Source organism: uncultured Roseobacter sp., assembly GCF_947496515.1.
GTDB lineage: Bacteria > Pseudomonadota > Alphaproteobacteria > Rhodobacterales > Rhodobacteraceae > Roseobacter.
On sequence record NZ_CANMDB010000005.1, the window covers coordinates 260114 to 310636 of the forward strand.

Below are 50523 nucleotides of genomic sequence, written 5' to 3' on the forward strand. Positions count from 1 at the left end.
ACGTCCATCTCCGCAAGATCCACTTCGCGCATAGGACCAAGGTGCGCATGGTCGCCCTGGACCCGTTGAACCCGCAGATCCTGTCCCCGCGCGGTGACCCTGCCTTCCTGAAAGGCCAGCTGATCGGGCGTGTAGAAAAACAGATCATGCCCGCGCGCCTGCGCCTCTTCGGCCAGACGAAAGGAGCTGTCTGCCTCGATATCCACCGTACCGATTGGATCCATCTGAAAGGCGATCTTCATGGCAACTCCCCGCATCTGTTGCGCCCGAGATATCGGCGAAAAACGACCGTGCCTGCGCATCAGGGACCGGCCACGCCCCGCACGATGGCGGGATCGGATTTTCCGACAGAACCTTACATGGCCCAGCCTTGCGCGAGGTGCAATGCGCGAGAGGCGCCCTCAGCCATCGACCCCGAAGGCATTCGGCAGGATCCGGACCATGCCCGATCCGTTGACCAGCGCCACATCAAACCGCGCCTCCGTCAGCGAGCCTGCAGGCAATGTCCCCAGATAGGCCGCCGCCGACGCACACAGCCGCTCTATCTGGCGCGGACCCAATCGCACGGCAGCTGCATCGAAAGATCTGCTCTTCTTGACTTCGACAAAGACCACATATGGCCCGTCCTGAACGATCAGGTCGATCTCACCACCCGGACCCCGCCACCGCGTCTCCAAAACCCCGCAGCCCTTTGCCTGGTACTGGCGCGCCACGATCTCTTCGGCGGCGACGCCTGCGGCATGAGCCTGTTGACCCCGTGATTGACGCTGAAGGGAAACTGTCATCCGCTACTCCTTGGTGCGCGCGAGGGCCATCTGATACACGTGGCGCCGGGGCAGGTCATGCGCCTTGGCCACCACATCGACCGCATCGCGCATCGACAGTGTTTCCAGCGCTGTCCTCAGATCAGCTTCTATGTCTTCTTCCCTAACAGCCACTGAACGCGCCCGGTCAATCAGCACAACAATCTCGCCCTTTACGGTCGCGCCTGCATAGTCGGAGGCCAGCGTCTCAAGGGTGCCACGCCGGATCTCTTCGAACTTCTTTGTCAGTTCGCGGCAGACCACGGCCGCCCGGGCTCCGCCCAAACCGTCGCGTGCATCCGCCAGCATGGCCGCCAGCCGCTTTGGCGATTCGTAGAAGACCAGCGTGCCCGGCACCTCGCGCAGTGTCTCCAGTACCCGCCGCCGCGCCGCCGCCGCATTGGGCAGAAAGCCCGCAAAATGAAAGCTGTCCGTAGGCAACCCCGCCAGCACCAACGCGGTGAGGACAGCCGAAGGCCCGGGTGCACAGGTCTGCGGATGCCCCGCCACCGCGGCTGCACGGCTCAACTCGAACCCAGGATCCGCGATCAGTGGCATGCCCGCCTCAGAGGCATAGGCGACCGACTTGCCCGCCGCCACATCCGCCAGCAACCGAGCCACGACCGTGTCCTTGCTGTGGTCATGCAAAGCGACCAGCGGCCGTCCCGCCAGCGGCACGCCGTGGATGTCGAGCAGCCGCCGCAAGCTGCGGGTATCCTCCGCCGCCAGCACATCCGCGGAGGCCAGCACATCGAGCGCACGCAGCGTGATATCCCGCGCCGTGCCGATGGGCACGCCGACAAAGGTAAGCCCCGGCGCCAGAGAGACCTTTTGGAAATTCAACGCTGGACCCGCCTTTCGTGACGTTTATGATCACCGCACCCGCGCTGATCGCGCCTGAACACTGATTGCTGGAGTCGTTACATATGTTTGCCGTTTTCCCCAAGGCCCGCAAGATGGTGCATATGATCCTGCTGCCGGTGGTCGCGCTCATGCTTGCAGCCTGCGACACCCTGCCGACGAACGCCATCTCCGGCGCTCCGCGTCTCGATACCGGTGAGGCCGTGCCCGTGGCCCTTCTGCTGCCCGGCGGATCAGGCCAGAGCACAGATGAGATTTTAGCGCAAAGCCTTGAAAACGCGGCGCGTCTGGCAATGCGGGACCTCAATGGCGCGCAAATCGATCTGCGGGTCTATCAGACAGCCGGAAACGCAGGCACTGCGGCGGCACGGGCACAACAGGCAGTGGAGGAAGGCGCCAAGATCATTCTGGGGCCTGTTTACGCAGCCTCCGCCAACGCGGTGGGCAATGCGGTCGCGGGTGACAACATCGCGGTGCTGTCCTTCTCCAACACCAGTGCCATCGCGGGCGGCAATGTCTTTGTGCTGGGCCAGACCTTTCAGAACACCGCAAACCGGATGGTGCGCTACGCAGTCGGCCAGGGTAAACAGCGCTTTGTTATCGTTCACGGGCAGGATCCCGCTGGCAATCAGGGCCGTCAGGCAATTGCCAGCGCGGCCAGTGCGCAAGGAGGCACAGTCGTCGGAACGGTCGGCTACGCTCTGTCACAACAGGACGTCATTGCCGCCGTGCCGCAGATCAAGGCCGCAGTGGAAGGCAACGCAGCAGATGCGGTGTTCATGACGACGGATACCGCCAGCGCCCTGCCCCTTTTGTCTCAACTCCTGCCCGAAGCAGGCATCAACTCGCAGACCGCCCAATTCATGGGTCTGACCCGCTGGGACATTCCTGCTCAGACGCTCGGGCTGCCCGGGGTTCAGGGCGGTTGGTTTGCGGTCCCTGACCGCGGGGCCTCCGGTGCCTTCAGCGCGCAGTATCAGGCGGCCTACGGATCCGCACCGCACCCCATCGCCGGGCTGGCGTTTGATGGCATCGCCGCCATCGGTGCACTGGCCAGCCGTGGCAGTGGCAATGCGCTCAACCGGGCGGCGCTGACGCAGGGCGCGGGCTTTCGGGGTGCGAGCGGGATCTTCCGCCTGCGCAGCGACGGCACCAGCGAGCGGGGTCTGGCGGTCGCGAGCATCGTCAACTCGCAGGTCGTCATCCTCAGCCCTGCGCCTCAATCCTTTGGCGGCTCTGGTTTCTAGGGCACCCCCGGATGTCCATGACCGCCCAAGAGGCAGCGCCCCCCCCGGCGGAGGACATGATCTGCCCGGCGGAGCTGATCTTTGACTTCGACGCTTTCCGACTGCAGTTCGCGGATGCACGTCAGGGGTTGAGCGATCACGCAAAGATCCGGGCCAAAGCGGTGGCTCTTCTGCGGGAGATGCAGCAAAACGGGCGCACCCAGATCGCCCAGGCCTTTGCTGATGCGCCCTTTGCGGCGCGCCCGATGACCCGCGCCTACACCTATCTGACCGACCAACTGGTGATGTCGGCGCTCTATGTGGCGCGCGAGGTCCTGCACCCCAAAGCCAACCCGACCTCGAGCGAGCGCCTCTCGGTCATCGCGGTGGGAGGATACGGGAGGGGCGAGATGGCGCCTTACTCGGACGTCGATCTGCTTTTCCTGACGCCCTACAAGATGACCGCCTGGGCGGAGAGCGTGATCGAGTCGATGCTTTACGTCCTGTGGGACATCAAGCTGAAGGTCGGCCACGCAAGCCGCACGATCAAGGAATGCCTGCGCCTTGGTTCCGAGGATTTCACGATCCGCACCGCAATGCTGGAACAGCGCTACCTCGCCGGGGACCGCGAGCTTGCCCATACGCTGGCCCAGCGGCTGCGGCGAGATCTTTTTGCGGGCTCGGGGCGTGAGTTCGTGGAGGCGAAACTCGCCGAGCGTGAGAGCCGCCACATCCGTCAGGGCCAGCGCTATGTGGTCGAACCCAATGTCAAGGAAGGCAAGGGCGGGCTGCGCGATCTGCAATCGCTCTACTGGATCGCGAAATACGTCCATAACGTACAGCGGGCCGCGGAACTGGTGGGCATCGGCGTGTTCACGCGCGAGGAATACGAAGGCTTCGCCGCGGCGGAGGATTTCCTCTGGGCGGTGCGGGCGCACCTGCATTTGCAGAACCGCCGCGCCTCCGAGCAGCTGACCTTTGACATGCAGGTTCAGGTCGCCGAGGCCATGGGCTATGAGGACAAGGCAGGCCGCCGGGCGGTTGAAGTCTTCATGCAGGAGTATTTCCTGCATGCGACCGAGGTCGGCGATCTTACGCGGATCTTTCTCACCAAGCTGGAGGCCGATCACGTCAAGGCGGAACCCATTCTGGAGCGGATTTTTCGGCGCAAGCCGCGGGTGCGCGCTGGCTACCAGGTCGTCAACAACCGCATCGCCATAGAGGACGACGCGGCGTTTCTGTCCGATGCACTCAACCTGTTGCGGCTCTTCGAGGAAGCGCTGAGGACGGGCATGCTGATCCACCCCGATGCGATGCGGCTGATCAAATCCAACCTGCATCTGATCGACGACGAGGTTCGCAACACGCCTGAGGCGCGACGCATCTTTTTCGATCTGCTGCTCAAGCACGGTAACCCCGAACGCGCGCTTCGGCGCATGAACGAGTTGGGGATGCTGTCGGCCTTTCTGCCGGAGTTTGAGCCCATCGTGGCCATGATGCAGTTCAATATGTATCACAGCTATACGGTCGATGAGCATACGATCCAGTGCATCAAGAACCTCGCGCAGATCGAACGGGGTGAGTTGGCCGAGGATCTGCCCGTGGCGTCCTCCATCCTCACCGAAGGGGTTGACCGCAAGGTGCTCTATACCGCGCTTCTGCTGCATGACATCGGCAAGGGGCGGCCAGAGGATCATTCGATCCTTGGGGCGCATATGGCCCGCAAGATCGCGCCGCGGCTCGGGCTCAACAAATCCGATACGGAAACGGTGGAATGGCTGGTGCGTTACCATCTGCTGATGTCGGATATGGCGCAGAAACGGGACATCGCCGATCCCCGCACGGTGCGGGATTTCGCCAAGGCGGTGCAGACGGTCAAGCGGCTGGATCTGCTCTGCGTGTTGACGGTCTGCGATATCCGGGGAGTTGGCCCCAATACCTGGAACAACTGGAAGGCCGTGCTGATCCGCGCGCTTTATCGTCAGACGCGCCGGGCGCTGGAGACCGGGTTGGAGGATCTCAACCGCGAGAACCGCGGTGCCGAGGCCAAGCGCGCGCTGCGCGAGGCACTTGCCGACTGGCCGCGCAAGGATCTGCAAAAGGAGACCGGTCGCCATTACGATCCCTATTGGCAGGCGCTGCATGTGACCGCTCACGTCACCTTTGCCCGGATGCTGCGCGACGTGAAGGACGACGAGATCCTGATCGACCTGCACCCGGACGAAGATCGCGACGCCACGCGGGCCTGCTTTGTCATGGCGGATCACCCGGGCATTTTTGCGCGGCTCGCGGGCGCGCTGGCCATGGTGGGCGCGAATGTGGTCGATGCCCGCAGCTACACCACCAAGGACGGCATGGTGACGGACGCCTACTGGATCCAGGATGCGGATGGAAACCCCTATGACGCGAGCCGCCTGCCGCGCCTGCGCAAGACCATCGAACGGACCCTGCGCGGCGAGGTCGTCGCCCGCGACGCGCTCAAGGACCGCGACAAGGTCAAGAAACGCGAGCGCGCGTTCCGGGTGCCCACTCATATCACCTTCGACAACGATGGCTCGGAGATCTACACGATCATCGAAGTCGATACCCGCGACCGCCCCGGACTGCTGCATGATCTGGCACGGACGCTGGCCAGCGCAAACGTCTATATCGCCAATGCGGTCATCGCCACCTACGGCGAGCAGGTGGTAGATACGTTCTACGTCAAGGATATGTTCGGGCTCAAATATCACTCTGCCGCCAAGCAGCGCGCGCTGGAACGCAAGCTGCGCGCGGCCATCGACGAGGGCGTCGAAAGGGCGCGGGAGTGAAGCCCATCCGCCTGCTCCAGGGCTTTTTCACGGTGGGCGGCTGGACCTTGATGAGCCGCGTTCTGGGGTTCGTGCGCGATGCGATGATCCTCGCCTTTCTGGGCACGGGCCCGCTCTATCAGGCCTATGTGGTGGCGTTCCGCCTGCCCAACATGTTCCGGCGCTTCTTCGCAGAAGGCGCGTTCAACATGGCCTTCGTGCCGATGTTCTCCAAGCGGCTGGAGGCGGGAGACGATTCCGATGGATTTGCGTCGGATGCCTTTGCGGGGCTGGCGACGGTCCTGATCGGGCTGACGGTACTGGCCATGGCGACGATGCCCTGGCTGATCTTTGGGCTGGCGTCAGGCTTTGCCGGGCAGGAGGAATTTGCGCTCTCGGTAGAGTTCGGGCGCATCGCATTCCCCTACATTCTCTTTATCTCGCTTGCGGCACTGTTGTCGGGCATGCTGAACGCCTCCGGCAGGTTTGCCGCCGCTGCCGCAGCGCCGGTGCTGCTCAACGTGCTGCTGATCGCTGCCCTGGGTGGGGCCGCCTGGCTGGGCGGCGATGTAGCGCGCGCGCTGATCTGGGCGATCCCGGTCGCAGGAGTGGCGCAATTCGGGCTGTTGTGGGTGGCTACAAAACGCGCGGGCTTCACCATCCGGCCGCGCAGACCACGTCTGACACCGGAGATGCGGCGGCTTATCCGAGTGGCAATCCCCGCCGCCCTTGCCGGTGGGGTGGTGCAGGTCAACCTGCTCGTCGGGCAGCAGGTGGCCAGCTATTTCGACAAGGCCGTGGGGTGGCTGTTTGCGGCTGACAGGCTCTATCAGCTTCCGCTCGGCGTGGTGGGTATCGCGGTGGGCATCGTGCTCCTGCCGGATCTGTCGCGCCGCCTGCAGGCGCGCGACGACGACGGTGCCCGTGACGCGCTGAGCCGTGCGGCAGAGATCGCGCTGGCACTCACCATCCCCTCAGCGGTGGCACTGGTGATCATCCCCTTCCCGCTGGTCTCGGTGCTGTTCGAGCGCGGGGCGGCGACCGTCGATGACACCGCGGCCATCGCCGTTGCCGTTGCAATCTACGGTCTGGGGCTGCCTGCCTTCGTTCTGCAAAAGATCCTTCAGCCGGTTTTCTTCGCCCGCGAAGACACCCGGCGCCCGTTTCACTACGCCGTCGTCTCCATGGTGATCAACGCTTGCCTCGCCATCGGCCTTGCGCCTGTTGTCGGCTGGATCGCACCTGCCATCGCCACGACCGTGGCCGCCTGGATGATGGTGGCGCTGCTGCGCATTGGCGCCCGCAGCTACGGCGATGTGGCAAAGTTTGACAGCCGGTTCCGGGGTCGTATCTGGCGCATGGTCGCCGCCGCGCTCTTCATGGGCTTGGTGCTGTGGTGGTCAAAGGCCGGGCTCAGCCCTTTTCTGGGCCTGCCGTGGTGGCGCGCGCTCGCACTGGCCGTGCTCATCGGGATCGGCGTCGTGAGCTATTTCGGGATGGCCCATCTCATCGGTGCCATCCGCCTCAACGAATTGCGCGGCGCCTTCAGACGCAGCAGTTGAAGGCCTTTGGAACGGTTATGCCGTTGTGGTCTCTCCTGAAACCCGACCCCTTGCGGACCTCAGACCACACCACCCTGTGGGGATAAGTTTGATCACGCACACAGCTCCACGATTGCTCAGCAAAGGTAGGGAAGTGTTAAAACACCCAACCTTACACCTGAGACCTCCCGCTTCGTTCAAAGCACCTGCGCAACAGGCACTGTTGCGCCACCCTTCGGAACGGCGCTTCGGTATAGACGGTGGGGATCTCAGGTTTGAGGTTGGATGTTTTAGAACCGAGGGGCGGAAGCTGCGGTGCCTGCGTCACTCCTTGAACTGCATCTCGGCCGGATCAAAGGTCGTCACCTGCACGTAGAGCAGACCGTCCCGGGTGACATAAGCATCCGCGCCCTTGTAGGGTTCGGCCAGCCACTCCGCTTCCACCCGCCAGGAAACGCTGACCGTATCGCCCACAGTCTTGACCTTCTCGGGAATAAACGTCGCGCCCCGAAATCCCCCTTGGCTGCGGGACCGGCAGAAATTGGTAAAGACCTCGCCGATAGCGCCCCGCCCCTCCAGCCAGATGCCGCCCGGCACAACGAAGAGCACCTCTTCGGGGTATTGCGCCATCAGCCGGTCCCAGTCACAGGCGTTGAGCGCGTCGAGATGTTCGAACGTCACCATCTCGGCGTTGGGCTGGGGCACGTAGGCGGGCAGTTTCCGCGGGTTTTCCTGTGCAAGAACCGGCAAGGCAAGCGCGAGAGCCGCGCAGACTGCAGGGATAATCCTCATGATGGTCTCCTGTGATCCATTGCGCGCGAGCTTATCTGCCCAAACACGTTTTGCGTGCATCAAATCCACCCGAAGGCAGATTCTGACCGCCAGCAGTGACCCGATCGCCGCAATCCAGCCATCCAAGTCCCTACCGACCGCGGGCCAGGTTGATGCCTATCGGCAGTTGCTGCGGGTGTGGTGATGATTTCAGTTGGTCCACTCCCAAGACGCTGGCTGCACCCAGGGCGCGGTTATTGCGCGGCAGCAAGTGCCTGCTCCAGCACATCTGCATCTCCGATATGATTGGCCAGCAGCAGAATGAGCCGGGCGTTCAGCGCCGCGCTTTCCGTATCTGTCTTGCCCTCATGCGCGGCAATCAGTGCGGCGTAGAACTCATCGGGGGTCGGGATATTCGGCTCTGTGTTCAGCTTGGCCACGCGCTACTCCCTTGCACAGGCGCGCATCAGCGCAGCTTGGACAGCGGTAGGATCATAGGCCGACCACCGCGCGGTAATGTGCTGGTCCGGCCGGATGAGGTACACGGCCTGCGCGCCCGTGCCCAGATACCGCGCCGCGAGCGCACCCGAAAGATCATCGGAGGTGCGGAACACGACCCGCCTCAGCGGAATAGGGGCGGTCTCCGGAAGATCCGGGAGATCCACATTGATGCCCAGCAGCACAAAACTGTCACCAAGATGCTCCAGCAGATGGCCATTCCCCACAGGCGCGTCGACGCAGGCGCTGCCCACGCGCGTGCGCGCAGGCCCGCCGGGCAGCGCATCAGGGCCGTTGAGCGCCGCGCCGTCGTAGACGCATGGCACCGACAACCGACCCGAATTCACCAGCGGTCGCGCAAAAGGGTAAGTTTCGGCCAGCTTGAGCACCGCGTTGCGGAAGGTCTGGCTGACCTTTGATTTGGGCGTAATGAAATCGGTCGCGCGCGTGGAGTTCAGGATGTTCTCCTCCGCTGCGGCGATGCGCTCGGTGTCATAGCTTTCGAGCAGTTGCGGAGGGGCCAGCCCCTTGACCACCAACCCCAACTTCCAGCCGAGATTATCAGCGTCCTGAATGCCGGAGTTCGCGCCGCGCGCGCCGAAGGGTGACACCTGATGCGCTGCGTCGCCCGCAAAGATCACCCGGTTATGGCAAAACCGCTGCATCCTGCGGCACTGGAACGTATAGATGGAAGACCAAACAAGACGGTACTCCACCCCTTTCCCCAGCATCGCGTCCAGACGGGACCGTATGTTTTCCTCTTTCAATTCTTCCGCGCGGTCGATGTCCCAGCCGATCTGAAAATCGACGCGCCAGATGTTATCGGGCTGCTTGTGCAGCAAGGTGGAGGCACCGGACTTGAACCAAGGATCGAACCAGAACCAGCGCTCGGTCGGAAAGCTGCTCTGCGTCATCTCGATATCCGCGATCAGGAAATTATCCTCGAAGACACGACCTTCGAAATCCAGCCCCAGCATGCCCCTCAGCGGCGAGCGCGCGCCATCGCAGGCCACGACCCATCCAGCTTCGATCTGATAGTCGCCATCTGGTGTTGCGATGTCGAGCCGCGCATGATCATCGTGTTGCTCGATCGCCTCCACCCGGTTCCTGCCGCGGATCTCAATGGGCGCGCCGCGCGCCTGCTCTGCAGAAATCTGCTCAAACAGGAACTTCTCAAAGTAGGGCTGCTGCAGGTTGATGAAGGCGGGATGCGCATGACCATCCTCGGGCAACAGGTCGAAGTCGAATACCTGACGGTCGTCCTGAAAGACCCGGCCGACGTTCCAGACCACGCCCTTGTCCAGCATCGGACCGCTACAGCCGAGCCTGCTGGCGATCTCCAGTGTGCGCTTGGCAAAGCAAATGGCGCGGCTGCCGGTGCCGACGCCTTCGTGATCGTCCAGCAGCAGAACGGGCACCCGCTGTCGACCCAGATCGAGCGCGGTGGCAAGGCCCACCGGACCGCCGCCCACCACGACGACAGGGTGCCGCACCGGGCGGGCTGCGCTCTGGTCCGGGCTCTGCCGGTAGGGGTAAAGCTCGAATGCCAGCGAATATCGGTCGTCCAGCACGGCTCAGCCCTGCAGTGCTTCCCACATCTCCAGATCGCGGGTGTCTGTCCAGATGCGGGGGGTGTCCATGCCACGCGCCTCGTCATAGGCGCGGCTGACGTTGAAGGGCAGGCAATGCTCATAAATTGCGTAATCGGCGAATTTCGGATCGCAGGCGGCGCGCACCGCGTCCCAGGCGTCTTTCAAAGCCCCCCCGCGTGCGGCAACGCGGGCGGCTGGCCGGTAGGTGCTGTCCACAAAGTCGCGGGTGCTGTGGATGGCGCGGGCCACCGCCTCGCGGCCCACCAGCGCGCCGCCACGCCCCGGTGCGATGGCGTCCACATCATAGGAGGCGATCCGGTCCAGCGTCTTGCCCCAATCAGCGAAGTGCCCGTCACCGCAATAGCAGGCCGAGTGATCCTCGACGATGTCACCGGTGAACATCACGTTCTCATCGGGCACATGGATCACCGCGTCGCCTGCCGTATGCGCGCGCCCCAGATGCCGAATATCGACGCGCCGCTGCCCCAGATAAACGGTCATGCTTTCGCTGAAGGTAGTCGTCGGCCACGTCAGACCAGGGATGCTCTCATAGCCTTCGAAGAGCCGGGGGAAGCGCTGAAACTCGCTGTCCCAGTCCTCCTGCCCCCGCTCCGCGACCATGGCGCGCGCGGTGTCAGACATGATGATCTGATCCGCCCCATATGCGGACGAGCCCAGCACGCGCACCGCATGGTAGTGGGTCAGCACCACATGGCTGATCGGTTTGTCGGTGACACTGCGCACCCGCTCGATCACCTTGTGCGCCAGCCGCGGGGTGGCTTGCGCTTCAACGATCATTACGCTGTCATCGCCGATGATCACGCCGGAATTGGGATCCCCCTCTGCCGTGAAGGCATAAAGGCCGCGCCCCACCTCATCAAAGGTGATCGTCTTTTCCGTCATATCGCCCTGAGACGCGAATGCCTTTGCCATCTGGGGCTCCTTTTTAGGGTTATTTCTTGCCCGGTGTGCCGTCGAACTTCTTTTCGATGTCGTCCCAGCAGTCGATGTAATCGTCCTGCAAAGGCGCCTCGCTGGCGGCAAATCGGGTCAAATGCTGGGGAAAGCGCGTCTCGAACATAAACGACATCGTGTTGTCGAGCTTATCCGGCCCGAGGTTGGCGTTCGACGCCCGCTCGAACGCCGTGTTGTCCGGTCCGTGCGGCAGCATCATGTTATGCAGGCTGATCCCGCCCGGCACGAAGCCTTTGGGCTTGGCATCATACTGGCCGTAGATGTTGCCCATCAACTCCGACATGATGTTCTTGTGATACCATGGCGGGCGAAACGTATCCTCCGCCACCATCCAGCGTTCGCGAAACAGCACGAAATCGATGTTGGCGGTTCCCTCCTGACCCGATGGCGCGGTCAGCACGGTAAAGATCGACGGATCAGGGTGGTCAAAGAGCACCGCGCCGACCGGGCAATAGGTGCTGAGATCGTATTTCACCGGGCAGTAGTTCCCGTGCCAGGCCACCACATCGAGCGGTGAGTGCCCGATCTCGGTTTGGTGAAACTGACCGCACCACTTGATGATGAGGGTGGAGGGGACGTCGCGATCCTCAAAGGCGGCGACGGGTGTCTTGAAGTCCCGCGGATTGGCCATGCAGTTGGCACCAATGGGGCCGCGGCCCGGCAGTTCGAACTTCTGGCCGTAGTTCTCACAGACGAAGCCGCGCGCGGGGCCCTCCAGCACCTCAACGCGGTAGACCAACCCGCGCGGTATGATGGAGATTTCCCGGGGCGCAAGCTCGATGATCCCCAGTTCCGTGCAGATGCGCAGCAGGCCTTCCTGCGGGACAACCAGCAATTCGCTGTCGGCGGAGTAGAAATACTCATCCACCATGGAGGCGGTCGCCAGATAGACATGCGCCGCCATGCCCACCTGCGTGTTTACATCCCCTGCCGTCGTCATCGTCCGCATACCGGTGACGAAGGTCAGATCATCGGTGCCGTGCGGCACCGGGTCCCAGCGGTACTGGCCCAGGCTGATCACGTCCGGGTCCACGTCGGGCGCTGATTTCCAATAAGGCATGTCGATCTTTGCGTAGCGCCCGCTGTGCTTGACCGACGGGCGGATGCGGTAGCACCACGTCCGCTCATTCCGGTGGCTCGGCGCGGTAAAGGCCGTGCCTGAGAGCTGCTCGCCATAAAGCCCATAGTTGCATTTCTGCGGGCTATTCATGCCCTGCGGCAAGGCCCCGGGCAGAGCTTCCGTCTCGAAATCGTTGCCAAAGCCCGGCATGTAGCCCGCGGTCGTCCCGCCGGTGCTCGGGGCCATGGTCATCTCGCTGGGCTGGGCGTGTTTGTTCATGTCGCGCTCCGGATCAACAAAGGGTGCATTGTCCTTTCTGCACTATTCATTGCACTTGCAATGATGTCAAGAATGTTCATTGTAAGTGCAACAAATCAGACCCGCAGAAAGGACATAGCATGGCGGACACCTTGCCCGATTTCGATCTGGAGCAGTATCTGCCCTACCGGATGACCGTCATCGCGGCCCAGCTCAGCGCTGATCTGGCCGCCCAATACAAAAGCCGCTTTGGCATCTCCATGCCGGAATGGCGGGTCCTGCTGAACGTGGGCTACAGCACCACGCCCTCGGTACGTGACATCGAAAAACGCGTGAGCCTGGAGAAATCCAAGGTGAGCCGGGCTGCCTCGCGGCTTGAAGCAAAGGGCTATCTGGTCAAAACTGTGGATGCCCGCGACAAGCGCCTGCTCAAGTTGAGCCTGACGGCGGCGGGCGTGCATCTGCTCCACCAGCTGATCCCGATTGCGCAAGCCTTTCAGACCGACCTGGATACGCGACTGGGGGAGAGCTGCGGCGCGCTCCACAAAGCGCTCGACCGGCTGTCAGAGCGAACGCCGTGATCACGCTCTACGACAGCCCCGGCTCCTCGGCGAGCTACCGGGTGCGCATCGCGCTCGGCCTTGCCGAGGAACGGTGGCAGACCAAGACAGTGGATTTGCAGGGTGGCGGGCAGCGCAAGCCTGCCCACCTGGCAAGAAACCCTCAGGGACGCGTTCCGGTGCTGGATGTGGACGGCCTGCAGCTGACGCAATCGCTGGCCATCATTGAATATCTCAACGGTACGCGCAGACTGGGCCTCCTGCCGGACACCCCCGCCGCGCGAGCGCGGGTGCAGGCACTCGCTCATGCCATCGCCATGGAAATCCACCCTATCTGCAATCGCGCCACGGCCACCTGGGCGGTGGATCGCTCCGGCGGCACCATCGCGCTGGATACTTGGATGCAGCACTTCATCGCGACGGGGCTGGCCGCCTACGAAGAGATGCTGGACGGCAGCGCATATTCCTTCGGGGCCGGTGTCACGCTGGCAGACCTCTGCCTGATACCGCAGCTCTATAACGCACGGCTCTGGGGCGTCGACCTGGCTGGATGCCCAAAGATCCAGCGGGTGGAAGCGACCCTGCAAGCAATCCCCGCCGTGCGGCACGCGCATCCTGATCGCGCCCCGACCTACGGGTCCGATGACGTCTCGGGATCCCCCTGAGGCGGACGGGGTGCGCCTTCATCTCGGGTTGTGGACAGCCCCGGACAGGGCCTCATCTGATGGGCAGGTTTACGGTTCAGCCAGAACTGGCGCTCGTCATCCGCGATTGCGAGCCAAAGACCGTCAGTGTCGGAGCGTGACCGCTTTGACGACGCAACACGCGGGTTCTAGCCACTGGCATAGTAAGGAAAGCGTACCTGCCAGGCCTAAAGACCCTAGGCAGTGACGGTACTGCGTGCAGGGTAGTCGTTCTCTCTTAAAAAGTCGACCTTGGCCAGCATGCCCACTAGATCGGGCCGCGCCATCGGCATGTTCGAGATATCCGCGAGATAGAGCCTGCCATCGGGCCGGATCCAAAAGAGCCCAGGCTCATTGAAGACATCCGGCTCCCCTTCCCTGATGGACCGTGAGATCCACAGCCCCCAATTCTGTGCCTGCTCGAGACTCAGCGAGTGGGCCACCCGCAAACCGTCGATATCCCAATCGTCGACGGACTTCTGCGCCGTTTCCGCATTATTCATGGAAACAGCGACAACACCGAAACCCGCTGCGGTGTACCCGTCCAGCAGCCCTGCAAGCTCACCCAGATAGGTCTTGCACAGCGGGCAGTGGTGACCCCGGTAGAAGACCACCATCGTAAAGCTCTCAGGACGCTCGTCTGCGAGATCGAACGTACCACCCCCGACAAGCGGCAGGGCTAGATCCGGGGTACCCCCGTCGGGCGTCAGTTTCTGGCTCATGTCGGGCACTCCTGGAATAATAACTGTCTTTTCTAAGACGCTATCTGTCATTGTTGGCAGCGGAAAATCAGGTAGTGGGTCACTTTGAAATCTAGCCCCTCGCGCGGGCGCGAACCTTTGATTTGCACCGGATCGCATCTGGCCCCATATTGAGGGCATGACCGACAAACCCAAGAGACCAAGAGACGCGAACCAGTTGGCCAAGTTCATTGTGGACGTGGCTACAGGCGAGGAGCCTGAGTATGAGCTTGATACTTCGGGGCAGCGCAAGGGTGGTTTGAAGGGTGGCAAGGCTCGCGCTGAAAAGCTAACTCGCGCTCAGCGAGAAGAAATTGCGACCAAAGCTTCAAACGCTAGGCGGAAAAAAGATCACGCTGACGAGTAGGTCCATATTTTTTCTCGATCTCTGGCGTCACCAGCCCGCTCTCTTTTCCTTTCAAGATGATGTATGGCTCCGTCAGTGCTTCCCGGAAGCGGAACCGGAATTGGCGAGTAGTGCCCAGTTTTTCCAACATCCTTCCACGCTCATGGGTAGCAAACTGATCAAGGTGATATGAAAAAGCTGGAACCCCGTAGCTTTGCTTCATCAGGTCAGACAAGACCGTTGCAACATCCTTTGCCAAAAACCTTCCGCTGACATCTTTAGGGGCAAGCGCACAGGCCAATAATACCGGAAAGAAGATATTCTCTTTTCTTTCTGAATGTATCGCATCATCAAAATTTGTTCGTATCGTGCTGTTACTTTCGCCGATTGCTCGCGATCTCGCTTCTTCGATCACGGAAGAATCAACTAATGTAATCTTTCTATCACAGGCTGTCTGACAGGCGTGCAGGCCGAGCAAATGCGCATAAAACGGCAGCCCCTTAGATAGAAACACGCAGTCCCAAAGTGCATCTTCAGTGACTTTTAGCCCCAATCCCCGGATGCGAGTGTGAATGACTTCGATAATCTCTTGATCGTTCATTCGTGGCATCTCAACCTGCGCAACAGCTCTATCAATTGACTCATGGCCCTCGATAAGATCGGCTACGCTGTCTGCAATCCCGACAATGAAAAAGGTTACATTTGCGCCTTCATCACTGATCAACTTCACTGTTTCAGCGACTTCCTCTTTTACTCTTCGGCTGCTTATTTTGTCGAACTCATCAATTACAATAATTGGGGTGACGGAGGCGGAGAACTCTTCAAACTCCAACAGCACATCATCGGCAGTGATTTCCTTTTCCAGATAGTAGTCGGCTACCTTGCGGCGTTTCCCATCCGGGCTTTCGGAGGATATCCGCTTAAAGACCTTTAAGAAAAGACTGGTGAATGTGTCTTCTGCAACCCCGGCGACACGGACGTACTGAATTCGTGCAGCGTTTTGGTCGGCTATGAATTTAAATACATTCACAAGTGAGGATTTTCCAACCCCTCGCTCGCCATACACAATGGCATGACTTCCGGGTGACCTAATTCGCTGCGTGAGTTTTTGAATCTGAGGAAGGCGGCCGGCAAAGAGTTCGCTCTGCTTGATTGGAGTGCCAGGAGTGAAGACCTGTTCACACTCAAACCTCAAGTTTTCCCAGTCCTCATCTGACATAGTGTTGGGATTAAGAAAGCCGCTCGCCGTGCCTATTGGAAATTCCACGATTCGCCCCTACATCGCTCCACAATTGCTAAATAAGGGCTTCACCGCTGTCAATCTGGTCAATTTATCTTGACTATCGGTCAGTTTGAAATTAGGTTCAGCTTATGAGAAAGCTCGACACCAAAACCCGCGCCCTAATCATCCGCCTTTTGGTAGAGGGCAATAGCATCCGTGCCATCAGCCGCATCGCAGACGTGTCCAAGAACACCGTCAACAAGCTGCTGATCGACGCGGGCGCGGCGTGCGCCAAGTATCACGACGAGCATGTGCGCAGCGTTCGGGCGTCTGTGATCCAGTGTGACGAAATCTGGAGCTTCACCTACGCCAAGCAGAAGAACGTTGCAGGCGCGAAGGCTGCACTAGATCACGCGGGCGACACTTGGACGTGCACCGCAATCGACAGCGATAGCAAGCTAATCGTGTCTTACATGGTCGGTGGACGGGACAGCGAATATGCAATCGCGTTCATGGATGATCTGCGCGACCGTCTGGCGAACTGGGTGCAACTAACCACTGACGGTCACAAAGCCTATCTTGAAGCCGTAGAGGGCGCGTTTGGCGGCGATGTGGACTATGCACAGCTTATCAAGATGTACGGCGGCGAAACTGGCACCAAAGGCCACGAGAAAAAGTACAGCCCCGCAGAATGTACCGGGATCAAGAGGCGCACCGTCGAAGGCAATCCAGACAAATCTCTGATCAGCACCAGCCACGTTGAGCGTCAGAACCTCACCATGCGGATGCACATGCGCCGCTTTACACGCCTGACCAATGGGTTCTCAAAGAAGGTGGAAAACCACATGCACGCGGTTGCGCTGCACTTCATGTGCTACAACTTCGTGAAGGTGCATCAGACCCTGAAAGTGACGCCAGCAATGGAAGCTGGTTTGACGGATCGCCTCTGGGATATTTCCGATCTGGTGGCTATCGTGGATGCAAACGAGCCAGCACCTAAAAAACGCGGCCCTTACAAACCTCGCAAGAAATCAATTTCAAAGTGACCCATTACCGAAAATCACGTTCGCTTGACATCGAGCGGCGGTTACCGGGCACCCGCGGCGCGTTGATCCCGAGCGGCGGGGACCGCATCGTTTCAGTTCCAGACCGACAATTGGACGCCAAAGGTACCGATGAGATTAAACTCAATCCATACGCTTTGGATCAAACCTATGGCCAACCGCCCACACCACATGGCAAGCCAAAAAGCGCCCCCGCGAATGGCTTGCCGTCAGATCAGACGTCGCGGCGCCTTGCGGCCGTTGCGGCGGGCTCAGGTCCGCATGCTGGCATCGGTGCCCCATGGGCGTTGACTACCCGGTGCGGGCCTCCGTGCTTTCCCGGACGACCCGTCAACCCATGTCGGGAGTTATACGCTGGGCTCCGCCTCTAAGTCGCTGTCACCGTGGATGCCGCTGGGCGGTGGAATGGCTTTGCAAAGCCATTCGCCGCGCTGCTCTACGCCCAGTACTTCCCATACGCCTGGTTTGACGATCCGTAGTTCTGGCCAAAGGCCTTTGGCGCGTTGCAAAATGCGACGATGGGTCGGCTCACCTTGACCGCCTGCAACGCCGCGACCGCATCGCGCACCGCGGCGCGGGGGCTGCGGTCGTGATCGGTCACCAACACATGCGCGCCCATCAGCGCCGCGATCTTCGGCGCGTCCGGCAACACGAGAATTGGTGGCGTGTCAAAAAGCACCACGTCGTAATGCTGGCGCAGGGCGTTGATCAGTTCCTCAAAGCGAGGCGATTCAAGCAGGTCCGCGGGGTTGGCCGACGAGTTCCCGCTGGCCAGAAAGTCGAAATCAACACTGCCCGGCGACACGATGGCCTCTGACGGATCCAGCCGGTTTGCCAGGACCTCCTGCAGCCCCGGCTGATCGTTCGCAACGCCCAGATAGTTGGACAGCGTCCCGGCCCGCATGTCTCCATCCACAACGATCACCCGCTTGTCGATCATGGCGAAACTGTGACCGAGCGCCTGGGTCAACGTCGATTTCCCCTCGGACGGAAGCGACGAAAAAATCCCGGCGACCATCGTCTCATTGGGTGCAGTAGCAGAGCAGGTCAACCGGTGCCGCAAGGCGCGCACACCTTCCAGAAACGGTGCGACCTTGCGCTTGGACTGCGTGAAATCCATTGGTTTGCCCCGGCTGAGAAAACCCCGTTGCGCGGCGGGCAGCTGCACGACCGTATCGCAGCCCGTGATCTCGATCAGATCGGACACGCGGCGCACCCGGTCGTTGGCGGCCTCTCGCACCAGAACATAGGCAATGCCCAGAAACAGCCCCAGCACCGCGGCAATCGCCACCATCCGGCGCCGACCCTGCGCGTCGGTGCGCAGCGGTGCTTCGGCCCGGGCCAATACCTGCGCCCCCGCATCGCGAAGACCGGTCTGGATCACCAGTTCCTTGAGCCGGGCCAATGAGGCCTCATAGACCTGCGACGTGGTCTCGACCTCCACTTCGAGCTGGCGCAGCCCGACAGTGAACGCATTCATCTCCGCCACCCGGCTCTCGATCTGCTCACGACCGTCCTGGAGCGCATTGCGCAGCCGTGTCAGCCGCGTGTCTTCGGCGTTGAGCGCGACCGTGAGCGCGTCGATGTCTTGTGGCGTCGCTTGCTCGGCGTTCCCTCCCGTCAGTACGCGGGACGCGATGCGCGCGAGTGCGGCGTCACCCTCAATGGCCTGAACCAGCGCCGCAGTATCCCCCTCGGGTACCTCATCAAGCACGGTGCGGGCCGCGGCAATCTCGGCCAGCGCCTCTTCGGTCGTGGCCAGCCGCGCGCGCACATTGGCGGCCTCCGAGGCAAGCGCATCAGCGGATTCCAAGGTCGCATTCTGAGCGCTGCCGCGATACTCCTGCAGACTTTCCTGGTCCTGCTCCAGCTGCAAACGCAATTCGTTCACGCGGGTCGCAAGGGCCTCCGCCGCCCGCTCGGTCTCGTTCTGGCCACTTTGCACACGGTAATCCAGATAGGCATCCAGATAAGCGTTGGCGATGGCGGCGGACCTGCCCGGTTCGGTTGTCGTGGCCCGGATCACAATGGCGTTGCTGCCCGGCTGCACCGTGGTCAGCGTCATCTCGGCCAACCAGTCAAGCGCATACTGCCGCACGGCAGCTTCGGAATAGATTTCATCCTCCGGCGTGTCCTCCGGCAGGGAGAGGTTCGGGTTCACCTCCGGATCATTCAGCAAATCAAGGCGGTCCATCACGTCGAGCGCGACACTGCGCGAATCGAGGATCGTCAACGCATTGGCCAGCGCCCCCTGGCTGACCTCAATCCCGCCCGCGCTGTCGAATTCGACGATCTCCAGATTGCCCCGCGCCAGCAACATCTGGGCTTCGGCGGTGTAGGTATCGTCCGACCGCAGCACCAGCAGACCGGTGAGAAAGGCGAGGCCGAAGGTCGATATCAGGATCGGACGCTTGTTCCGCCACAAAAGCTGCCACAGCGCGACGATGCCAACGGGGGCGTCATCCTGTTCCGGGCCAGCGGCAAAAGGTTCTCGGGGAGGCGTGTAATTCATGGGGACGGCTCATTCTTCACTGGACAATGGCCGCACCCGACAGCACCGCTGCGGGTCGGCACCCATCCGACAGCTGCTTAATAAGACTGTTCGACACGGCATGAAAGGGTTAATGCTCAAACCTTGTGCCCGGCGGGACATGCATGGAAGAAAGCCGCCCAAGCGCACAGTATAGTGGCACCGCAGCCGAACATGCCGCAGGATCGTCTGGCCAGCGCTTGCGCGTGATATGATTAAGGATGTAATCCCGGTTTTAATAACGCTTCTGACTTCCGAGACACAGGTGATGTGCAGATGACACTACCGAACTACTTTTACGGCGGCCCGCCCAAGGCCGGGTCCTCCTGGATCTACAGCCTTCTGGCGACGCATCCGCAGGTCTTTGTGCCCGACGGGAAATACGTTCAGTTCTTCACCGATTTCTACGACCGCGGGTTGGAGTGGTATGCAGGATGTTACGAGGACGCAGGTCCCGAGCATATAGCGCGCTGCGACCTCACGACCGATTACCTTTTCGTACCCGAAGCTGCAGAGCGGTTGGCCAAGCATATCCCTGACGCACGCATCTTTTTTTCCCTGCGCAATCCGGCAGAGCGTGACTGGTCAGCCTATCAACACCTGCTGCGCACCGGTCAGGCCCACGGCCCGCTGGAGACAGAAGCAGACAGTGCGCATCGGCTGCTCTCTTCCTGCAGCGCCTATTCCGATGCCATCGAGCGCGCCTGGCGGCTCTTTGGTCGCGAGAACACCCACATCCTGTGGTTTGATGACATCAGGTCCGAGCCACAGGTGGCCGCTGATTCCCTCTATGAATTCCTCGGCGTCGAAAAGCGCCCCATCCGGCAGGAAGACAGCGGTGCCAAGAACGTCGCCCGCGCTGCGCGGAACACCCGGCTCAACGGTGTGTTGAAGCAGGGCGCCATCGCCCTGCGTGCCGCGGGTCTCAGCAAGGTGCTGGGCAAGCTCAAGAACAGCGCCATGATCGACAAGGTGCTCTTTAGTGCAGACCGGGTGCCAAAGCTGCGCGACAGACCGGAAGCGCAGGCATTCCTGGCCAAGCGGCACGCCGCGGAAATCGACCGGCTGGAGACGCTGTTGTCGCGCGATCTGTCTGACTGGCGAGCCCATCCGTGACAGCCGCTGCGCAGTCTCTGCGCGTCTCGGACGCCATGGAAGAGCTGAGCTGGCGGGTCTATATCGCCGCCATCCTGCTGAGCTTCTTCGTGGTGATCGAACCCGCGCCGACCGATATGGTGTTCATGATCGGCGTCGCCATCTTTTGCTTCTCACGCCCGGTCAAGGTGCGCTTTCTGGGCGGCGCAATCTGGCTGGGCGTGTTCCTGTATCTGGCGTTTTCGGTCCTGTCGCTGATTTTTGTGGAGTATGTGATGGTGCGCGCGGTACGCGCTGTCATCATCGAGTTCTACATGATCGGTCTCTTCGTGCTGACGGCCTACTATATGAAGGTGCGCGGCGATGCAGGCTTTGCCACGGTTCTCACCGCGCTGACCATCGGGGGGACGCTGGCCTCGCTGATCGCAATTGTCGGGCTGCTCGATCTCATCCCCAACAGCGACATTCTGTTCCGCGGCGAGGGTGTGCGCTACCGCGTCAAGGCCACCTTCAAGGACCCCAACGTCTTTGGTCCATACCTCGTGCCGTGCATTCTTTTCACCTTCTGGGTCATTGTCGAATCTGCGCGATTCCGTCTGCTGGCCGTGGGGGTCATGGGGCTTTTGCTGATCTCGCTGCTCTCGACCTATTCGCGCGGCGCGTGGATCCACACCTTCATCTCGCTGTCGGTATTTGGCCTCGCACTGATGATCTACCGGCCGACGGCACGCTCGACCTTTGCGTCCTTCATCTGGGTCGCCGTCTTGATCTGTGCCACGATCCTGCTCTTTCTTGACCAGATCACCGCGCGCATTGCGGATTCCTTTCTGGGGGAACGGCTGTCACTGCAGAGCTATGACACCTCGCGTTTCAACTACGTCGCCGATGCTGCAAAGAACATATGGGAACATCCCTTTGGGATCGGACCCTATCAGGCCACATTCGTCTACGGATACCTGCCGCATAACACATTTGTCGCCTTCGCCATGCACAACGGGATCCTTGCCAGCCTAGGGCTCTTCCTGATCTACGCGGGGTCCATGGCACGTTGTTTTCTCAAGATTGTGGGGCAGCGCCCCGGCTGGACGAAATACGCGCTGATCTTTGGGGTGCTGCTGGGGCTGAGCGTGCTGATGCAGGTGGTGGGTGCAATCCACTGGCGCCACCTTTATCTGGTCTGCGGCTTGGCCTTCGGGACCTACACAACTGACAGATTACTGGTCAATGGCATGCCTTTGTGGCCCTGGCGCAAGGCCCCGCGGCGACGGTGGCTTGCCGCAGAATGACCTTTCCGAGCATCAGGATTAAACGCACATGAAACGGCTCATGCTCGGCAGCGTGCTTTCTGCCGCTCTCAAGATCGCCAGCGCGGGGCTGACGTTCCTGATGTTCATGTTCCTGGCCCGTGTGCTGGGCCCCGTGGAGTACGGCCTGTTCGCATCGATGTTCGCACTGGCGACAGTGGGATCGGTTGCGTCGCTCTTTGGTCAGCATACGTTGATCATCAAGACGCTGTCGTCGCTGGGCGAAGCACAGGAGGCTGCAGCAGACCGGCGCAAGGCCATGCGGCAAAGCTATCTCGTGACACTGGCGGGCGGTGTCTGCTTTATCGCGGTGATCATGATTGCGGGGCTGGCGGCCCGGCAGGCCGGTGTCGATGTGGACATGCGGTATCTGATCGGCGCCGCGGCCCTCGTCTTGCCCTTTACCCTCTCGGAGCTTGTCTCGCACCAGTACCGCGCCTTTGGCTCGATCCTGTGGGCGCTGGCGCCACGTGATGTGATCTGGCGCGGCGCGGTCGTGCTGGCCTGTCTGGGTGCGGCCGGTTTGCCCTTTATCTTTACGAATGCACTGACCGCGATGATCGCGCTGTCCGTCGGTCTGGCAGCCATTGTGGCTGTGCAACTGCTGGCCATGATAAGGCAGCACAGCGCGCGTTTCGCGGCCCGGCCCGGCGCGCAGAGCACACACCGGATGGACTGGCGCATGTCGGGTTGGATGTGGCTGGCGTCCCTCGGCACCATGGGCGGCAGTCTCAATCTGTCGGGGGCCGCCTTGTTCCTGCCGCCTGATCAGGTGGGGGCCTATTTTGCGGCACAGAAAACCTCTCAGCTCTTGCAGTTGCCGATTATCGCGATCGACATCGCGGCCACCCCGGTCTTTGCCCGGATGCACGCCCAAAACGACTTCGATGGTCTGCGCAACGTCGGTCGCAAGCTCGCAATGCTGATCGCGGTGCCACTGGCCATCGGTGCCGCGGTGATCTTCAGTTTCGCGCCGCAACTGCTGTCGCTGTTCGATCCGGCCTTTGCTGCGGCTGCGGGCGCGCTGACATTGCTGGCGGGCAGCTATCTGCTGATCGGGCTCGGCGGTCCGACCCGCCAGCTCATGCTGATGAGCAACGGCGAGCGGCAGGTCGTGCGTCTGACGCTGATTGCCGAAGGCATCGGACTGGCGCTGATCCCGGTGCTGGTGCCAGCCTTCGGGATCATGGGGGCTGCCCTTGCCGCCTGTGTGGCCCGGGTGCTGTTCACGGTGATGACGGTGCTGTGGTGCCGCGCCCGACTGGGAGTGGATACCTCCGTGTTGTCGCTGCTGCCGGGCGTCTCGGTCCCGCGCTGAGCGGGGCGTATCAGGTCGGTGTCGCGCCAGAGCGGTAAGGGAGGAAGCCACCTTCCCTCCATCGAGGAGGATCGGTGGCTGCCCGGTCCAAAGGCCCGGGGGCACCTGCACCCGGACCTTTTGCGCAGGAACCCCACGCGGGATATACTTTACCATCCGACGATACCGTGAGCGTTGCCATCAAAACAGGCTCTGATCCGTGCAAAGCGGATCAGGCGGGAAATGGCCATGGCGGTGTCTGGACAAAACCGCTCAAACAGGGTCAGTGTCTGGACGCGCACGCCAGGTATATGAGTAAGGGATACGGGACCAATGAGCACAGCCGTCACAGCCATCATGAGATACACCAGAGCGGGAACCATGACGGCCCTGTTCTGCGCCATGTGCCTGTTCGCGATCCTCGCCTCTGGTACGTCGGCCCTGGCTCAAAGCTACCGCTTGGCACCGGGCGACCGGGTGCTCGTACAGATCGTGCAGCTGGGTAACCTGAGCTACGTTGGCACCGTTGGCACCGCCGGCAACATCCGCCTGCCGTATCTCGGGACGCATCAGGCAGCGGGCAAGACGCTGGACGAGCTGGCACAGGAGATCTCTCTTGCTGTCGCAGGTCAACAGATCCGCACCTCGCAGGATGGGGTGAGCACTGTGATCGTGCTCGATGAGCAGGACATCTTCCTGGATATCGAAACCTACCGCCCCGTGACCGTGGTGGGTGCGGTGGCCGCGCCCGGGCGCCTGCCGTTCGAGCCCGGAATGAACGTGCGCGCGGCGATCGGATCGGCTGGCGGAACCTCCACCTCCGGTCAGCGCGACGGCGTGCAGCAGGCAAACTTCCGGCTGCGGATGGCGGAGCTGCGCGAGACCGAAGCCTGGATGGCCGCAGAGCTGTGGCGCATTGACACGCTGCTCACCGGCAAGGACAGCGGCGCGCCGATTGACGGCGATTTCAAGGTCATTACACAAAGGCTCGATGACGATGACATCGTCGATCTGCGCCGCCTTGTGGATGGCGCGCGGGATGGTGTGCAACGCGCGCGGGATGACAACAGCGCCCGCATCGCTCTCACGGAGAAGCGCATCGATTTTCTGGAAACGGCGCTCGAGCAATTCATCACCGCGTCGGAGATCGAGGAATCCCGCTTGCAGGACGTGCTTCAGCTGTCCGACCGTGGGCTGACGACAGTGAATGCACTGGACAATGCCCGCGAGGGCGCGCTCAACGCTTCATCCCGGCTGCTGACCACGCAGGCGGATCTGGCAGCGGCAGAGCGCGATTTGCAGACGCTGGAGATCGAAAAGCAGGGGCTCGATGCGGATTTCGTGCAAACGCTGCTGGATGAACGGGGCCGGGCGGAGCGCGAGTATGACGAAGTGCGCGCGCGGATCGCCACCCTGAACCGGGAACTGGCGCTCGGCGCACTGAGCGAGCAGGAAGACGAACAGACCCAGATCCAGATCCTGTTGCACCGCCAGAACAGCGCAGGCGAGATCACGACCGAGGTCCGCCCAAGCGAGCTGTTGGAGCCCGGGGACGTGGTTGAGGTAGTGCTCATGCTGGAGTGAGGACGCGGATCGACGCGCCCGTCCGGAAAGACACTCCCGGGCATCGCCCTGCTAGCAGATGCAGCACGGCGGCCTGCCAAGCCGCCTCACCGTGGGGAGAGATGCCTCGGAGTCGGGTTGTAAGGCCTGGCTAAAGGTCCTGCACCCTCGACGCGCTTGTTCTTTGCATGCCGACTCATGGCGCGTGGGAGAACCACCACTTTTTTCCGCATGACGCGCCTTCGCAGAGGCACGGCGAAGCAGGACAGACAATTGTCTCAGGGCGCGCAGACAGACGTCGGAGCGGCGAGCTGGTTCTCGGCCTCGGCCGCGCCGATCTTGTTCCAGACGCCACCGCCCGACGACATGATCAGGTTGCTTTCCACCCGTACGTTGCGGGCGAAATCGCCGATCCCGCCCAGCCGCACGGCGTCACGTTCGATCTGGCACAGGCAGTTGCCGCGCAGGGTGATGTCTTCGAACAGCCCCTTGGCGCTGTCGAACTTGTGGCGGTAGACCATGATGCCGTACTCCTCCACATCCATCACGAAATTATCCGTGACCTCAACGTCATAGAGGTTCGGATGCTCCGGATCGCGAAGCGATTCGCGCGCCAGCACGATGCCGTTGCGCGCGCCCAGGACGGCGTTGCGCCGGATGTCGATATGCGCCAGCGTCCGGCTGCCTGCGTCGATATAGATCCCGTGGTCCGCGATGCCGTGGATGACATTGTCCGTGATCACGCCGTTGATCGCACCGGCCTTGGCGTCTATCCCGTACTGGCGCGTGTCAAAGATGTAGTTGTTCCGGATCACGAACCCGTCGACCCCTGCACCAAGGCTGATCGCCTCGTTCACCCCATCGGGGACGTTGGTATTGGTGACCCGGTTGCCCTCCACCAGCACGTCAAAGAGGCGGTATTCATCGACCTTGGTGATGTAGCGCATGACGATCCCGGCCACGAAAATGGCAGAATTGCCGGTGGTATCAATGTCATTGTCGAGAATCCGGATGCCCCGCTCCCCGTCGATAGTCCCCTCGACAAATATGCCGTCGCGTGGCGCGTTCTGAAGCCGAAAACCCGAAACCGTGATGTGGCTCGCACCGCGCACGGCAATAAGCCCACGCAGCTTGAAGGTGTGGGAGGCTCCATCAATCACCGGGCGGGCTGCCCCATCCGCCTGCCCCGCAATGACGATCGGGTGTTCTGCGGTGCCGGACGTCCTCACAAGGACAGGCTGGTAGTCGCCGGGCGCCACGATGATCCTGTCACCGGGTCGTGCATCATCGACGGCTGTCTGTATCTCGCCGAAGGGCCGCGCCTCGCTCCCGTCACCGGGCCCTGCGGCTTGCGCATCCACATAGACAGAGCGCAGCGGCACGGTCTCGGTCCGCTCCGGCAGGGTTTGCTGCGCCAGCAAGCGGGCTGCTGCGTCGGCGTGGCTGAGGTTTTCCTGACCCAGCAGTTCCATGGTACCGACGCACCATGGACCGGGGCCTTCCATGGCCCGCGCATCCGGAGCGGCGAGCAACAGGATCGACAGGGTCAGCGACATCAAGGTGAAGGCACCTGCACGTATGATCTTCATCGAACGAACTCCCATCCCGGTCAAAACACACTGACGCAGAGTACGCACAATCGGCGCGCAGATGTCCACATCGGCCCGGATGAATCAGCGCCAATCCGCATCTTGGCTCTGGCAGATGCAGCATCAGGGTCGTATCAAGACGGTGGGCGTGCCTGCCAGTTCGGCACCGCCCCCTTAGGCGCAGGAATTTTAGGCAGACGATGAACCCCAGTTTCAATACCGCGGACATGCGCCTGCACATCGCGTTTGCCAAGATACGTCTGACGGACAATGAACGCGCCGCTGCCGAAGATCTTGCCCGGCAGGTGCAGGACTGGGATGGGTTCATTGAGACTGCCGTGCGAAACTTCAGCTTGCCGAACATGCGTATGCATCTGGCCAACATGGATCCGGGTTGCGTGCCTGCCGAGGTGCACGCCCAGCTGAAAACCGCGGCCAACGCCTTTGCCATGCGCAACATGCTGCTGATCTCGGCGCAGCGCGCCTTCAAGGAGCGGTGCATTGATCCGCTGGGCGAGACGGCGATCTTCTTCAAGGGGATCACGCTGGTGGGTCAGTACTATCCTGACCTGGGCCTGCGCCCCTGCCGCGACATCGACGTGCTCGTGCGACCCGGCTCGCTCCGCCCGATCGTGCTGCACGCGATCAAGGCAGGCTACCGTTTTGTGGTCGCGGGTCAGGCGGATCATCCGCTGACCGAGCCGTCGGAGATCGAGGCGGCGCTGCACTACCGCAACGATGCGACGCTCCTCTCTCCCGAAGGGATGGCCATCGACATGCAGGTCAAGCTCGACAAGTTCTCCGGCATCTTCGCGGAAACGGATGTCTTCGGTCAGGCCACACCGATCTCGCTGGGGGGAACCGAGTTTCTGACCATGCCGCCCGCGTTTCTCTTCAACTACATCTGCCACCATCACGCGCGCCATGTGTGGTCCCGTCTGCACTGGCTGAGCGATCTGGACGCGATGGTCAGCGCACCGGTCTTCGATGAAGCCGCGACCCTAGCGTTGGCGGACAGGCTGAACCAGCGCGGCACGGTGGAGGCCAGTCTGGAGATGCAGCGCCTGATGTCGCCGACCGCCAATTGGGCAGACGCACCGGAGAGCTGGCGCGGGCAAAAGTTCCTGGAGTTGAGCCTGCGCAACCTCGCCGGTGATCTGGAACTGGAAAAGCGCATCGGTTTCACCATGAAGGGCGGTGAGTTCATGTTCGACTGGCAGGCCGACCCTGCCCTGATCCGCCGCGCGCGCTGGCGGCAGTGGCGACGGATGCTGCAGCCCACCATCCGGCAGTACACCAGATTTCCGCTGCCGCGGGGGCTGCGCTGGCTCTATGTTTTTCCGCGCTTCGTCCATCTGATGGAACGAACCCGCGACCGCACCGGCAAAGAGGCGGAATAGGCGCTGCAGGTCGATGACCGACAATCCGACAGACAGGAAAGGCTGATCAGATGCAGGATGCTCTCACCATTGCGCTTGTGCTGGAGACCTCGGGCGGTGGCTCGGGGCGGCACGCGCTGGATCTGGCCGAAGGGCTGGCCGCAGAGCAGCACCGGGTTACGGTGATCTGGTCCCCGGTGCGCGCGCAAGCGGATTTCGAGGCGCGCCTGACCGCGATGGAGGGCGTGCGCAACCTGCCGCTGGAAATGCACCGTGCCGTGGGACCTCATGATGCCGCGCGCCTGCGCGCGCTCAGCACCCTGTTGCGGGCGGAGGGGCCTTTCGACGTCGTGCATGGCCACAGCTCAAAGGCCGGGGCGCTGGTACGGCTGCTGCCGCGCAGCATCCCCGGCGCGCGCATCTACACACCGCATGCCTTTCGCACCATGGATCCAACCATGGGTGGACGCGGCAGGCTGATCTACGGCACGATTGAGCGATTGCTGGCCAGGCGCACGGACCGCATCATCACTGTCAGCGAGGCAGAGCGTCAGCACGCAATGGAGATCGGCATTGCCGAGAATAGACTGACGACCGTCGTCAACGGCGCGCGATTGCCAACCCATGCCAGCCGCGCCGCAGCGCGGGCTCAGATGGGTTTGGACGAGGACGCCGTAGCCGTGGGGTTCATCGGCAGGCTCGACGATCAAAAGGCTCCGCTGCGCTTCGTCGAGGCGGTTACGAAAGCGGCACAGCAGGCGCCAGCGCTGCGCGGCATCGTGATCGGCGACGGCCCGCTGAGGGCAGAGGCCGAAGCGCTGGATACCCGCGGCGCGCTGCGGTTTTTGGGGTGGCAGGACGGGCCTGCGCTCTTTCCCGGGCTCGATGTGTTCTGCATGACCAGCCACTATGAGGCGATGCCCTACACGCTGCTGGAGGCACTACACGCCGGTGTTCCCATCGTCACAACAGCTGTGGGCGGCGTACAGGAGACGGTGCGCGATGGCGAAAACGGCTATGTCCTGCCGACCGATTGTGGTGCCGACGCGCTGACAGCGCCTCTTGTCAGCCTGACCAGTGATGCCGAAACGCGCCGGGCCTTTGGCGCCCGCGCGCGCGACTTGGCGCAGCGCCGGACGGTCGAGACAATGGTCACGGAAACACTGGCCGTCTACGCTGCGGCGCGCTGAGAGACGACGACCCGGATCCATCAGCGCGCGGCTGGTCAGACCGAAGACCGCACGCGCCGCGGCATGAGGATGTCGATTGACGGTCGCAAAGATACCACAGCGCAGCGCGGACGGACCTGTCCGAGGCCCGCCCGCTCCGTCCCGCCCCACGAGGCCGCTTGATATGCAGGAGCATAGCAAAAGGCAGGAGCAGTGGTTTTCTGGCGCGGCGCCTCAAGGTGCCATGCGAAAAACCTGACTCACGCAACGCTGCCAGAAATCAAAGATTTCAACGCGTTGCGTGATTCGTGGTGTTTGAGGCATTTCCTCAGACGCTGACATCGGCGCGTGCCGCATATGCACCAGCCGCCGGTGCCGCGTCGCGGGCGACCGCATCAATGTCGCGGGTAAACGGCGTCTCCGTGACCGTCGCCCCGGCCAGACCCTCTGCAGCACTGCCCACCGCCAACGACAGATCGGGCGGTGTCGCATCCGGCGCCGCGAAGGAAGGATCGACCCCGATAAGATTGTCCGCCACCAGAAAGCCCGGCTTGTCCACAAAGGTGTTCAGGATCCGCATCTCTGCGGTGTCATTCCAGACAATATTGCCGATGAAGTCCACATTGCTGACCACGCCCGCGGCTTCAAAGTCGGCATCCGACCAACCCGAAAGGTTCAGGTCTCGCCCGGTGCCAGCCCGGTTCGCATTGTAGACCGTATTGAACCGTATGCGGATGTCGCGGATCACCCCGTCCGGACCGTCCTTTTTGGGGTGTCTCTGGCAATAGATGCCCGCAAGATTGGTGTCCCAGACAAGGTTGTTATAGACGTCGATATTGGAGAGCGTCTGAAGGAAGTCCTCCGGACCCTCCTGCGCTGTAAAGACATCGTAGTCTATATCCTTGTTGCCCGCCTCGCGCGCCAATACGATGCCAAGATCACAGTTCCAGACGTGGTTGTTGTAGATGGCCACGTCCTCGACAAACCGGCGCCCGGTATCGAGGTAGATGCCATACCGCTCCACGTTCCAGACGCGATTTCCGTAGATCTCGCCACCGCGCACACCGGCTTTGTAGTCGATCCCGTACTGCCGCGTGTCATGCACATCGTTGTAGCGCGTGATGATGTTGGCGGCATTTGCCGCGACCGAGATCGCCTCAGCCACGCCGCCCGGCTCACCCTGCGGGTTGTTGGGGTTGTCGTTGTAGTCCGTGATCACGTTGGTCTTGGACAGATCGTTGTACTCCATGACCACATCCGTAACACGCGCCAGGCGCGGTTCGTCTCGCGGGATGATCGTGGAGGAGTTGTTGCCGCCGACATAGATCGCAGAGCTGCCAGTCATCGTGATGAGGTTGTTGGCCAGCACATGATGGCCGTGCTGCTCGCCTTCATCGCCACGCACGAAGATGCCGCAGCGCCAGATGTTCCGGATCGCCAGATCCCGGATGTGAAGATAGTCCTGCGACCGGATGTAAATGCCGTCCCGGGTCGCCTCATCCTCCGGGATCCCCGGTCCACCGTAAGTGCGGTGCAGCAGCAGGTCGCCCTCGATGACCGCCTGATGCTCTTCGCCCGGCAGGGTCCGCACCGTGATCGGGTTCTCCTCAGTGCCACTGACGGGGATCTCGAAAGGCGCGTAGACGCCGGGGCGCAGATATACCGTGTCCCCCGGGCGCGCGGCAGCGCAGGCTGCTCCCGGTGTCCGGAACGGGGAACCGAAGGCACCGGTGCCCCGCTTGTCATCCCCCATGGGCGAGACAAACAGCTCGCCCGGATCAGGCGTATAGATTGTCTTGCGCGACCGGGCGCTGCCGACAGTCACGTCCATCTCGATTTGTCGTCCGGCGACGCCACCCTCCTTGCGACAGGAAAACGCGGCAAAGTCTATCTCTCCGGTCAACCGCAGAACGGCCGATGCATCGCTGTTTTGCGCGACCAGCGTAACCGCATGGTGCCCTGCCCCGGAAGGCAGCCGCACAAAGGCAAAGGGGGATCCGGCGTTCGGTGCTGTGAACAACCGCGAGTCCCAGGTCGCGGACCTGATGTGATACCGCAGCGTGTAGGATGTGCCGATTTCCAACGGCTCTTTCAGCGAAGACACAATCGTGCCATCGCCGCGCAGGGCGCCGGGCTCCTGCAGGGTCGCAAGTTCGGGATGTGCGACACCGTCCGGCAAAGGCAACTGCCATTCGGCCTTGCGACAGGACACGAAGCCAAAGGTCAGATCGCCGTTGACCCGCATCATCGCGCGCACCTCGGTGCTTTGTGCCACAACGATGATCTTGTGACGACCAAGCGCAAAACTCGCCTTTGCCGAAAACGGGAAGGGAGAGCCGCCGTTGTCCGCAAAAAAGAGCCCTTTTGTGCCGCCGTCAGCCAGAACTTCATAGGAGACCACATAGACCGCGCCAACCTCCAGAGGTTCGGTCAGGGCTGTGACGACGGTCCCATCGCCTCGTACGCGCCCGGGCGTGGGATTGGCGGCCAGCTGCGGGCTGGCCGGTGCCGCAACCGTCTCCAGATACGACTGCCCGTCCACATCGAAACGGTTCAGGGCGAGCTCATCGCGTGCCGCCGCAGGGACCCGGTCGATCAGCACCCGCAGCTTGCCCGGCAGCATCTCGGTCCGGGACCCGACAGAGCGTCCACGGCTCGTGGATCCACCAGCGACCGCGCCGATCGAAAGCGCGCCCATCATCAGTAGAGCCCCACGATCCCGGAGGCGGTTGTGCCGGATTGTTTCACCTCCGTGCAGCGGATCGGGTAGATCATACCCGGCTGGACGGCGATGAAGGTAACGGTCTGGCCGTGGGCCGTGGTCAGGGTCAGGTTGCCCTCGCCCCCGATATAGATGGCCCGCGTAACATGGTTCAGGGCGGTGTCATCCTGAGGCGTGATCTGGAAGGCGCCAAAGGCAGGTGCATTCAGCCCAGGGCTGTGACTTTCGAATGAATCAGACATGGTCAAAGAGTTCCCGGTATCAGTGACGTTACAGCCCCTAGCTATGCGCCAAGAGGTCTTGCCAAGCGGCAAAACCAACGCACGGACCATTAACCGCAGAACCCGACCGGACGGGGAGTGCAGGCTCAGTCTAGGATAGGCGTGTCAGTTCAAATGGATAGGGCTGACCTGCGCTAATCCGCGGCAGTCAACTGATCCTCGATCGTCGCGCAGAGATCATCCAGGCGTGACAGGTCCGCCGGAATCATCAGATCAAAAACGGGCGCACCGGCCACAACTGCACCGCAGCGTTTGAGATGGTTCGCCAGATGTGCCTTGCCCAGCCGGGTCTCGCCGTAGCGCGCCATGAAGGTGTAGCGCAGCACCATCTGCAGCGCTTCATGCGCCGGGCGCGGCACGACTGAAGGTTCCGTCACCTCCTCGCTGCGCCGCAGGACAAACAGCGCCCCCAGCGGTACTGGATCTGCCGCCATCGGGCTGGGCATGCGCTTTTGGACCTTGGTCACCGAAGGGTGGATCAGCCGGTCCCCGTCATCTTCCGTCAGCGCCAACGCATCCACGGAATCCGGCCACAGCTTCATGCTGGAGAACCCCGGCCAGATGATCGGCGCAGGCGGATCAAGCAGCGCACCGTCCACCGCCACCAGATCGTCCGTCACCGGCACATGCCCGCGCGACAACAGCGCCGCGCTGGTGGTGGACTTGCCCGCCCCTTTGTCGCCCAGAAAGATCGCCGCGCGCCCGTTCACCGACACCGCGCTGGCGTGGAGACACAGGATCCCGCGCCGCTCCAGCACCAGCGACATGACCAGCCCGAGGAACGCCTGAGAGAGCAGATGGTCCGACACGCCCTCCTGCGGCTCGACCCGCACCGTGCCGGGATCATCGATGCAGAACGTGCCCACCGCGCGCCAGTGCATGTACTGTCGTTCCGGCTCGATCTCGAAGTAGGGGTCCAGTTGTGGGGGCGTGGCGGGGTGCAGCCCCTCGCTGCGGATGACCCGCACCGGCGCCTCATCCGTTGCGGCTTCAAGCGGCTCCAGCACGTCAAAGGCAAAGTCCGAAATCACGGTCAGGCCGAAGACGGAATAGATGTGGTGTGCCATCAGATCAGCGTTCCCTTGTCTTGCGCGTCTTGCCAGCGCGCGTGGGCCTGTGTCCAGTGGATAAGCACGGCGAGCCGCCAAAGCGCGCGTATCGCCGCCACGTCGGTGACCTTGCCGGAGATGACGCGCGCCCTCAGGCGTTCGGCTGCCTGAGCGTCGACCAAATCTGCCAAGGGCGCGAAAGCGCGCGCATCCTTGTCGCGGTAGTAGCTCAGGACCACGTCTTTCAACTCATTGCCGAACTCGGCCTTGTCGCGACGCAGACGAATACGGTCCGGCAGCACCCCAGCCATGGCATCCCGCAGGATCCAGCGGCTGCGTCCGTCTTTCAGCTTCAGGTGGGACGGCAGGGCGAGCGAAAAGGACAGCACCCCCCAGTCAAAGAACGGATAGCGCGGCAGGATGCCCTGCGCCGTGGCAGAGCGGTGCAGCACCTCAAAGGACTGGGTCATAAGCGGATCGGTCACCGCAGCCATGTGCATGATCTGCTCGGCACGCTGAAAATCCGCGCGCGTGTTCAATGGCGGGTCTGTCTTGTACCGGCGTGCATCCAGCCCCTCGCGCAACGCCGGCGCCACCAGGCTGGCGGCACCATCCCGCCAGCCCGCCAGAGACGCACGGTTTTGTGAGATCCGCGCCAGCTTCATCAGCACCCGCCGGACCGGATGGCCAGGGCGCATCCCGCTGTACCGGGCGATGTGGCTCAGATAGACGCCTATTAGCGGTACTCCATGGATCTGCGACGCTCCCCGCGCCTCGCGCCAGAGCGTCACGAACCGCCGGGCGGCGGCAAGCTCCACCAGACGGCCATAGCCATGCGAGATCACCTCATCCCCACCATGACCGTCAATCAAGGCGGCCAACCCGAGTTTGCGCGCTTCTGCATATATCTGACGGCTTTTTGGCAGACCCGGGGCGAGAAAGAGATCCATCTGCTCTTCGATCACGGGTCCTAAGGCAGAAAGCGGCGGGGCGGCGCCAAGCGGGATCTTATGCGGCTCTGACCCGAAGGCATCATTCGCAGCATCGATGAACGGCGTCTCGTCATAGGCTTTGTCGTCGCCATAGACGAACGACAGCGTTGGCAGCGGCTCGGACGCTTCCGCAGCGGCCAGACCGGCCAGCGCGGAGGAATCTAGCCCGCCGCTGAGCATCGCGCCAACCCTGCCATCGGCCCTCAGGCAGGCCGCCGTGGACTGCTGCAAGCGATGCCGCAGCTCGGCCGCCGCGCCCGCCTCGGGCTGCGGTTCGGGCTGGGTAAGCGACCAGTAAGGTTCAACGTCCGGACCTTCCTGTGCGCTGACGAGACGGTGACAAGGCGGCAGACGGCGGAGCGCGTCAAAGGCCGTGCTGAGCACATCGACTTCTTCGCCCTGAACGAAATCAGCGATCCGCACCGGGTCAGGCGCCAGCGGCACCGCTGACAGATGCAGACAGGCGCGCATGTCGGAGCCGCAGGTGAGCGCGCCCCCTTTGATCACATGGTAGAACGGATAGAGACCCAGACGGTCGCGGTACCCCTCGGCGGCACCACGTTCGAGATCGACAAAAACGACCGAGAAAGCCCCGGCAACGTCCGCGGCAAAACGCTCTCCCACGGCCATGCGCAGATCGAGCAGCAAAGCGAGATCGTCCCGTGCCGCCGTATCGCTGGTCGATCCCAATTGCGCCAGCACCGCTGGGCGGTCGGTCAGGAACGCGATCCCGCACACCAGCCAATTGCCCGACCTGTGGCATCCCGCAGAGCCGTGGATCGCAACATCCATGTCTGCGCCCGGCTGATCCACCTCCCAACCGGCGGCTGTCATACGGCTCAGACGTGCGGCATCGGTTGGAGAAGAAACGGGCGCGGCGCCGCTCAGCGGCAGGCGCACGGCATATGCATGGGTCATGGTGATGCTGGCGCACGCACCGGTGTGGGCAGATCGAGGATCTTGTTGAAGTCGAGCAGCGTTCCCTCGTCCCCTTCCAGCACCACCTGCCCGTCCCAGCTCAGCCAGGCATGCGCCTTGAACACGCCGTTGCTATCTTTTTTCAGACCCATGGTGATGGTGGAGGGGATGCCCTTCCAGGAGAGCATGGCCTGACAGGAGATCGTCTGCGTTAGACAGCTGGCATCCGGGATGAACCGGGCGATGCGTGCCACGGCCCGGGTAATACGCGCGACGGTCGCTCGCCGTGATGTCTGGGGATCTTCGGGGCAGGGGCGCACCAACGCGCTGCGGATCCGCTGATAGCGTGTGATCCAGAGGGCAGCGCGCACGAAAACGACAACCGCCAGAGCCAACGCATAAATGCCTGTCCAGCGGACACGGCGCATGTATCAGGCGACCTCAGCGGAGGCCACATCCACCACATTGGCCTCGATCATCTGGCCAAGCAACGCCTCGATATCGGGGCGACATTGCTCGGCCGTGACATCAAAGGTTTCGACGACGACGCCCACCAGATCATCGACTGTCTTGGGCTCAGCCAGTGCCAGCCACAACGCCGAGGCAGTCGCATTCATGGTAAAGTAGGTGTTTGTCTGGAGATGCAGAAGTGCACGATCGCCACCAATGTCGCAGTCGACGACATCCGGCTGGGCGACATAACTTCTTTCAAAGGACATAGGATGGATCCAGTTGTTATTCACTTCAGGGGAAGCATCGCGGATGCCGCATCCCTAATATTACTCAAAAGCCGCGGCAGGAGGATTCACAAATGAGGCGCGGCTTCACTCCTCTTTCGTGAAAAAAACCGGAGCCCGGAATATCCGGACCCCGGCGATCTCTACGGTGACAGGGACGTCCAAAAAGACGTCCTCTGTTCCCTATTAGGACAGGGTCACGTCGGAAAAAGGTGTGCCAACGGGGAACGCTGCGTCGAGCGATGTACCTGTTGTCCCACCTTTGGTGACTGCCTCGACCTTGCCGTGCGCACGCAGAACGGGCGCCTCATAAGCTACTTTAGTCATGACTTCTCCTTTCGTTTAACCGTAATAGTTAAAACGTATTAACCATATTGACCGTCAGCGGAGTTTCTCAAGGGCTTTTGATGATTTCCGGCGCATTTTTGCCGAGTTTTGTGGCGCTGCCCTTTTTTTAGGCTCACACCTTAACTGCGATATCCGCGGCCCTGACGTTCGAACATTTCAGCGTACCGCCCGCTTTGCCCCATCAATTGCGCGTGGGTGCCCTCTTCGACGATGTTACCGTTATCAAGAACGTACGTATAGTCCGCCTGCCGGATCGTGGACAGCCGGTGGCTTATGACCAACGCGCCCCGACCATCGAGCTTGTCCCGGAAGCCATCAAAGAGCTCCGCCTCTGCGTTGGGGTCGATCGCACTGGTCGGCTCATCGAGAATGATGAATTGCGAATCAGGAAAAATCGCCCGCGAGAGCGCGATCTTTTGCCATTGCCCACCGCTCAGTTCGACCCCACCATCGAACATCCGGGACAGAACCGTATCATAGCCGCGCGGCAGCTCTTCAAGCACCTGATGCGCGCCGGTCAGCTCGGCCACGGCGCGCAGTCGTGTGTCATCACTGGTCTGCCCCAGTTCGGCCAACCGCATGTTGTCCCGACCCGAATAGGCGAACTGCGCAAAATCCTGAAAGATCACGCTGAACTTGCGGCGGTAGGCCACGGGGTCAAAGCGGCGCACATCCGTGTTCTCAAAGCGCACGGTGCCTTCCTGGGGATCATAGAGCCGGCAAAGAAGCTTGATCAGTGTCGTCTTGCCCGACCCGTTGCCGCCCACAAGGGCCGTGAATTGACCGGGGCGGATGCGCAGTGACACCCCGTTCAGCGCGGGCTTTTCCGACGCCGGATAGGCAAAGGTCACCTCGTCCAGCACCACCCCGTCCTCCGCCCGCTCGGGCAGCGGGATCGGCATCACATCCGGCTTCATCAGTGGCTTGAGATCCAGAAAGGCGAACAGCTGATTCAGAAAAAGCTGATCGTCATAGAGTTTGGACAGGCTCGTGACAAAATCACGCCCGGCGGTCTCCGCGCGCACCAGCAGCAGTACCACCATGATCAGATCGGACAGTGTCGCCTGCCCGGTGCTGAAGCGGTAGAGAATGAAGGCAGCCGACGCCAGTACGACCAGCGTCCCCACCACGGACACGAGGCTTTCCGCAATGGACTTGCGCCGCTCGATGGCGAGATAGTCCTTTCGCACCATCTTGCGGATGTCCATGTACTGGCCGCGCAGATAGGCACCCAGATCCCACAGGCGCACCTCTTTGGCAAAAGGCTGCGACGTCATCATGTAATCGGCATAGGCGGCGTGCCGTTCCTTTTGAACCAGCGCGCGCTGTAGTCTGAACCTTTGGCGGGTAAAGCGGATCTGCACGACAAGCATCAGCCCCACGGCAGCAAGGCTGATCGGCAACAGTCGCCATTCCACAAAGAACAAAACCGCCGCGATACCGGCCAGCATCATCCCGCCCCGAAAGACATTCAGCGCATTGGCGATCACCTGTGCGGGCCGCTGGGCCCCCGCCTGCCGCGCGCGCTCCAAGTTGTCGTAATAGAGCGAGCTGTCGTAAAAGCTCAGATCCGCAGACACGGCCCGTTCCTGAATGGCCCGGTTGACGTAGTCGCTGACAACAAAGCCCTGTGCTGCGCGAAAGTAGTTTGCAACGGAGTTCATGATGCGCCCCGCCAGAAACAGCAGCAGGACCCCGCCAATCGCCCAGAGGATCGGCGCGAGTTCCAACGTGTCAGTGCTGGCAGTGGACTGTGCAATATCGTCGATGGCCAGCTTGACGGCGAGCAATGCGCCGAGGGTCAGGCCGATCTCCAGCAGCGTCGCGGCAAATACGCAGATCCCGAGCCGTCTGCTGCTGTACTTCAGCAACTCCAGCACCTTGCGCCACAGCGCCATGGATCGTGTTAAGCGGTCGGGAAGGGAAAATGCGGTACGCGCCATGACTGTGATCACCTTTCGGACGCCTGTTTAGGACGGCGTCCCCGGCAATACCATCGTCAAAATGCTAGCCCCGCGGCGCGGAACTAACAGCATTTGTGAAAGTGAGGTCAGGCGTCAGCGCCCGGTCGCGCCGACCACCGACAAGCCCGTCATCATGATCAGACGGACGTCCGTCACGAGAGACAGCTTGCTGGAGTAGTCCAGATCCAGTTGAACGCGCTCGGAGTAGGTCACGTCATTGCGTCCTGACACCTGCCAGAGACCGGTGATGCCCGGCGTCATTGACAGATAGACAGGCCGGTGCGGACCGTATTTGTGCAATTCAACCCGAACAATGGGCCGCGGACCAACAAAGCTCATCTCGCCCCGCAGTACATTCCAGATCTGCGGCAGTTCATCCAGGCTCGTCCGGCGCAGGAAGCGACCCAGACGGGTGATCCGTGGATCATCAGTCAACTTATGGTCGCGCTTCCATTCCTCGGCTGCCGCAGGATTGGCCGCAAGATGCTCACGAAGTCGTGCTTCTGCGTCCACGACCATTGTGCGCAATTTCCAGCACCTGAAGACTTTTCCGTGCCGCCCGATGCGCTTGTGTGCAAAGAAGCCCCTACCACCATCGCGGACAGTTACGCACCAAAGACCGGCGATAACGGGCAATATCACTGGCAATAAGATTAACGCCAAAGAGATATCAAAGAGGCGTTTTCCGGCACGCCTGTAGACCGCAGGAACGACCTTACGCCCCTGAAAAAGCTTAACTTTTTTGGTGTCAGCATAATCAGAAATCATAGCTATCGTTATCTCCTGAAACGTCTTTGGTTTGAGAAGTTTACCGGTCATTAACCATCTCTGGTGCCGAAGTAGAGCAAGGGGAAGTGAAAACGAGCGAGTCAAACCGAATAAGCGAATTCCCTCCTGAGTAGCGCTTAAAAATTAGGCACTCGCGCCGTACACATAGCCGTGAGCGAGAGTGAACAGCCTCGTGTGACACGCAGATGACACTGGCATGATTCTACCATGACGAGTGGGTGCCCTCCGTGCGGCGCGGTCGTTTCGCCTGGGAGCGAGCGTCAGGAGCGACCCGAGAACCGGGCCACGACGATACCGGCCGCCTCCAGCGCGCGACGCACTTCGGCTGCGATCTGCACCGCTGTGACAGTGTCGCCATGCAGGCAGATGGTATCGATGTTTGTCTCGATCCGCTTGCCCGTGGCAGTCAGGATCGCGCCCGCCTGCACCATCTCGACCATCCGGCGACCCGCGACCAGAGGATCATGGATCACCGCGCCTTCGATGCTGCGATCCACCAGTGTGGCATCCTCGTTATAGGCTCTGTCGGCAAATATCTCCCCGGCGTAACCGCAGCCCAGAGCCTTCACCGCCGCCTCCTGTGCCGTTGCACATAGCACCATGACGATCAAATCGGGGTCGACAGACAGTGCGGCCTCGTAGCAATCACGGGCCAATGCCTCATCCTCAGAAGCCATGTTGGCAAGCGCCCCGTGCAGTTTGAGATGCCGGACCCGCGCCCCGAGCGCCTTTGCCATCCCAACGGATGCCGCGACCTGATAGCGGATCAGGTCCTGCAGTTCCGCCCGCGGCAAGCTGAGACGGCGGCGCCCAAAACCCTGCAGATCCGCAAAGCCCGGATGCGCGCCGATGCCGACGCCGTTCTCCATGGCGATGCGCATCGTCCTGGCCATCACGTGCGGGTCGCCCGCATGCGCCCCGCAGGCGATATTTGCGGAAGTCACGGTTTGCAGCAGCGATGCGTCATCGCCCATCACCCAGGGCCCAAAGCTCTCGCCCATATCAGCGTTCAGATCGACAGATGTCATGGGGTATCTCCTTTAGTCAGGCACATGCGGGTCCAGCGCGGATATCGCGCCACTGACCAGTTGGTAGCCAAGCAGGTCGGGGATGTCATGAGGATCTCGGATCAGCGGGAATACGCGGTGCCTCAGCGCATCCCGCTCAGCCCGGGCGCGCCTCTCGATCTCGATGGCTGCGTCGCGGGTGACCTCTTCGAACCGCAGCGGCGCGCCCGCGGGCGCCTGCGCCACGCGCGGCAGATCCGCGTGGATCACTGTCGCTATCCGCGGATACCCTCCGGTGGTCTGGCTTTCGCACATCAGAACGTAGGGCGCACCGTCGCCCGCGATCTGAATGTCACCGGTGGTGATGACCTCGGACACGATGCTCAGACCACCCTCTGCGTGAAACCCTTCACCGTCAGACTGCAGACGCACGCCCTGCCGGTTCGCGCGCGCATCCCGGCGAAAGGCCGTCCGGGTCAGGCGTGCACGGGTCTCGGGCAGAAACAGACCGGACTGGAAGGACGCGATGACACGCACGACGCCTCCTTCGAAACGGCTTTGCGGTGTCAGCGCCCTGCCACCACTGGCCTCAGGTGACGGGCAAATCGGCAGGGCATCGCCCTGGCTGAGCAGACCGCCTATGCCCGCAGTCAGATGAGCTGATCGGGCGGCCATCTCCAGTGGCCTGTCAATCCCACCGGCCACATGAAGGTAGCCGTAGACACCCCTCTGCGCACCGCCGATCACCAGCCTGCCCCCTGCGGGCAACATGTGGCTTGCCGACCAGGTGAGGGGTCTGCCGTCAAGTGTGGCGCGCATTGGCGCACCGGTCAGCGCGATGACCGTATCGATACTTGCCTCGAAACTGCCACCCGCGCCCATCATCTCTATCGCGGCCAAGTCGGGATCCTGGCCCAGCAAGGCCGCCCCCTCGTAAAGCGCCAGAGGGTCCGCAGCTCCGCCGCGGGTCAGACCCACGCTCAGATAGCCATCGCGCCCCAGATCCTGAACGCTCATTGCAGGCCCCGCTGCAACGATGCGCAGCACTGCGCTCACGGGATCGCCTCGCGATCCACCGCACCAAAGGGCGCGTCGGTGGCCAGTGCGTCAAAAGCCGCGCGGTCGATGGCCGGGAACACCAGTTCATCCCCCGGCGACAGTGCGATGGGTGGGTCAGCTTTTTGGTCAAACGTACGAAAGGCCGTCTGGCCCACATGCCGCCAGCCGGTCGGCGTGGGTGCGGTAAAGACGATCAGCTGGCGGATCGCGGCGACCAGTGCGCCCGATGGCACCTGTTTGGTCAGCCCCTGTTGCCGGGGGATGTCCCACGCCTCCCCCAACAGACCGAGGTAGGGTTGCCCCGGCGCGAACCCCAGGGTGAAGACGCGCACCCGGGTGGTGGACAGCGTGCGGATCGCCGCGTCGGGGTCCAGCCCCGCCAGCTCCGCGGCTTCTTCCAGTTGCGGGGCGAGATCGGTGCCATAGACCGTCGGCACATGCCACAGCGTGCGGCCTTCGGGCAGCGCTGCCGCGGTCCAGTCTTCACGGGCCAGCAGATCCTCCAGCCGCGTGCGGATCGTCTCTGCCGGGACGGTGACGAGGTCCACCGCCACATAGACGGAGACGAGCGACATCATTGTCTCGCTGACCTCTGGCCAGTCCTCATCCTCGACCGCCGCTCGAAACGCCAGTGCGGCCCGGTTGGCGGGCTCGCTCATCTCGCTGCCAAAGCTGACCAGCAGCCCGGTCAGCCCTACCAGACGGATATGCGGCTTGGCAGTCATCTCAAGCCGTCAGACCGTAGAGCCGCGGCAGCAGGACCGGTGTGAGATACATGGGCAGCTGCCAGCAGGCGACAAAGATCATCACAGGGCCCAGCATCTCTGGCGGTAGCGAAATGAGGAAAAGCGCGATGTTGCGGTTGCCCGCCGCCAATGCCAACGGCCCGGCGACCGGTGCGAGAGCGGAGCGGCGCAACAGTATCAGAGCTGCCGCCTGCAGCCCGAAGGACAGCGCGAAGGCCGACAGCGCCCAAAGGAACGCCTGTCCGGGGTCGTCGCGCAGCATCGGGCCCAACGCGGCCATCAGTCCGATCACGATGATGGCAAAGAATAGTACTGCAGCGCCGTCCATCGCGGCAATCTGGCGTGGATCCGGTCTGGGCAGCAGGATAGCGCGCAGGGCAAACCCTGCACAGCAGGCGCCGAGGATAATCGCAAGCGCCCGAAGTGCGACGACCAGGAGCGCGGCGGGTTCGGCCACGACAGGCAGGCTCATCAACACCGGCAGAATGGTCAGTGGAAAGAGGGCCGTGCCCAGCACCAGAAATTGCATCATGCGCGCGGGATCCTGCCGCAGAATGATCGCAAGCGACGCGCCCCCGGCGATCGTCGGCGCGGCACAGGCCAGGGTCAGCGCCAGAGCCAGCGGCGTGTCGCGCAGGCCCATCAAGGCAAAGGCCGACACGACGCCGAGCGGCAGTACCAATTGCAACACCAGCACCGCGGGCAGGCTCCATCGCAAATCGCCGAGCGCCCCCAAAGCAGCGCGATGCCCGATGCGGAACGCCGTGATCACCAGCAGCACCGCGACCATCTGCGGCAACCATGGCGCCATGGCAGCGGCAAGTCCCGGCAAACCCGCACCGATCACCAGACCACCTATCAGCAGAAATCGGGAATGGGTTGCACATAGGCTCAGCGCCCCCAGCATCTAAGGCGTGTTTCGGATGTTTTCCGGCAACCACGTCGCGATGCCCGGGAACCAGATCAGCACGAAGACCATCAACACCATGATCAGGAACATCGGCAGGGCTGCGCGGGTGATATAGCCCATCTCGTGCCGGGTCATGCCCTGCAGCACAAAGAGGTTGAACCCGATGGGCGGGGTGATCTGCGCCATCTCGACCACGACCACCACGAAGATACCGAACCAGATCAGGTCGATCCCTGCGTCGCGCACCATCGGCTCCACAATCGCCATGGTCAGTACCACCGCCGAGATGCCGTCGAGGAACATACCCAACACGATGTAGAAGACCAAGAGCGCCATCAAGAGCTCAAACCGTCCCAATTCAAGTGCTGCGATGCCGTCGGCCAATGCGCGCGGCAGGCCGGTAAAACCCATCGACAGCTTGAGGAAGGCGGCCCCCGCGAGGATCAGCGCGATCATGGCGGAAGTGCGCATGGCACCCATCAGGCTTGCACGGAAGGACGCAATGCTCAGCGATCCCTGTGCAGCGGCGAGCGTCAGCGATCCCAGAACACCTATGGCTGCGGCTTCGGTCGCCGTGGCGTAACCCAGATACATGGACCCGATCACGACCGCGATCAGCGCGAAGACGGGCGCCAGAAACCGGGAGTTGCGCAGCTTGTCACCTAGTGACATGCCCGTTTCGACCCGCGGGTTCCACTCTTTCGAGCTGAGAGAGACGATCGCCACATAGGCCATGAACATCCCCGCGAGGATCAGCCCGGGAAAGACACCCGCAAAGAAGAGCTTGGTGATACTTTCATTGACCGAGACGCCGTAGACGATCAGCGCGAGGCTCGGCGGGATCATCAGGCCCAGTGTCGCTGCCCCTGCCAGCGTGCCGATGACCATCTTTTCGGGATAGTCGCGGGCGCGCAGCTCGGGGATGGACATCTTGCCCACCGTGGTCAGCGTCGCGGCGGAAGAGCCCGAGACAGCCGCGAAAACGGTGCAGGCCACGATATTTGTGTGCACCAATCCGCCGGGCAAACGCGCGAGCCACGGTGACAGGCCCTTGAACATATCTTCGGACAGCCGCGTGCGGTAGAGGATCTCGCCCATCCAGATAAAGAGCGGTAGTGCCGTCAGCGTCCAGCTGCTGGAGGAGGCCCAGATCGTGGTGATCATGGCATCGCCCACGGGTCGCGTGGTAAAAAGCTCCATCCCCACCCAGGCCACGCCCATCAGCGCGAGCCCGACCCAGACGCCGGTACCAAGCAGCAGGAAGAGCACCACAAGGAAGAGAACGATCGCGTACAGCTCGGTCATGGCTTCATTCTCCGTGGCTCTGCTCGACCGTGTCACTGGTCAGCCGGTGCTCACCGCGAAAGATCACGTGAAAGAGGTTGTCGGTAAGTGCGATGGCCATCAGCCCGCCACCCACCACCATGACGGATTGAGGGATCCACAGCGCCGTGGCGTCCTGGCCCTGGCTGACCTCGTTGAATTTCCACGACCAGTAGACGAACCAATAGGCGTAATAGGTGAAATACCATGCGACCGCCGCACCGATGGCGAAACACCAGATCTCCAGCAGCCGCTTTATCCCGGCCGGAACCGCATTCAGCAGGATCGACACCCGGATATGCGCGCCACGGCTGAGCGCGTTGGCAAAGGCCAGAAAGCTCGCCGCCGCCATGGCATAGCCCGCGTAGTCTGGCGCGCCGGGAAAGATCTCGCCCGTCCAGCGGGCCACCATCTGGGCGACGATCAGCACGAGGATGGATATCAGGCAGAGCGCCGCAACGATGCCCGAGCACAGGTAGAGAAAGTCGAGTGTCCTGCGGATCACCTGCATATGCGGCACCTCCCCGGGGCGTTGCTGAATGAGGGGCGGTCCGGCAAGGGGCCGCCCCATGTTAGCGGCTTACTGCGCGGACTTGAACGCATCCACAAGGGCCGCGCCCTCATCGCCTGCCGCTTCCAGCCACTCGGCTGTCATGGTCTCACCGATCTCGCGCAGCTCTCCCATCAGCGCATCACCGGCGGGTTGTACGGTCATGCCACCCTCGGCCAGCCCGTCCATGGTGAACTGGGTGTAGTCCTGTGAGGCTTGCAGGCCGCGGGCTTCCGCCTCGGCGGCACAGGCCGTAATTGCTGCCTTATTGGCGTCAGACACATCCGCCCAGACGTCCTGATTGACCATCACGTAGTTGCGCGGCAGCCAGGCATCGACTTCATAGAAATGCGTCAGGCTCTCCCAGACCTTGCGGTCGTAGCCCGTGGCACCGGAGGATACCATCGATTCCGCGACGCCCGTGGCAAAGGCCTGGCTGATCTCCGCCGCCTCGACCGTCACCGGCAACATGCCTGTCAGTTCCGCCAGACGGCTGGTGGTGTTGTTATAGGAGCGGAACTTGATGCCCTCCATATCGGCAACGCTGTTCACTTCCTTCTTGAAGTAGAGCCCTTGTGGTGGCCACGGCACGGCATAGAGCAGCGCGAGGTTCTGCTCATCGAGCAACGCTTCGATCTTCGGCTTGGCAGCTGCATAGAGCTTTTCGCTGTCCTCAAAGGAGGGCGCCAGGAAGGGCACGCTGTCGAACCCGAAGAGCGCGCTCTCGTTCTGGTGGCCGGAGAGCAGCCGCTCTCCGATCTGCACTTGGCCTGTCTGGATCGCACGTTTGATGTCCGCCCCGGCAAAGAGCGCGCCGCCAGGGTGGACCTCGATGGTGATCTCGCCATTGGTGCCGGTGCCTACGCAGTCTGCGAAGGCCACACCGTTTTCGGAATGAAAGTTGGAGGCGGAATAGGCCATCGGCATGTCCCATTTCTCCGCCGCGGCGAGGGATCCTGTGCTGAGCGCCAAGGCTGCGGTGCCTGCCATCAATTTGTTGATCGTATTCATCTTTATCTCCCGTGTTGCGTATCGTTCAGCGCGGAAGTTCGTCCCCCGTCGCATTGCGGATCTGCCGTGTGCCCTACCGTCGCGTGTGCACGCAGCCGGATGGCACTGACTGATTCACCCAAGGCAATACTGACGAACTTTTACAACACGTCAACAAAATGTTGACAAAATATCAGCGTTAGCCAGACTGGGACTATGTCGGATGGATTTTTGGGCCCGGTTGTGTCTTCGGCACATCTCGCAGACGGGTCATTCGCGGAGATATCGGAGCTGGAATACGGGCTGACGCTTGCCAACAATGCGTTTCAGCGTTGGATGGTGCGCGCGATTGCCATGACGGGCTTTCCCGAGTTGGGCGCGCTCGACGTCTTGGTGCTGCATTCGGTCTACCACCGCGACAGGCCCAAAAAGCTGGCGGATATCTGTATGGTCCTGAATGTGGAGGACACGCATACGGTCAATTACGCGGTCAAGAAGCTCATCAAGGCCGGACTGGTCAAGGATGGTCGCCAGGGCAAGGAAAAGACCGTTGCGGTGACGGACAAGGGAGCGGAGGCCTGCGTGCGCTACCGTGAGATCCGCGAAGGGTTGTTGCTGCGGGCGGTGGGCGATCTGGGGCTGGAGCCGGAACAGGTCAGCCACGCAGCATCGCTCTTGCGTCTGATGTCGGGGCAGTACGATCAGGCCGCCCGGGCGGCGACGACTTACTAGGCCAAACACCGGCAGCAGGAGGGGTGAAAGCCCCCTCACCCCCATCGAGGGGGATCGGCGGCTGCCCGGGCTGACGCCGGGCGGAACAGCGGAACCCGGTGCTCAGGCATCCCGGAGCCAGTGATCCTCGAACCCGTAGCGCGTAACACGCGCCAGCCGCACCAAACGCGCAAGTTCCGCCTCAAAAGCAGCGATGCGCCCCTTGCCCCACCGCACCCCCGGCTCGGGCCAGAGCGCGCGAACCCATAACATGTCGCGGTCCCGCCGCGCTTTCATGTCCACCCGGCCCACAAGCCGGTCACCTTCGAGGATCGGGAAAACGTAATAACCATATTGCCGTTTTGCTTCCGGCACGAAGATCTCGATCCGGTAGTCAAACCCAAAGAGCCGCCCCGCGCGTTTGCGGTCCCGCAGCGCCGGATCGAAGGGGCTGAGCACGCGTAACCTGCGCGTGGGTGGCACGTCCAACGCCGGATCCGCCATGATGTCCGGGCGCGCAAATACCTCGCGCCGCCCACCATCGGCGCAGGTGATTTCCACCGGCGCCAGCGCCCCGCGCGCCAACTCTGACGCGCACCATGCCTTTGCTTCAGGCAGGGTGACATGATCCCAAAAGGCCGCAATTTCAGCGGGTGTCGCAAAGCCCAGCCGCGCCAGCGCCTCTTCACAGCACCAGTGAATGATCTGGGTCGTTTCCTCCGGTTCCAGCGGCGTGCAGAGCCCGCGCTCGATCACCCGCTCCGTCAAATCGTATTTCTTGCGAAATCCATCCCGGCCCACGACGCAAAGCGCGCCGCTGCGCCAGAGATACTCCAGCGCGGTTTTCGAAGGATGCCAGTCCCACCAACCGCCTGACCCGCGCTTTTCACCCTGCCCCACATCCGCCGAACACAGAGGCCCGCACGCCCTGATCTGGTCGAGAACCGGCTGAAACTGCGCCTCGAAGCCCTCTCGTCGCCATTGGCTCCACTTCTCGCGCAACCGCGCCGCATCACGCTCCCGCCGCAGCTGCCATTGCCGGTAGAATGCCATGGGGATCACTGCCGCATCATGGGTCCAATGTTCAAAAAGCGCGCGATCCCGTTCGTACAGCCGTTTGAGCGCCTTGGGTCGGTAGCGCGGGCGACGGGAAAACAGAATGAGATCGTGGGCCCGCGCCAGCGTGTCGATGCTGTCGAGCTGCACAAAGCCCAGGTGCTCGATCAGCGACAACAGTGCTGTACCCGATGCCGGGCCGGCGGGGTTTTCGCTGAGCCCGTGCCGATCCAGAAACAGCCGCCGCGCCTGGCGGTTGTCCAGAACCGCGCGGTTCATCCGCGCCGGCTGCGACGCAGCGTATCTCCGAATGTGATCTTGGGCGTCAGCGTCATACGCACGGGCGGGCCCGGGTCCGCATCCTCCGGCAACGCATTGCGATCCAGGATGATCTGCGCCGCCGCCGCCCCGATCTCTGTCCGGCAGGCATCCATGGTCGCAAGCTGCCGCGGCAACCCCTGGAGCAGTTCGACGCCATTGAAGCCCGCAAGCCCGATCTGACCCGGAATATCAACGCCCTTGTCCAGCAGATACAAAAGACCGCCTGCCGCGATCATGTCATTCGAGTAATAGAGAAAATCGAGATCCGGCGAGCGCTGCAACATCTCATGTGTCATCTCGCGCCCTTTGGCCAGCGCCGAACCGCCGGAGTAGAAATCGCGCGCTTCGATCTCGATCCCCGCCTTAGTCAATCCTTCGGTGAACCCCTCGAACCGTTTGCGCGCGCGGTGGTCGAGCGGCATCTTGGTCCCCATGAAACCGATACGGCTGTACCCTTCCTTGAGGATCGCCGAGGCCATCATCCGGCCCGCGCGCCGGTGCGAGATACCCGCCATGGCGTCAACCGGGTTGCCGTCCGCATCCATGATTTCGACCACCGGGATGCCCGCGCCTTGCAGCATCGCACGGGCCGCATCCGAATGCTCCAGCCCGGCGATGATCACACCCGAGGGTCGCCAGGACAGCATCTCGTAAAGAACCTGTTCTTCCTTTTCGGGCAGGTAGTCGGTGACCCCGACGACAGGCTGCAGCGGCGTTCCCTCAAACGTCTTATTGATGCCCGTCAGCACCTCGGGAAAGACCATATTCGACAACGACGGGATGATGACAGCGATCAGATTGACCCGTTGCGAGGCGAGCGACCCGGCGATCTGATTGGGTACGTAGCCAAGCGTTTTGGCCGCCTCCAGCACCTTGTTGCGCGTCTTGATCGAGACATCACCGCGGTTGCGCAAAACCCGGCTGACCGTCATCTCTGAAACGCCGCAGGCTTCGGACACATCGCGGAGGGTCAAAGGGCGCTGTTTGGGTCTGGTCACTCGATACTCCCGTGCCGTGTCCCTCTTGGTAACCGAGCGCGCCCGTCCTATCAAGCATGGCTGGTCGTGTATACCATCGGGCTTTGATGCACGCCCAGAACGCCCGAGATTCTGTCGGCGCCCCACTGGTCGGTGCGCAGCGATATTCGAAAAGCTTGGGAGACGTAAAGCATGGCGCATTGAGGTGGAGTACAATGCTCTGACGCCGCCGCGCGCAACGGTAGACATCCACTTTGATGACAGTGACACGCTTGTCAGAACCGCACGCTATCCGCGATTCCGGCGGAGCTGAGCTTTGATTGAAACGGAGGCTCGAACATATCTTGGTACAGAGCAGATACGCGCTCTCTCAGACATTACGCCGTGACGAAGTTCGGCGGGCGCCCATTTGCAAAAGCCAGGCGGATGGACAATAGACCGCGCGCAGACTGACGTGATCGGGTCACCGATGACAAACATGATGCAATGGACTAGCACATAAAACAGCGGCCCTGTGGCTCAACTGGATAGAGCAGCCCCCTCCTAAGGGGCAGGTTGCAGGTTCGAATCCTGCCGGGGTCGCCAAAAACACCTGATAAATATGGTTTATTTTCAAGGGGTTATGTCCGATCCTGCAGAAACGCCCGCTTCGTTTTCCACCGAATTCCCCGAAAACGACCGAAATCTCGTACAAAACCTGTACAAAACTCGCACGTTTGTGCGGCTTTTGGGGCTATCCGATGAGCTGGCGGGTTACGAATGCTTGTGCGGAGCGGAAGTTCGGGAGTGCGACGCGCAAGCAGATCATCATGTTCCTCGCCGACAAGGCCGCGACGAGCTACATGGGTAGATTCAGGATTAGATCGACCTCGGCCTGATCACAAACCGCGCAACCATGATCGACGCACTCACCGATGCTGGCTTCGACCTGCCGCGCACCGGCCAGGCCTACATCACCGCCCGCGATCCTGAGACTGGCGAGCCTACCCGGGTGATCGAGAAGCTGAACGCGGAGCTCGACGAGATCAGACAGGAACACGTCGCTTCGATCTCGTCCCAGTTAAAGAGCTTCAGGATCGATTTGAAGAACATTGTGGGCGCCGCGGAGCATACCATCGCGAGCGATACGCGCCCGTTTCAGACCGAGACGGCGAGCAACGTCGTTCCAATGCAATTTCTCAGGCAACTCCAAGGCTCTAGCAGCAACATCATCGAATTGCACAGGCACAAAATCCCAAACATCGACCCCGAGGGTCACGGAATTTCTTGTACCAAGCCAGTTGTTGTGGACGTGACCGAACACTTGAATAGCGCTGCGTCGTGCATGATTCCATGTGATCATGGGGTATGCGTGAATCCGCACTCTTATGAGCAAATGACAAATTTGAGGAGTCATGCGCATTCTCCACAAGAAATGATGTAACCCACTGCTTCCAAATGACTTTAGCTAATTAGAGATTCACTAATGTCCCCTCAATCTTCAAGAAGACTTTCCTCAACGCGGAGGCTGAGTAGGTTATGTTCAAAGGCTCTTCTGCCGATCTCAGATCATTCAGTTTTTCGAACGCCTCGCGCCTTGTCTAATTTGTGTCGAGGCTTGCGCATTGGGCCACCATTGGGCGCGCAAACTGTCGAAACTAGACCATATGCCGATCAGTTCCTGAAAAGTGTTGCTTCGGCTTCATCACAACCAACTGCTCCGGAAAGCCCGAAAAGGTTGTTGTGGAAGGTTTCCTTGACGTTTGTGGCGGAAAACCTGGCAATTGTGGAAGACTCGCGTGACTACTCACGACAAAGGGTATGTCAGATGACAGAAAGTTTGACGCTTCAGTTTTATACAACCTGTTGAAAACAAAAAGTACTGCAGTCTATCCATGACACCAGATTATCGCTTCCTGACAACTTGACTGTCGCTTTATCCATCGATTTGTTCTCAGAACGTGGGGACATAACGAACGCAAGCTACAGTCTAAACGACCGCGGTTGGATTCCAACAATTTTGGGGCTTCAGTCTTTACCGCTTTTCGCGCGCGCCGAGACTCTCTTTGATGACGGCAATTTCTTCCTGAAGATGCGTGCCGGTGATCCTCCCCCACTGGAGTGGTCCTCCGCTATGTTTAGGAAAACGGAGGAATACCATGGCAAACAAGCGACCAAA

45 protein-coding genes and 1 tRNA gene (1 of these 46 running past the window's edge) are annotated in these 50523 nt (G+C 61.7%); 16 read left to right on the plus strand and 30 right to left on the minus strand.

Annotation, left to right across the window (positions count from 1 at the left end):
- From gshB to rsmI, 3 genes are all read right to left on the minus strand, one after another.
- On the minus strand, positions 1-242 hold the 5' portion of the coding sequence (gene gshB, locus Q1A53_RS11805; RefSeq protein WP_299966666.1) for a glutathione synthase. It extends 697 nt beyond the left edge of the window; 242 of the gene's 939 nt are visible here — the first part of the coding sequence; the start codon lies at positions 240-242; the stop codon falls past the left edge of the window.
- Between the two features lie 159 nt (positions 243-401).
- Positions 402-785, minus strand: a complete 384-nt coding sequence (locus Q1A53_RS11810) for a YraN family protein (protein WP_299966668.1) — start codon at positions 783-785, stop codon at positions 402-404.
- A gap of 3 nt (positions 786-788) precedes the next feature.
- Positions 789-1646, minus strand: a complete 858-nt coding sequence (rsmI, locus tag Q1A53_RS11815) for a 16S rRNA (cytidine(1402)-2'-O)-methyltransferase (RefSeq protein ID WP_299966671.1) — start codon at positions 1644-1646, stop codon at positions 789-791.
- 83 nt (positions 1647-1729) lie between these two features.
- Here rsmI and Q1A53_RS11820 point away from each other — a divergent pair, with 83 nt between their 5' ends.
- From Q1A53_RS11820 to murJ, 3 genes are read left to right on the plus strand one after another with little or no spacing between them, the layout of a single operon-like run.
- The gene (locus tag Q1A53_RS11820; protein ID WP_299966674.1) at positions 1730-2911 is read left to right on the plus strand and encodes a penicillin-binding protein activator; all 1182 of its coding nucleotides are present in this window, start codon (positions 1730-1732) and stop codon (positions 2909-2911) included.
- A gap of 17 nt (positions 2912-2928) precedes the next feature.
- Positions 2929-5700 (plus strand): [protein-PII] uridylyltransferase, encoded by a 2772-nt coding sequence (locus tag Q1A53_RS11825; protein WP_299966805.1) that lies wholly within the window; start codon positions 2929-2931, stop codon positions 5698-5700.
- Positions 5697-7241, plus strand: a complete 1545-nt coding sequence (murJ, locus tag Q1A53_RS11830) for a murein biosynthesis integral membrane protein MurJ (RefSeq protein ID WP_299966677.1) — start codon at positions 5697-5699, stop codon at positions 7239-7241. The genes Q1A53_RS11825 and murJ overlap by 4 nt, the downstream gene beginning before the upstream one ends.
- Before the next feature lie 303 nt (positions 7242-7544).
- On the opposite strand, the gene Q1A53_RS11835 is transcribed toward murJ, so the two are convergent.
- From Q1A53_RS11835 to hmgA, 5 genes are all read right to left on the minus strand, one after another.
- On the minus strand, positions 7545-8012 hold the full coding sequence (locus Q1A53_RS11835; protein ID WP_299966680.1) for a nuclear transport factor 2 family protein: 468 nt from the start codon (positions 8010-8012) through the stop codon (positions 7545-7547).
- Between the two features lie 233 nt (positions 8013-8245).
- Positions 8246-8431 (minus strand): DUF2783 domain-containing protein, encoded by a 186-nt coding sequence (locus Q1A53_RS11840; protein ID WP_299966683.1) that lies wholly within the window; start codon positions 8429-8431, stop codon positions 8246-8248.
- A 3-nt stretch (positions 8432-8434) separates the two neighbouring features.
- Positions 8435-10060 (minus strand): FAD-dependent oxidoreductase, encoded by a 1626-nt coding sequence (locus tag Q1A53_RS11845; protein WP_299966686.1) that lies wholly within the window; start codon positions 10058-10060, stop codon positions 8435-8437.
- Between the two features lie 3 nt (positions 10061-10063).
- Entirely contained in the window at positions 10064-11014 is a 951-nt protein-coding gene (locus Q1A53_RS11850; protein ID WP_299966688.1) for an MBL fold metallo-hydrolase, read from the minus strand.
- Positions 11015-11033: 19 nt separating this feature from the next.
- Positions 11034-12395 (minus strand): homogentisate 1,2-dioxygenase, encoded by a 1362-nt coding sequence (gene hmgA / locus Q1A53_RS11855; protein ID WP_299966691.1) that lies wholly within the window; start codon positions 12393-12395, stop codon positions 11034-11036.
- A gap of 119 nt (positions 12396-12514) precedes the next feature.
- Between hmgA and Q1A53_RS11860 the strand changes: the two genes are divergently transcribed.
- Positions 12515-12955: a MarR family transcriptional regulator gene (locus Q1A53_RS11860; RefSeq protein WP_299966693.1), complete on the plus strand. Its 441-nt coding sequence runs from the start codon at positions 12515-12517 to the stop codon at positions 12953-12955.
- Positions 12952-13599: a maleylacetoacetate isomerase gene (gene maiA, locus Q1A53_RS11865; RefSeq protein WP_299966695.1), complete on the plus strand. Its 648-nt coding sequence runs from the start codon at positions 12952-12954 to the stop codon at positions 13597-13599. Before Q1A53_RS11860 ends, maiA begins: the two co-directional genes overlap by 4 nt.
- A gap of 215 nt (positions 13600-13814) precedes the next feature.
- On the opposite strand, the gene Q1A53_RS11870 is transcribed toward maiA, so the two are convergent.
- The gene (locus Q1A53_RS11870) at positions 13815-14339 is read right to left on the minus strand and encodes a peroxiredoxin-like family protein (RefSeq protein ID WP_299966697.1); all 525 of its coding nucleotides are present in this window, start codon (positions 14337-14339) and stop codon (positions 13815-13817) included.
- A 157-nt stretch (positions 14340-14496) separates the two neighbouring features.
- On the opposite strand from Q1A53_RS11870, the gene Q1A53_RS11875 reads away from it, so the two are divergent.
- Complete coding sequence (locus Q1A53_RS11875) at positions 14497-14724, plus strand: histone H1 (RefSeq protein WP_299966699.1); 228 nt, start codon at positions 14497-14499, stop codon at positions 14722-14724.
- Here Q1A53_RS11875 and Q1A53_RS11880 read toward each other — a convergent pair.
- Positions 14693-15970, minus strand: coding sequence for an ATP-binding protein (locus tag Q1A53_RS11880; protein ID WP_299966701.1), 1278 nt, complete (start codon positions 15968-15970; stop codon positions 14693-14695). The two genes, Q1A53_RS11875 and Q1A53_RS11880, sit on opposite strands and share 32 nt — an antisense overlap.
- A gap of 104 nt (positions 15971-16074) precedes the next feature.
- On the opposite strand from Q1A53_RS11880, the gene Q1A53_RS11885 reads away from it, so the two are divergent.
- Positions 16075-16971, plus strand: coding sequence for a helix-turn-helix domain-containing protein (locus Q1A53_RS11885; RefSeq protein ID WP_299966703.1), 897 nt, complete (start codon positions 16075-16077; stop codon positions 16969-16971).
- A gap of 454 nt (positions 16972-17425) precedes the next feature.
- On the opposite strand, the gene Q1A53_RS11890 is transcribed toward Q1A53_RS11885, so the two are convergent.
- A complete protein-coding gene (locus tag Q1A53_RS11890) occupies positions 17426-19501 on the minus strand; it encodes a polysaccharide biosynthesis tyrosine autokinase (protein ID WP_299966705.1) in 2076 nt (691 codons plus the stop codon).
- Between the two features lie 294 nt (positions 19502-19795).
- Between Q1A53_RS11890 and Q1A53_RS11895 the strand changes: the two genes are divergently transcribed.
- From Q1A53_RS11895 to Q1A53_RS11910, 4 genes are all read left to right on the plus strand, one after another.
- Positions 19796-20635: a sulfotransferase gene (locus Q1A53_RS11895; protein ID WP_299966707.1), complete on the plus strand. Its 840-nt coding sequence runs from the start codon at positions 19796-19798 to the stop codon at positions 20633-20635.
- A complete protein-coding gene (locus Q1A53_RS11900; protein WP_299966708.1) occupies positions 20632-21900 on the plus strand; it encodes an O-antigen ligase family protein in 1269 nt (422 codons plus the stop codon). Before Q1A53_RS11895 ends, Q1A53_RS11900 begins: the two co-directional genes overlap by 4 nt.
- Positions 21901-21928: 28 nt before the next feature.
- Positions 21929-23236, plus strand: a complete 1308-nt coding sequence (locus Q1A53_RS11905) for a lipopolysaccharide biosynthesis protein (RefSeq protein ID WP_299966710.1) — start codon at positions 21929-21931, stop codon at positions 23234-23236.
- A 336-nt stretch (positions 23237-23572) separates the two neighbouring features.
- Positions 23573-24799, plus strand: a complete 1227-nt coding sequence (locus Q1A53_RS11910; protein WP_299966712.1) for a polysaccharide biosynthesis/export family protein — start codon at positions 23573-23575, stop codon at positions 24797-24799.
- A 257-nt stretch (positions 24800-25056) separates the two neighbouring features.
- Here the strand turns inward: Q1A53_RS11910 and Q1A53_RS11915 are convergent, their stop codons facing one another.
- Positions 25057-26367: a nitrous oxide reductase family maturation protein NosD gene (locus Q1A53_RS11915; RefSeq protein ID WP_299966714.1), complete on the minus strand. Its 1311-nt coding sequence runs from the start codon at positions 26365-26367 to the stop codon at positions 25057-25059.
- A 200-nt stretch (positions 26368-26567) separates the two neighbouring features.
- On the opposite strand from Q1A53_RS11915, the gene Q1A53_RS11920 reads away from it, so the two are divergent.
- Both Q1A53_RS11920 and Q1A53_RS11925 read left to right on the plus strand, forming a co-directional pair.
- Entirely contained in the window at positions 26568-27767 is a 1200-nt protein-coding gene (locus tag Q1A53_RS11920; RefSeq protein WP_299966718.1) for a nucleotidyltransferase family protein, read from the plus strand.
- A gap of 50 nt (positions 27768-27817) precedes the next feature.
- Complete coding sequence (locus tag Q1A53_RS11925; RefSeq protein ID WP_299966721.1) at positions 27818-28936, plus strand: glycosyltransferase family 4 protein; 1119 nt, start codon at positions 27818-27820, stop codon at positions 28934-28936.
- Between the two features lie 307 nt (positions 28937-29243).
- Here the strand turns inward: Q1A53_RS11925 and Q1A53_RS11930 are convergent, their stop codons facing one another.
- The 16 genes from Q1A53_RS11930 to Q1A53_RS12005 all read right to left on the minus strand — a co-directional run bounded on the left by Q1A53_RS11930 (position 29244) and on the right by Q1A53_RS12005 (position 45321).
- Positions 29244-31616, minus strand: coding sequence for a right-handed parallel beta-helix repeat-containing protein (locus Q1A53_RS11930; RefSeq protein ID WP_299966724.1), 2373 nt, complete (start codon positions 31614-31616; stop codon positions 29244-29246).
- Positions 31616-31879, minus strand: a complete 264-nt coding sequence (locus tag Q1A53_RS11935) for a hypothetical protein (RefSeq protein WP_299966727.1) — start codon at positions 31877-31879, stop codon at positions 31616-31618. The genes Q1A53_RS11930 and Q1A53_RS11935 overlap by 1 nt, the downstream gene beginning before the upstream one ends.
- A 173-nt stretch (positions 31880-32052) precedes the next feature.
- On the minus strand, positions 32053-32985 hold the full coding sequence (locus Q1A53_RS11940) for a hypothetical protein (RefSeq protein WP_299966730.1): 933 nt from the start codon (positions 32983-32985) through the stop codon (positions 32053-32055).
- Positions 32985-34877, minus strand: a complete 1893-nt coding sequence (locus Q1A53_RS11945; RefSeq protein WP_299966733.1) for an asparagine synthase-related protein — start codon at positions 34875-34877, stop codon at positions 32985-32987. Before Q1A53_RS11945 ends, Q1A53_RS11940 begins: the two co-directional genes overlap by 1 nt.
- Positions 34874-35305, minus strand: a complete 432-nt coding sequence (locus Q1A53_RS11950; protein ID WP_299966736.1) for a lasso peptide biosynthesis B2 protein — start codon at positions 35303-35305, stop codon at positions 34874-34876. Before Q1A53_RS11950 ends, Q1A53_RS11945 begins: the two co-directional genes overlap by 4 nt.
- 3 nt (positions 35306-35308) lie before the next feature.
- A complete protein-coding gene (locus Q1A53_RS11955) occupies positions 35309-35596 on the minus strand; it encodes a PqqD family protein (RefSeq protein WP_299966739.1) in 288 nt (95 codons plus the stop codon).
- Positions 35597-35800: 204 nt separating this feature from the next.
- Positions 35801-35941 carry a lasso RiPP family leader peptide-containing protein gene (locus Q1A53_RS11960; protein ID WP_299966742.1) on the minus strand — a complete coding sequence of 47 codons (141 nt, stop codon included), beginning with the start codon at positions 35939-35941 and terminating at the stop codon, positions 35801-35803.
- 140 nt (positions 35942-36081) lie between these two features.
- Positions 36082-37905 carry an ABC transporter ATP-binding protein gene (locus Q1A53_RS11965; RefSeq protein WP_299966745.1) on the minus strand — a complete coding sequence of 608 codons (1824 nt, stop codon included), beginning with the start codon at positions 37903-37905 and terminating at the stop codon, positions 36082-36084.
- A gap of 114 nt (positions 37906-38019) precedes the next feature.
- Positions 38020-38745, minus strand: coding sequence for a sugar transferase (locus Q1A53_RS11970; RefSeq protein ID WP_299966748.1), 726 nt, complete (start codon positions 38743-38745; stop codon positions 38020-38022).
- 230 nt (positions 38746-38975) lie between these two features.
- Entirely contained in the window at positions 38976-39743 is a 768-nt protein-coding gene (locus Q1A53_RS11975; RefSeq protein ID WP_299966751.1) for a 5-oxoprolinase subunit PxpA, read from the minus strand.
- Between the two features lie 12 nt (positions 39744-39755).
- On the minus strand, positions 39756-40778 hold the full coding sequence (locus Q1A53_RS11980; protein ID WP_299966754.1) for a biotin-dependent carboxyltransferase family protein: 1023 nt from the start codon (positions 40776-40778) through the stop codon (positions 39756-39758).
- Positions 40775-41506 (minus strand): carboxyltransferase domain-containing protein, encoded by a 732-nt coding sequence (locus Q1A53_RS11985; protein WP_299966757.1) that lies wholly within the window; start codon positions 41504-41506, stop codon positions 40775-40777. Before Q1A53_RS11985 ends, Q1A53_RS11980 begins: the two co-directional genes overlap by 4 nt.
- Before the next feature lies 1 nt (position 41507).
- The gene (locus Q1A53_RS11990) at positions 41508-42434 is read right to left on the minus strand and encodes a hypothetical protein (protein ID WP_299966760.1); all 927 of its coding nucleotides are present in this window, start codon (positions 42432-42434) and stop codon (positions 41508-41510) included.
- On the minus strand, positions 42435-43742 hold the full coding sequence (locus Q1A53_RS11995) for a TRAP transporter large permease subunit (protein WP_299966763.1): 1308 nt from the start codon (positions 43740-43742) through the stop codon (positions 42435-42437).
- 4 nt (positions 43743-43746) lie between these two features.
- On the minus strand, positions 43747-44271 hold the full coding sequence (locus Q1A53_RS12000; RefSeq protein WP_299966807.1) for a TRAP transporter small permease: 525 nt from the start codon (positions 44269-44271) through the stop codon (positions 43747-43749).
- A 69-nt stretch (positions 44272-44340) separates the two neighbouring features.
- Positions 44341-45321, minus strand: a complete 981-nt coding sequence (locus Q1A53_RS12005; RefSeq protein WP_299966766.1) for a TRAP transporter substrate-binding protein — start codon at positions 45319-45321, stop codon at positions 44341-44343.
- Between the two features lie 195 nt (positions 45322-45516).
- Here Q1A53_RS12005 and Q1A53_RS12010 point away from each other — a divergent pair, with 195 nt between their 5' ends.
- A complete protein-coding gene (locus Q1A53_RS12010) occupies positions 45517-46032 on the plus strand; it encodes a winged helix DNA-binding protein (protein ID WP_299966769.1) in 516 nt (171 codons plus the stop codon).
- 102 nt (positions 46033-46134) lie between these two features.
- Here the strand turns inward: Q1A53_RS12010 and Q1A53_RS12015 are convergent, their stop codons facing one another.
- Positions 46135-47346 (minus strand): crosslink repair DNA glycosylase YcaQ family protein, encoded by a 1212-nt coding sequence (locus Q1A53_RS12015; protein ID WP_299966772.1) that lies wholly within the window; start codon positions 47344-47346, stop codon positions 46135-46137.
- Positions 47343-48386, minus strand: coding sequence for a LacI family DNA-binding transcriptional regulator (locus Q1A53_RS12020; protein WP_299966775.1), 1044 nt, complete (start codon positions 48384-48386; stop codon positions 47343-47345). The genes Q1A53_RS12015 and Q1A53_RS12020 overlap by 4 nt, the downstream gene beginning before the upstream one ends.
- A 487-nt stretch (positions 48387-48873) precedes the next feature.
- On the opposite strand from Q1A53_RS12020, the gene Q1A53_RS12025 reads away from it, so the two are divergent.
- Positions 48874-48950 (plus strand) — tRNA-Arg (locus Q1A53_RS12025).
- Between the two features lie 310 nt (positions 48951-49260).
- Positions 49261-49788 carry a hypothetical protein gene (locus Q1A53_RS12030; RefSeq protein ID WP_299966778.1) on the plus strand — a complete coding sequence of 176 codons (528 nt, stop codon included), beginning with the start codon at positions 49261-49263 and terminating at the stop codon, positions 49786-49788.
- The last annotated feature ends 735 nt before the right edge of the window (positions 49789-50523 follow it).

Bases quoted from the DNA above. Each gene is read 5' to 3' on its own strand.
- Q1A53_RS11875 (WP_299966699.1), top strand. From the start codon at position 14,497: ATGACCGACAAACCCAAGAGACCAAGAGACGCGAACCAGTTGGCCAAG.
- Q1A53_RS11965 (WP_299966745.1), bottom strand. From the start codon at position 37,905: ATGGCGCGTACCGCATTTTCCCTTCCCGACCGCTTAACACGATCCATG.
- Q1A53_RS11890 (WP_299966705.1), bottom strand. From the start codon at position 19,501: ATGAATTACACGCCTCCCCGAGAACCTTTTGCCGCTGGCCCGGAACAG.
- Q1A53_RS12015 (WP_299966772.1), bottom strand. From the start codon at position 47,346: ATGAACCGCGCGGTTCTGGACAACCGCCAGGCGCGGCGGCTGTTTCTG.
- Q1A53_RS11860 (WP_299966693.1), top strand. From the start codon at position 12,515: ATGGCGGACACCTTGCCCGATTTCGATCTGGAGCAGTATCTGCCCTAC.
- Q1A53_RS11945 (WP_299966733.1), bottom strand. From the start codon at position 34,877: ATGACCCATGCATATGCCGTGCGCCTGCCGCTGAGCGGCGCCGCGCCC.
- Q1A53_RS11895 (WP_299966707.1), top strand. From the start codon at position 19,796: ATGACACTACCGAACTACTTTTACGGCGGCCCGCCCAAGGCCGGGTCC.
- Q1A53_RS11985 (WP_299966757.1), bottom strand. From the start codon at position 41,506: ATGACTGCCAAGCCGCATATCCGTCTGGTAGGGCTGACCGGGCTGCTG.
- Q1A53_RS12005 (WP_299966766.1), bottom strand. From the start codon at position 45,321: ATGAATACGATCAACAAATTGATGGCAGGCACCGCAGCCTTGGCGCTC.
- Q1A53_RS11810 (WP_299966668.1), bottom strand. From the start codon at position 785: ATGACAGTTTCCCTTCAGCGTCAATCACGGGGTCAACAGGCTCATGCC.
- Q1A53_RS11850 (WP_299966688.1), bottom strand. From the start codon at position 11,014: ATGGCAAAGGCATTCGCGTCTCAGGGCGATATGACGGAAAAGACGATC.
- Q1A53_RS11940 (WP_299966730.1), bottom strand. From the start codon at position 32,985: ATGGCACACCACATCTATTCCGTCTTCGGCCTGACCGTGATTTCGGAC.
- Q1A53_RS11910 (WP_299966712.1), top strand. From the start codon at position 23,573: ATGAGATACACCAGAGCGGGAACCATGACGGCCCTGTTCTGCGCCATG.
- Q1A53_RS11975 (WP_299966751.1), bottom strand. From the start codon at position 39,743: ATGACATCTGTCGATCTGAACGCTGATATGGGCGAGAGCTTTGGGCCC.
- Q1A53_RS11920 (WP_299966718.1), top strand. From the start codon at position 26,568: ATGAACCCCAGTTTCAATACCGCGGACATGCGCCTGCACATCGCGTTT.
- Q1A53_RS11820 (WP_299966674.1), top strand. From the start codon at position 1,730: ATGTTTGCCGTTTTCCCCAAGGCCCGCAAGATGGTGCATATGATCCTG.
- Q1A53_RS11915 (WP_299966714.1), bottom strand. From the start codon at position 26,367: ATGAAGATCATACGTGCAGGTGCCTTCACCTTGATGTCGCTGACCCTG.
- Q1A53_RS11925 (WP_299966721.1), top strand. From the start codon at position 27,818: ATGCAGGATGCTCTCACCATTGCGCTTGTGCTGGAGACCTCGGGCGGT.
- Q1A53_RS11995 (WP_299966763.1), bottom strand. From the start codon at position 43,742: ATGACCGAGCTGTACGCGATCGTTCTCTTCCTTGTGGTGCTCTTCCTG.
- Q1A53_RS11960 (WP_299966742.1), bottom strand. From the start codon at position 35,941: ATGACTAAAGTAGCTTATGAGGCGCCCGTTCTGCGTGCGCACGGCAAG.
- Q1A53_RS11970 (WP_299966748.1), bottom strand. From the start codon at position 38,745: ATGACCGGTAAACTTCTCAAACCAAAGACGTTTCAGGAGATAACGATA.
- Q1A53_RS11935 (WP_299966727.1), bottom strand. From the start codon at position 31,879: ATGTCTGATTCATTCGAAAGTCACAGCCCTGGGCTGAATGCACCTGCC.
- Q1A53_RS11835 (WP_299966680.1), bottom strand. From the start codon at position 8,012: ATGAGGATTATCCCTGCAGTCTGCGCGGCTCTCGCGCTTGCCTTGCCG.
- Q1A53_RS11825 (WP_299966805.1), top strand. From the start codon at position 2,929: ATGACCGCCCAAGAGGCAGCGCCCCCCCCGGCGGAGGACATGATCTGC.
- Q1A53_RS11990 (WP_299966760.1), bottom strand. From the start codon at position 42,434: ATGCTGGGGGCGCTGAGCCTATGTGCAACCCATTCCCGATTTCTGCTG.
- Q1A53_RS11870 (WP_299966697.1), bottom strand. From the start codon at position 14,339: ATGAGCCAGAAACTGACGCCCGACGGGGGTACCCCGGATCTAGCCCTG.
- Q1A53_RS11885 (WP_299966703.1), top strand. From the start codon at position 16,075: ATGAGAAAGCTCGACACCAAAACCCGCGCCCTAATCATCCGCCTTTTG.
- Q1A53_RS11955 (WP_299966739.1), bottom strand. From the start codon at position 35,596: ATGTCCTTTGAAAGAAGTTATGTCGCCCAGCCGGATGTCGTCGACTGC.
- Q1A53_RS11905 (WP_299966710.1), top strand. From the start codon at position 21,929: ATGAAACGGCTCATGCTCGGCAGCGTGCTTTCTGCCGCTCTCAAGATC.
- Q1A53_RS11930 (WP_299966724.1), bottom strand. From the start codon at position 31,616: ATGATGGGCGCGCTTTCGATCGGCGCGGTCGCTGGTGGATCCACGAGC.
- Q1A53_RS12000 (WP_299966807.1), bottom strand. From the start codon at position 44,271: ATGCAGGTGATCCGCAGGACACTCGACTTTCTCTACCTGTGCTCGGGC.
- Q1A53_RS12010 (WP_299966769.1), top strand. From the start codon at position 45,517: ATGTCGGATGGATTTTTGGGCCCGGTTGTGTCTTCGGCACATCTCGCA.
- Q1A53_RS12030 (WP_299966778.1), top strand. From the start codon at position 49,261: ATGATCGACGCACTCACCGATGCTGGCTTCGACCTGCCGCGCACCGGC.
- hmgA (WP_299966691.1), bottom strand. From the start codon at position 12,395: ATGAACAAACACGCCCAGCCCAGCGAGATGACCATGGCCCCGAGCACC.
- Q1A53_RS11950 (WP_299966736.1), bottom strand. From the start codon at position 35,305: ATGCGCCGTGTCCGCTGGACAGGCATTTATGCGTTGGCTCTGGCGGTT.